The following is a 56,849-nucleotide window of genomic DNA, read 5'->3' as shown; positions in this document are numbered from 1 at the left end:
GCGGGCCAGCTCCGCGTGGGCCGGGGCCAGCAGGGCAGCCACCGAGGGGTCGGGGCCCGCGGGGGTGCCGGGCAGGGCGGTCAGCAGGCGGTACGGGCCGATGCCGGACCACGCGGCGACCGGGCCGAACCGGGGCTCGGCCGCCGCCGCGCGAGCCGCCGACACCGCCTCGCGCCAGGCGTCGGCCAGCTCGGCCAGACCCCGGCGCGGTACGGCGATCCCGGCGGTCGCGGATCCACCCGCCTCGGCGCGGAGCCGGTCGGCGGCGGTGTTCGCCGGACCGGACGCGTCCGGGGAGCGCAGCCGTACGAGCGCGGCCAGACAGAGCGTGCCGGCTCCGGGCGGGGCCACCACGGTGAGCGCCGCCGCCGAGGGGACCGTACGCGCCGACGGGGTGTCCTCGGCAGTCCACGGGGAGACGCAGACCACCGCGTGCAGCCCGTCGGCATCGGCACCCAGCGCCTCCCGGAGCGCGGTCAGCGCCATGTCCCGCTGCCAGCCGTGCCCCGCCGTGAGGGCGGCGCCCAGCTCGCGCGAGAGATCCGCGCCCGCCCGAGCCTCGTCGGCGAGGAGCCCCCCGATCCGGTCCGCCACCTCCATGGCCGCCGTCAGCCGCTCGTCGGTGGGGCCCGGTTCGGCGTCCAGCAGCCATACGTACCCCAGCACCACGCCCCGGTGGCGGACCGGGAGGCAGATCCGGCTGAGGTGGACCCCGGCCTCCGGGCCCGCCGGGATGCGGACCGGGCCGGTCGCCCGGGTGATGCCGAACCCCTCGAACCAGGCGCGGACCGCCGGGGTGGAGCGGCGGGTCAGGATCGACCGGGTGCGGACCGGGTCCATGGCGGTGTCGTCGTCGCTGTCGTGCACACCGAAGGCGATCAGGCCGAAGTCACGGTTCTCCAGGGTGGCGGGGGCGCTCAGCAGCCCGGAGATCTCGTCGACGAGTTCCTGATAGTCGCCTTTCATCCCGCCATTCTCGCACCGTTCAGACAGATGTCTGAGGCGGCGAGCACAGATGCGTGACAGCTGTCGATGGCACACGTTCGGTGCAATCCATAGATTTCACCGTGGTTCTCCGTGCTGTCATGGTCCGGACCGGTTCGACGGCTTTCGCCCACGCCCGGCCCGTACGCGCACAGCCGTGCGCAGCCGTTCGTACCCCGTCCATGCAGCCGATCATCAGTACTTTCGTGGAGGTGCCCCGTGCTGGGTCCCGTGATTCTCGCCGCGTCGCGCAGCGACCGGATGCGCCGGTTCATCTCGGCCGCACCGGGCACCAAGCAGGTCGTCGACCGCTTCATCGCCGGTGAGAACGTCGACCACGTCCTGCCCGTCGTCCGCGCATCCGTCGACAAGGGCCTGGAGCTCACCCTCGACGTGGTCGGCGAGGACATCACCACGCCCGCCGAGGCCGCCGCCGCGCGCGACGCCTACCTGGAGCTGGTCGGCCGTCTGAAGGACCTGGGCCTCGGCACCAAGGCCGAGATGTCCGTCAAGCTCTCGATGTTCGGCCAGGCGCTGGAGAACGGCCACGAGCTGGCCCTCGCCAACGTCCGTCCGGTCGTCGAGGCCGCCGCCGCCATCGGCACCACGGTCACCCTGGACGCCGAGGACCACACCACCCTCGACTCGATGTTCGCCATCCACGAGGAGCTGCGGAAGGACTTCCCGCAGACCGGCTGCGTGATCCAGGCGTACCTGTTCCGTACCGAGGACGACGCCCGGCGGCTCGCCGCCGCGGGCAGCCGCGTGCGTATCGTGAAGGGTGCGTACAAGGAGCCCGCCTCCGTCGCGTATCAGGACAAGGCCGAGATCGACAAGGCGTACGTCCGCATCATGAAGATCCTCATGGAGGGCGACGGCTACCCGATGATCGGGTCGCACGACCCGCGTCTCGTCGCCATCGCCCAGGAACTCGGCCGCCAGGCCGGCCGCAAGCTGGACGAGTACGAGTTCCAGATGCTCTACGGCATCCGCAGCGACGAGCACATCCGCCTCGCCGCGGAGGGCCACCGCATGCGCGTCTACACCGCGTACGGCACCGACTGGTACGGCTACTTCATGCGCCGCCTCGCGGAGAAGCCGGCCAACCTCCTCTTCTTCGCGCGCTCCATCCTCACCAAGGGCTGAGTCCGGCTCCCACCCCCCACCCCGACGAACCAAGGAGACAAGGCACTCATGGATGCTGTCACCCAGGTCCCCGCGCCGGTCAACGAGCCGGTCCACTCCTACGCCCCGGGTACCCCCGAGCGCGCCCGCCTGGAGGCGAAGCTCAAGGAGCTCAGCCAGAACCCGATCGACCTCCCGATGACCATCGGCGGCGAGAAGCGGATGGGCGGTGGCGCGCGCTTCGACGTCGTGCAGCCGCACAACCACCGCGCCGTCATCGGTACCTTCGCCGGTGCCACCGAGCAGGACGCCCAGGACGCGATCGACGCCGCGCTCGCCGCCGCCCCGGCCTGGCGCGCGATGTCCTTCGACGACCGCGCCGCGATCATCCTGCGCGCCGCCGAACTGCTCTCCGGCCCGTGGCGCGAGACGATGGCCGCCTCCACGATGCTCGGCCAGGGCAAGACCGCCCAGCAGGCCGAGATCGACACCCCCTGCGAGCTCGTCGACTTCTGGCGCTTCAACGTGCACTACGCACGCCAGATCCTCGCCGAGCAGCCGCCGGCCAACTCCCCCGGCGTGTGGAACCGCATGGACCACCGCCCGCTGGAGGGCTTCGTCTACGCGATCACGCCCTTCAACTTCACCGCCATCGCGGCCAACCTGCCGACCGCCCCGGCGCTCATGGGCAACGTCGTCGTGTGGAAGCCGTCCCCGACGCAGACCCACGCCGCCGTGCTGATGATGCGGCTCCTGGAAGAGGCCGGCCTGCCCAAGGGCGTCATCAACCTGGTGACCGGCGACGGCATCGCCGTCTCCGAGGTCGCGCTGAACCACCGCGACCTGGCCGGTATCCACTTCACCGGCTCGACCGCGACCTTCCAGCACCTGTGGAAGACCGTCGGCAACAACATCGCCAACTACCGCACCTACCCGCGGCTCGTCGGCGAGACCGGTGGCAAGGACTTCGTCGTCGCCCACCCGTCGGCCGACCAGGCCGTGCTGAAGACCGCGCTGACCCGCGGCTCCTTCGAGTACCAGGGCCAGAAGTGCTCCGCGTCCTCGCGTGCGTACGTCCCGGCCTCCATCTGGAACTCCGGCTTCAAGGAGAAGTTCGCGGCCGAGGTCGACGCCATCACCATGGGCGACGTCACCGACCTGTCGAACTTCATCGGCGCCGTCATCGACGAGCGGTCCTTCGCCAAGAACAAGGCCGCCATCGACCGCGCCGCCGCCGACCCGACGTGCACCATCGTCGCGGGCGGCACCTACGACGACTCGGTGGGCTACTTCGTCCGCCCGACCGTCATCGAGTGCACCGACCCGGAGAACGAGGTCTTCACGACCGAGTACTTCGGCCCGATCCTCGCCGTGCACGTGTACGAGGACGACCAGTACGACGCGATGCTGGACCAGATGGAGTCGGTCTCCGACTACGCCCTGACCGGTTCCGTCATCGCCAACGACCGCGCCGCCGCGGCCCACACGATGGAGAAGCTCCGCTACGCGGCGGGCAACTTCTACATCAACGACAAGTCGACCGGCGCCGTCGTCGGCCAGCAGCCCTTCGGCGGCGGCCGTGCCTCGGGCACCAACGACAAGGCCGGTGCCCCGCAGAACCTCCAGCGCTGGACGCTGACCCGCGCCATCAAGGAGACGCTGGTCCCGCCGACCGAGTACACCTACCCCCACCAGGGCTGACGCCCCCGGGGCGCCGCCCCCGTGCCCCGGTCACCGGACCGGCGCCCCGCCCAGAACCCCGCCCCCGTCCGGCACCCCCCCTGCCGGACGGGGGCGGTCTGCGTCCAGCGGCCCGCGTCAACCGGCCTGCGTTCCCGGGCGTGCGTCAACCGGCCTGCGTCCACCGGCCGACGGGGCCGCACGCGCACCGGCCCGGACGCACCGCACCCCCCGACCCGAGCGGCCGGGGGGTGCGGTGACGGAGGTACGAGGTACGGGGTTCGGGTACGGCCCCGCGGTCTCAGCCGCGCTGCTTGGGCGCCGCGCTCCAGGTGCCGGGCTGCCAGACGCCGGAGCGGCGCAGGGACGCGGGGCAGTGCCGGAATATCTCGTCGATCTCGACGACCATGGCCAGCTGCGGCCGGGCGCCCTTCGCGTCCGCCAGCTCGTCGAAGAACGGCGCTTCCCGCAGGACCCGGGCGCGGCCGTTGACGCGGAGCACGTCCATCACACCGGGGATGAAGTAGAGCAGGCCCACGTGCGGGTTCTGCAGGATGTTGCGGAAGCCGTCCGAGCGGCGGTTGCCCGGCAGGTCCGGCAGCGCGAGGGTGCGCTCGTCCAGCACGAGCGTGAAGCCCGGCTCGCCGCCCTTCGGCGAGGCGTCGCAGTTGCCCGCCGCGTCCGAGGTGGCGACCGTGCACAGCGGGGACAGACCGATGAGCCGGAGGTCCTCCTCCGTCAGCCGGTCGTGGACCTTCTCGATGACGATCGGGTGCGGGGCGCCGAGGAGCTCGGTCAGTTCCCCGGGAGCGGTGAGCTCGACCCAGCCGTCGCGGGCGGGCGGTGCGAGCGGGGCGGCGGCGGGGGACGGGACGGTGCCGGACGAGTCGGCGGCGGGCTGGACAGAGTCGGACGGCACGGCTGCGGGCGCTGCGGTGAGGCTCAAGACGACTTCCTGGCAGGTGACCTGGCGGTACGCACGGGCGGAGGTCACCCCCGCCGGCACGCATGGGTGGCCGGATCCGGACGGTCGGGCCGCGGGTCATTTCGACCCGGACCAGTTTTTTCCGTACACCCTTACGATGTTAGGGTCACCTTACTGTAGGCCCTCGGGTGATCTCCTGGCGGGCATTCCCCCTGCGTGGAACCGGTTGCCGGCTTTACGCGGAGCCGTTGAGGAGCGAACGATGCCGGACGCGATACCGGCCACCGCGACAGGTGCCCGGTGAACCCGGCCTCCGCCACCCTGCCGACGGCGCGCACCGCACCGCCGGCCGGTGGTGTCCGCCGCAAGGGTTCACGCCCCGCACTCGCCGCCGGCCTCCTGGCCGGGCTGGTGGTCCTCGTACTGATCGCCGCGATCAGCCTCGCCGTCGGATCGGGGCACGTACCCCTCGCCGACGTGTGGCACGGCCTGGTCAGCCCCGACGACGCCCGGCGCACCGACGTCATCGTCCGGACGGTCCGCATCCCGCGCACCTGCGCCGGAGTCCTCGCCGGAGTCGCCCTCGGCCTCGCCGGAGCGCTCATGCAGGGCGTCACCCGCAACCCACTGGCCGACCCGGGCCTGCTCGGCGTCAACGCCGGGGCGTCCGTCTCCGTGGTCCTCGCCATGGGCGTCCTCGGCCTCACCGCCCCCGGGCAGTACCTCTGGTTCGGCTTCGGCGGCGCGCTGCTCGCCGCCCTCTTCGTCTACGGTGTCGGCTCGATCGGCAGGGAGGGCGCCACCCCGGTCAAACTGGCGCTCGCCGGAGCCGCCACCACCGCCTTCCTCGGCTCGCTCACCACCGCGATGCTGCTGACCGACAGCAAGACCTTCGACCAGTTCCGCTTCTGGCAGGTCGGTTCGCTCTCCGGACGGGAGACCGACGCGCTCTGGCAGGTCCTGCCGTTCATCGTGGTCGGCACCCTCCTCGCCCTCGCCCTCGGCCCCCAGCTCAACGCCCTCGCCCTCGGCGACGACGTGGCCCGCGGCCTCGGCCAGCGGGTGGGCGCGGCCCGCGCCGCCGCCGCCCTCGCCGTGGTCCTGCTCTGCGGCGCGGCCACCGCGATCGCCGGGCCCATCGGGTTCGTCGGGCTGGTCGTCCCGCACGCCGCCCGGCTCATCACCGGCCCCGACAACCGCTGGGTCCTCGCCTACAGCGCGGTCCTCGCCCCGATCCTGCTGCTCGTCGCCGACATCGTCGGCCGCCTGGTCGCCCGCCCCGCCGAGGTGCAGGTCGGCATCGTCACCGCCGTCATCGGCTGCGTCCCCTTCGTGATCCTGGTGCGCCGCAGGAAGCTGGTGGAACTGTGACCGCCCCCGCCACCTCCTTCGGCGACACCGCCCCCGCCACCCCCTTCGCACAGACCGCACCCGGAGCCCCCGCCGTACGCGAGGTCGCCCGCGTCCGCCGCAACGGCCGCACCCGCTACCTCCTGGTCTGCGCGGTCCTCGCCGTCGCCACCGTCGCCGCCCTGTGCGGTTCGCTGGCGTACGGCGACATGGCGGTACCGCTCTCCGACGTGTTCGCCGCCCTCACCGGGCGCGCCGACGCCGCGACCTGGTTCATCGTCGGCGAGCTGCGGATGCCCCGCGCCCTGATGGCCATCCTCGTCGGGATCGCCTTCGGGCTCTCCGGCGCGGTCTTCCAGAGCCTGCTGCGCAACCCGCTGGCCAGCCCCGACGTCATCGGCATCAGCTCCGGAGCCTCCGTCGCCGCGGTGCTCTCCTCCTCGCTCTTCGCGGTCAGCGGGATGCTTCTCTCCGTGTTCGCGCTGGCCGGAGCGCTGCTCACCGCCGCGCTGATCTACGCGCTCGCCTGGCGGCGCGGAGTGAGCGGGGCGCGGCTCGTCCTCGTCGGCATCGGAATCGGCGCCGGGCTGTCCAGCGTGATCTCGTACCTGATGACCCGCTCCGAGGTCACCGAGGCGCAGTCGGCGCTGCTCTGGCTCACCGGCAGCCTCAACGGCCGCTCCTGGGACCTGCTGCAACCCCTGGCCTGGGCGCTCGTGGTGCTGCTGCCCCTGCTCTTCCTGGCCGCCCGGCAGATGCCCGTACTCCAGCTCGGCGACGACACCGCCGCCGGACTGGGTGCCCGCACCGAGCGGGGCCGCCTCCAGCTGCTCTGCTGCGCCGTCGCGCTGGCCGGGGTGGCGACCGCCGCCGCCGGACCGGTCGGGTTCGTCGCCTTCGTCGCCGCGCCCGTCGCCCGCCGGCTGGCCCCCGGGCGCGGCGCCTCGCTGGTCGCCTCCGGGCTGACCGGGGCGCTGCTGGTGCTGGTCGCCGACTTCGCCGCACAGCACGCACTGGACCTCGTCGACCTGCCGGCGGGTGCCTCCGGGCAGCTCCCCGTGGGCGTCGTCACCAGCGTGATCGGCGCCCCGTACCTGATGTGGCTGCTGATCCGCGCCAACCGTTCGGGGCAGGGCGGATGACCCGCCCGCGAACGACCGCGCAAGCAGGACCGGCGAGGGCCGGCAAGGACCAGAAGGAGGGGAGTGCCGCATGAGCGCGGAACACAGCCTGGGAGCGCGCGGACTGCGCCTCGGGTACGGCAGCCGGGACATCGTCAAGGGCCTCGACCTCGACATCCCGCCGGGCGGCGTGACGATGATCGTGGGCCCCAACGCCTGCGGCAAGTCCACCCTGCTGCGCTCCCTCGCCCGGCTGCTCGCCCCCACGGCGGGCACCGTCCTGCTGGACGGCAAGGACATCCGGTCGATGCCGACCAAGGCGGTCGCCGGCATCCTCGGCATCCTGCCGCAGACCCCGGTGGCCCCCGAGGGCATCACCGTCGCCGACCTGGTCGGCCGGGGCCGCTACCCGCGCCAGGGCTGGCTGCGCTCCTGGACCGCCGAGGACGACGCGGCGGTCGCCGAGGCACTCGTCGCCACCGACGTGCTGGAACTCGCCGAGCGACCGGTCGACGAACTGTCCGGCGGACAGCGCCAGCGCGTGTGGATCGCCATGGCGATCGCCCAGCACACCGACGTACTGCTGCTCGACGAGCCGACCACCTACCTCGACATCAGCCACCAGCTGGACGTCCTCGACCTGCTCACCGACATCAACCGCGAGCGCGGGGTGACCATGGTCGCCGTGCTGCACGACCTGAACCTCGCCTGCCGGTACGCCGACCACCTGGTCGCGATGAAGGACGGCCGGATCGTCGCCGAGGGCCGCCCCACCGAGATCGTGACCGGGGAACTGGTCACCGAGGTCTTCGGGATGCGCTGCTCGGTCGTCCCCGACCCGGCCTCCGGCACCCCGATGATCGTGCCGATCGGCCGCCACCACGTGCCGGACGCGGCGCGCGCGGGCGTGTCCGCCGTCTGAGGAACAACAGTCAGGTCTGTTGTGCGCTGGTGTGCCGAGTGAGGCTGTAGCCGATTTCGAAGGTGTCGGCGGACATACGAGTGTCGTTGATTTCCAGCACGGCGCCGTCGGGGCCTGTGGTGGTGCGGAGGATGCGCAGCAGTGCGACGCCCTTGGGCAGGCGCAGGCGTTCACTCTCGGTGGGGGTGGGCATGCGAGCGCTGACGGCTTCTTCCCATGACAGGGGGGCATGGCCCATGTGTTCGAGCAGGTGGTAGATGCCGCCAGGTCCAGTGTCCTTCTCGGCGAGGCGGGTACCGCGGGCCAGGGGAGCGGGCAGGTAGCTGGTCGCCAGTTGCAGGGGGGTGTTGGTGGCGGCCTCGCCCATGACGCGGTCGCGTACCAGGACGTCATCCCCTTCTTGTCCTTCGGCGAGTCCGAGCAGGGTGGCGATGTCGCGGGGGGCCGGTGCCCAGGCGATGGCGGGGGGCTCCAAGGCGGTCCATGGCTGTGCGGTGGGGTCGAAGTAGTAGCCGCGTTCGTCGCGGTAGACCTGGCGACTGCGGGTGAGGCGCCGGCGGACCGGGCGGCGGCGGACGACGGTGCCCCTGCGGCGGGTGACGTCGATGAGGCCTTCGACCTCGAGTTCGGCGAGGGCTTCGCGCGCGGTCTGTTTGGCCACCCCGTACTGCTGGGCGAGGTCGACGAGTTTCGGCAGGAGGCTGCCTGCCGGGTAGGTCCCGTCCTCGATGGCGCCGCGCAGCTCAGCGGCCATCTGCCGGTAGGCGGGACTGCTCATGCGTACCTCCTGTTTCATGCGGATTCGGACAACCTCATGCGATAGTCCTAGCCCTATTGACGACGCTCTTTGCGATGTCGACGATAGTCCTAGTCCTAATGCTCCGTCGGTGCTTCGGCGTACCCTCACCCCTCGAACGGAGGCCCCGTCATGGGGACACCCCTCTCTTCTGTTCACTCCGCCACCCAGTCCCCGTTACTGTCCCCGGGGCTACTGGAGATCGGCATCGGCTGCCGCATCAGCCCCCATACCCTGATCGAGCCGGCCGACGAACAGGGCGCCCTGCGTCCGATCCGGATCGGTGACCACGCCGTCATCGGCGCCTTCACGATCCTGCACGGCGGCACCCGCATCGGCGACGGCGTCCGCATCGAGGACCACGTCGTCATCGGAAAACCGGAAACCGGCTACGCGGTCGGCCGCACCTACCCCGGGGCCGGCGCGGACACCCGCATCGGCGACGGGGCCACCCTGCGCTCGGGCACCGTCGTCTACGCCGGCACCCGGATCGGCGAGAACACCGCCGTCGGACACCACACCCTGATCCGCAGCCACACCCAACTGGGCACCGACAGCGTCCTGGGCCACTTCCTCGTCATCGAACGCGCCTGCCACTTCGGTGACCGCGTCCGCTGCTCCCCCCTCTCCCACCTCACCTCCGAAACCGTGCTCGGGGACGACGTCTTCCTCGGGGCGGGCATCCGCACCGTCAACGACAAGCACCTGATCTGGCGCGAGACGGACCGCACACCCGTCCTCCTGCCGCCGCGCTTCGAGACCGGCTGCAAGGTCGGCTCCGGCTCGACCGTCCTGGCCGGCATCACCATCGGTGAACGCGCCCTGGTCGGTTCCGGGTCCGTCGTCACCCGCAACGTCGCCCCGGACACCACCGTGTACGGCTCCCCGGCTCGCCCCCACTCCGCCACGACCCGCTGACCTGTGAGGGAACACACCATGGAACCTCTCTGTGTCACCACCTGGATCGCTCCCCTCCAACCGGCCCTGCCAGGGCTGGGCGAGCATGAGCTCGACGAACTGCGCAACCTGGAAACCCACCTCGTCCAGGCCCTCGCCACTCGCGCCGACCGGCGCACGAGCACCGATCTGCTTGCCCTGCGCCGTCACCTCGCCGCACTCGGGCAGCCCGACGCCGTACCCGATCTCGCACCCCCGGCCTCGGCGCTGACCGATGCCCTGGCTGCCTTCCTCTGCGGCTTCTACGACCTGGACCTGCGCGACGCCGTCGGCACCGGCCACGGCCGGATGATCCTGCGTCACGCCTGCGAGCCGGTTCGCCGGCACTGGGCCGCACGGCTCGCAGCAGGCGATCTGGTCGGCATTGCGGTCACCGAACGCCACGGCGGCAGCCGCCTGCAGGAGATCACCACACGCGCCACCGAGCAGCCGGGTGGCGGCTGGCTGCTGAACGGCGAGAAGTGCTGGGTCTCCCGCCTCACCGAAGCCAGTGGCTTCGTCATCTTCTTCAAGGATCCCGCCGGAGAGCTGACGGCGGCCGTCCTGGACGCCAACACCCCCGGACTGCGACGCCGGTCCATCGCACCGGCCGGACTGGGGGGCTGGGCCTGGGGCAATCTGTCCCTCACCGATGTCCCTCTGCATCCGCGGGACCTGCTGGGCACCACGGGGGACGGGCTGCGCGTCTTCCGCCGTCACTTCGCCCAATTCCGCCCGCTGGTCGCTGCCACCGCACTGGGAACCGCCGCCGGAGTCCACACAGCCGTCACCGCCGACCTGACCAACCGTCTGAACACCCGACGCGTCCGCCACCTGCGCGACAACGCCCTGATCACCCTCGGACGCACGCACGCCGAACTCAACGCCGCCCTCCTGCACGCCCTCGGCGCCGCCTCCATCACCGCAGCCGGCAGCCCCCAGGGCGACATCTGGTCCCGCGGTGTCAAAGCGCACGCCGTCGACACCGCCCACCGCGCGACGACCGAACTCTCGCTCCTGGTCGGAGCCCTCGCCTTCCAGGCCCACTCGTCACTGGCCAAAGCCCGCGCCGACCTCGGCGGACTCCTCTTCGCCGACGGCATCCACGACGCACTCCAGCGATCCGTGGGCCGCGCCCTCACCACCACCCGGTCGGCACAACAGCCCCACCCGCTGGCCAGCTGACAAAGAGCTGGTCGTCCGGCCCGCACATCGGGCCGGACGACCAGCGCATGTTCTCCCTATACCGGCATCCCGTACTCCAGGTACACCGTCAGCCCCTGCTCGCGGGCCCGCACGCACGCCTCCACCCGTAGCGCGAGTCGCTCCACCAGCCGCTCCCGGAGCCGGTCGACCGCGACGAACTCCATCGCACCGAGTTCCTCCGCCTGCAACCGGACCTCCGACAGCCGATCGCTGCCGAGCACCCCGCCGTCGAACACGTAGACCAGGCCCTCGCTGCGCCCTGGCCGCGCCCCGCGCCAGTCCACACCAAGGAGCGGGCCCGGCTCCCAGTCGAGCCCCAATTCCTCCTTGACCTCCCGTACCGCACCGGCGCGAGGGGACTCGTCCCATTCCACGGCACCGCCGGGGATCTCCCACAAGGGCTTGTACACCGGGTCCACCAACAGCACCCGCCCTTCCGGATCGAAGAACAGGACCCCTGCGGCGACTCGCTTGCGCGGCAACGTCCGCTCGTACTCCTCCGGGCTCATTCGCACGTTCATGCACCAGACCCAAACACACCCGGAGGAATCACCAGTGGTCTCTCGGCACCAGGTACACACCTGTTGCACACCCACCGCGAAGGCGAACGCGAGATACCGACGGCAGGCCCAGGAAGAGCACCGGCCGACCTCGTCCTGCGGGAGGCGGAAGGCCAACTGTCCCCGCTGCCGGGGGAGCGCGCGACGCGACTGGATGCACTCGATCGGTTACTCGCGACTTCGCGGCACGCTTCGGCTCCGGGCGGGGTCAACCCGCCCCGAACCGCCGGGAATCGGGGTTTCCGGACCCCCGGTGCGGGAAGTGAATAAGGTTAGGCTAACCTCATGGGCATGAAGAACGTGCGTCTCCGGAACCCTCTTGCCCGTCGTTCCGGTACCCCCACCCGCTCCCGCGCCTCCCTCGGCCTGCTGGCGCTTCCGCTCGCCGCCGTGCTGATCGGCGCGACCGGCTGCTCCTCCGACGACTCCGGCGACTCCGCCGCGGACACGTCGTCCACCGCCTCCACCGCTGCCGGTGCCTTCCCGGTGTCCGTCGACACCAAGTTCGGCTCCATCACGGTGAAGGAGCAGCCCAAGCGGGTCGTCGCACTCGGCTGGGGCGACGCGGAGACCGCGCTCGCCCTCGGTGTCCAGCCCGTCGGCGAGAGCGACTGGCTGGCCTTCGGCGGCGACGGCGTCGGTCCGTGGGCCAAGGGCCTCTACACCAAGAGCCCCGAGAAGATCGGCACCATGGAGCCGGAGTACGAGAAGATCGCGGCCCTCAAGCCCGACCTGATCCTCGACACCAAGTCCAGCGGCGACCAGGCCCGCTACGACACCCTCAGCAAGATCGCCCCGGTCATCGGCGTTCCGAAGGGCGGCGACCAGTACAAGCTGTCCTGGGAGCAGCAGACCCGGATGGTCTCCACCGCGCTCGGCAAGAAGACCGAGGGCGACAAGCTGATCAAGGGCGTCGAGGACAAGTTCGCCGCCGCGGCGAAGGCGCACCCCGAGTTCAAGGACAAGACGGTCACCCTCGCCTCGAAGACCTCGGTCGGCTGGGGTGCGTACGTCAAGGGCACCGGCCGTGTCGACTTCGTCGAGCGGCTCGGCTTCAAGAACAACCCGGTCATCGAGAAGCAGGCCGGTGACGCGTTCTCGGTCAGCGTCTCCGAGGAGAACCTCGACCAGTTCGACGCCGACCTGATCGTCACCGCGCCGATCGGGCTCAAGCCCGCCCAGGTCACCTCCGACGCCCTGTACAAGAAGATCCCGGCGGTCGCCGACGGCCACGCGATGGTCTTCGACCAGGGCGGTCTGAGCCAGGCGTTCGCCACCGACTCGATCCTCTCGACCACCTACGCCATCGACCACGTCGTGCCGGAGTTCGCGAAGTACGTCAAGAAGTAAGCGGTTCCCCGCCAGGTCTCCGGGCCGGTGGGACGGGCGCACGGTCGCGCCCGTCCCACCGGCCCGGTCTGTTTTTGATCATTACCGACATGTCCCGTGAAGACGTACCCGCCGGTGTGAGCGGCGCTCCGCCCGCCCGGACCGCGCAAGATGATCGCCATACCGCCCCTGACCAGGCGTGATGCCCTCGGTCGCAGGTGTCGGAGCGGGGATCGGTGCGGCGACCGGGCGGCGTTGCCGTCTCAGATAGTAGGAAGTCCGAGTAATTGTGGGGACAGAGCGGCCCAGGTGTCCTAGCGTTGTAGGAGCCGAACGATTCGCTTCCACCAGCGACTGGTGGTGAGCGGGTTCGCCCGATGCAGGCCACCCCTGCGGCGACCGCTCCCGCACCTTCCGGCTTTTTCCGGTTCCGTCGTACCCGGCAGAGTCGCGTCTCCCGCCGCCGTACCCCTGGAACACCGACCCGGCCCGCACGCCCTTCCGCGCGACCGGCGCTGCCCGTGAGCCGCGAGGCCCCGCGCGTCGTACGGCCCGTGAGCCGTACTACCCGTCAGCCGCCGCCCGACCGCGAGCCGTAGGACCGTGAGCCGTCCGACCGTGTGCCGCACGACCGCGAACCGCAAGACCGTGATGTCCCCGTGTCACCCGTGATTCCCAGGAGGCGTTCCCCCATGGCAGAGACCACCGTCCGCCGTCGCGTCCGTCACACCCCCCGCCCCACCGAAGCCGAGCGCCAGAACGCCGTCGCGGCCCTCCAGCGTGCCCTGGACCGCCGCGACAACGGCGGATCCACCGGCCACTGAACCCGGACGGGTCCGGGGGCTCCCGCCGTCTGCCGCCGTACGGCTGACGGACGACGGGCGTACCCCCGGACCCGCTTGGACCCCGCGTGGTCCCGGAGCGTCAGCCGCGGCTGACCTCGAAGTGGTCGATGCGCGCGCCGGACTCGGCGAGGGCGGTGACCTTCATCTTCGGGTGCTGGCCCACCGAGACCTCCACCGCGAGGAACGAGTAGCCGGTGTAGCGCACCCGGGACCACTCCACGGTCTCGGCCGCGTGGACGCCGCCCTTGGCCACGTAGTACGTGTCCACGCTCTCCTGGTCGTGGGCGTGACCCTCGTACGTGTCGGGCGCCGGGAAGTTGTAGAGCGACTTGCCCGCGCCGCCGGCCGTGACGTACACGATGCCGTCGCGGGTCGGGTCCGTACGCTCGCCGATCGGCACCTTGCGGGAGACCACGTTCTTCAGAATGGCGTCCGTGCGCTCGTACACGTGGTTGTGGCCGTTGATGACCAGGTCCACCTGGTGCTTCTCGAACAGCGGCACCCACGCCTCGCGGACCCCGCCCTCGGAGGCGTGCGCGTTGGTGGTCGAGAAGGCGCAGTGGTGGAAGAAGACCACGACGAAGTCGACGTCCTTGCGGGCGCGCAGCTCGCCGAGGCGGCGGTCCAGCCACTTCGTCTGCTTGCCGCCGCTGATGCCGAGGTTCGCCGGGATCTCGTTGGAGACGTCGTTGGCGTCCAGGGCGACGAGGGCCACGTTGCCGTGGACGAACGAGTACACGCCGGGCAGGCCGACCGGGTCCGGGCCGTTGTCCGGCAGCGTCCAGCGGGCGTTCTGGCCGCCGTAGCCGTCGGGGGAGTACCAGGCCTCCATGTCGTGGTTGCCGGTCGTCACCATCCACGGCACCGTCTTCGCGACGGTCTCCGTCTGGGCGAGGAACTGGTCCCAGGTGCGCGCGTCGTAGACGTCGGTCTCCTGGCCGGAACCGGACGGGTCGGCGTAGCAGATGTCGCCCGCGTGCAGGTGGAAGGCCGGGTTCTGGCCGAGCAGCAGCTGGTCGTTGCCGAGGGCGTGGTAGCTCACGCCCTGGTCGCCGAAGGCCGTGAAGGTGAAGTTCTCGGCGCGCGAGGGCGCGGTGGTGAACGTACCGAGCGAGCCCAGGTTGCGGGTGTCGGCCGGGTCGAAGCCGTCGTGGCCGACACCGTAGTAGTACGTCGTACCGGGCTGCAGGCGCTCCAGACTCGCGTGCACGTAGAACTGCTCGGCGGCGGCGATCGCGCCGTTGTTCAGCGTCGGCGTGGTGAGGTGGCGCACCTCGGCGTCGATGCGGCGGCTCAGCGACCACGGCTTGAGGCCGATGCGGATGTACGGGCGCTTCACGGCGAACGGGACCTGCCACGAGACGCTCATCTGCGTCTTCGGGTCGGCGCCGTACGCGAGGTGGCGGCCGATCGGCGCCACCAGCGAACCGTCCACCTGCGTGGTGGAGCGCGAGGTGAGGACCGTCGGGGAGCCGTGGGCCGAGGAGGAGTGCGCGGCGGCGGGCGAGGCGGTGAGGAGGCCGGTGCCCAGACCCGCACCGGCGACGGCGGCGGTCGCCACGCTCGTGCGCAGCACGCCGCGGCGCGTCAGCTTGGTGCGGAGGTACTCGTGCTGCTCCGCCATGCTCATGCGGGCGGCGAGCTTCTCGGGGATGCCGAAGCGAGGGATGTCCATGGCCAGAACATCTACTTCTGGAGTGACCCGATCCCGTCCGTGAGGTGAACGGCACGCGTACAGCTCACCATGTGTCCGTATAGTGGACGGCACATGTCATGGGGTGGGACGCACGGCTAAGGTGCGGTCATGTCTCGCAGCATCAATCTCGCAGTGATCCCCGGTGACGGAATCGGCCAGGAAGTCGTTGCCCAGGGCCTCAAGGTCCTCAACGCCGTCCTCCCGCAGGATGTGAAGCTGGAGACCAAGGAGTACGACCTTGGCGCCCAGCGCTGGCACCGCACGGGTGAAACCCTCCCCGACGCCGAGCTCGAATCCCTCAAGGGCCACGACGCCATCCTGCTCGGCGCGATCGGTGACCCCTCGGTCCCGTCCGGCGTGCTGGAGCGCGGGCTCCTGCTGAAGCTGCGCTTCGCCTTCGACCACTTCATCAACCTGCGGCCGTCGAAGCTCTTCCCGAACACCGCGACCCCGCTGGCCGGCCGCCCCGACATCGACTTCGTCGTCGTCCGCGAGGGCACCGAGGGCCCGTACACCGGCAACGGCGGCTCGCTGCGCACCGGCACCCCCGCCGAGGTCGCCACCGAGGTCAGCGTCAACACCGCCTACGGTGTCGAGCGCGTGATCCGCGACGCCTTCGACCGCGCCGCCGCCCGCCCTCGCAAGAAGCTGACGCTGGTCCACAAGAACAACGTCCTCGTCTACGCCGGGCACCTGTGGAAGAACACCTTCGACAAGGTCGCGGCCGAGTACCCCCAGGTCACCACCGACTACCTGCACGTCGACGCGGCGACGATCTTCTTCGTCACGCAGCCGGAGCGCTTCGACGTCATCGTCACCGACAACCTCTTCGGCGACATCCTCACCGACCTCGCCGCCGCCGTCACCGGTGGCATCGGCCTGGCCGCCTCCGGCAACATCAACCCGACCGGCGCCTTCCCGTCGATGTTCGAGCCCGTCCACGGCTCGGCCCCCGACATCGCCGGCCAGGGCAAGGCCGACCCCACGGCCACGATCCTCTCCGTCGCCCTCCTGCTGCGCCACCTCGGCTACGACGCCGAGGCCGAGCGCATCGAGACGGCCGTCTCCGCCGACCTCGCGGAGCGCGACGGGGTCACCCGCACCACCGACGAGATCGGCGACGCGCTCGCGGTACGCGTAGCGGGCTGACCCGACGACTCCAAGAAGCCGCCGGGTCGCCACAGGCACCCGGCGGCTTCCGCATGCGCGGCCCCGGGTGCCCCCATCGACCCAGGGACCGTGAAATACGTCATTTCGTGCCCGACCTTCCACGAGCGATAATCGGACGTGGGGCCGCAGCTCGCGGCAATGTTCGGACATCTTCGCTCTTGTTCGCACATGCGGGCGGGAGCGGGCGGAAGCACGGTCCCTCACACACAGATACGTGAAGGACACGCACTCATGACGACGCCCACCATCGAGCTCAAGCCCACCTCGTCCCCGCTGTCCGACGCGGAACGCGAGGCGATCCTCGCCGCCCCTGGATTCGGCCGCCACTTCTCCGACCACATGGTCACCATCCAGTGGACCGAGGGCCGCGGCTGGCACGACGCTCAGCTCGTCCCGTACGGCCCGCTCTCCCTCGACCCGGCGACGACCGTCCTGCACTACGCGCAGGAGATCTTCGAGGGGCTGAAGGCGTACCGGCAGCCCGACGGCAGCGTCGCCACCTTCCGCCCCGAGGCCAACGCCAAGCGCTTCCAGCGCTCCGCCCACCGCCTGGGCATGCCCGAGCTGCCGGTGGAGACCTTCATCGAAGCCTGTGACGTGCTGGTCCAGCAGGACAAGGCGTGGGTTCCGGCGCACGGCGGCGAGGAGTCCTTCTACCTCCGCCCGTTCATGATCGCCACCGAGGTCGGCCTGGGCGTGAAGCCCGCCAACGAGTACCTCTTCGTCGTCATCGGCTCCCCGGCCGGCGCCTACTTCGCGGGCGGCGTGAAGCCCGTCTCCATCTGGCTCTCCGAGGACCGCGTCCGCGCCGTCCCCGGTGGCATGGGCGACGCCAAGACCGGCGGCAACTACGCCGCCTCCCTGCTCGCCCAGGCCGAGGCCAGCGCCAAGGGCTGCGACCAGGTCGCCTACCTCGACGCCGTGGAGCACAAGTGGGTGGAGGAGCTCGGCGGGATGAACCTCTACTTCGTGTACGACAACCACATCGTCACCCCCGCCCTCACCGGCTCCCTGCTCGCCGGTGTCACCCGTGACTCCCTCCTCACCGTCGCACGCGACCTCGGCTACACCTCCGAGGAGGGCCGGGTCTCCATCGACCAGTGGCGCGAGGACAGCGCGAACGGCACCCTCAAGGAGGTCTTCGCCTGCGGCACCGCCGCCGTGATCACCCCCGTCGGCACGGTGAAGTCGGCCGGCGCGGAGTGGGTCCAGGGCGACGGCACCCCCGGCGAGATCACCCTGAAGCTCCGCGAGCGCCTCCTGGACATCCAGCGCGGCGTCGCCGAGGACACCCACGGCTGGATGCACCCGCTGGGCGGCTGACGCCCCCTGCTCCACCGCGATCGCAGTACGTACGAAGGCCGCGCCCCGGGTCAACCGGGGTGCGGCCTTCGTGCTTCGCGCGCGGTGACGGTCCAAGAGGGGGCTGCGCCCGAGTTCAGGGCGCCGCCCGCCGTGCGCGGTGCGCGCGGACCCGTCCGCGGCTGGCGCACGCCGGGGAGGGGCACCATCGGCGGCGGCCGGCGGGATCGGTGAAAACGCCCCGGCAGTCGTCCTCGGGGCACACCTTGAGTCCCGTCCGGTCCGCGCCGGTCAGGTGGTCCGCGGCCTGCCGTGCGATGCGGACGAGTGCTTCGCCGGCGGTGGCCGGCGAGTTGCGGCGCAGGCGGTCGCCGCCGGTGAGTTCCACAGGGTCGCCGGCCGCGACGAAGTCGCTCAACTCGGCGATCGCCTCATCCGGAGGGGTGCGGCCCTGGGTGGTGGCAAGGGCCAGGGTGCGCAGGCACTCCCGCAGTCGCCACGTATGTTCCAGGTCGGCGTGCGTGGGCCTGCGGTACGGCGCCAGCTCGCTCATCCTCAGCCATTCCGCCAGCAGATCCGCGGAGCCGAGGCGTTCGACCGGGTGGCTGCCGAAGGCGCGGCCCCGTGTGGCGAGCAGGTTGAGCCAGGTGGCGCCACAGTCGAAGCGGAAGCTGTGCGGGTCGTCGGTGGCCATGGCCCCGAGTGTAACGCCTCAAGCGTTACGTCTGTTAGCGTCGTAACGCCTTGACCGTTACGTACTGACGAGGAGGCCGACCATGGCCGATTCCGGACCTGTCGACCCCGTGCCCCTTTCCGAGCGGCTGACCACTGCCGTTCTCGACCGGGAGGCGGGCCATCGGACGCTCGACATCCTCCAGGACCCCGCGACCCGGTCGCTCTTCCCCTGGCTGGAGGACGTGGCTCCAGGCTTTCCCGACTGGCTGATCACCACCCTCTTCGGCGGCACCTATCAACGCCCCGGACTCTCGCCGCGCGAGCGCCAGTTGGTGAACCTGGGGGCGCTCACGGCGCTCGGCGGCGTCGATCCACAGCTGGCCGGGCAGGTCGTCACCTCGCTGCGGGTGGGCCTGACGCCCGAGGAGGTGGTCGAGGTCTTCGTCCACCTGGCGCCCTACGTCGGCGTTCCCAAGGCGCTGGCCGGCCTGCGGGTCGCCGCCGCCGCACTGGAGGACCGCGCGGCCCCGCGCGAAGCCGGTCGGAGCGACCGTCGGTGAGTGAGGTGACGCACCCCGTGGCGGGACAGACGGTGAGGACCGTACTCGGCGACATCGACCCCGGTGACCTGGGCGTCTGCGACGCCCACGACCACCTGTTCCTGCGAAGCCCCCGCCTTCCCGGCGAGGAGCTCGACGACACCGCGGCGGCACGCTCGGAACTGGACTCCCTCGCGCAGGCCGGGGGACGGGCCATGGTGCAGTGGACGCCCTGGGGCATGGGACGGCGGCTGTCCGTCCTTCCCGCGCTCTCCCGCGACAGTGGCGTCCACCTGATCGCGGCGACCGGCCTGCACCAGGCGAAACACTACGAAGGCGACCGGTTCGCTTGCGATGTCGACGAGTTGGCGGAACTCTTCGTCCGGGAACTCACCCGGAGCCCGGTGAGAGCTGGCCTGATCAAAGTCGCCGGCGCCTTCCACCACCTCGACGAGCACGCTCGCCGCACGATGGCCGCGGCGGCGACGGCCCATCACGCCACCGGCGCACCGATCGGAGTCCACCTGGAAGGCGGCACCGCGGCCCTGGAAACCCTCCAACTCCTCTGTGCGGACCACGGCGTACCGGCCCACCGGGTGATCCTGGGCCACCTTCTCCGCTACCCCGATCCCGCTGTCCACCGTCGCGTCGCGGAAGCCGGGGCCTACCTGGCGTTCGACGGGCCTTCCCGGGCCCATCACGCCGGTGACCACCGGCTGATGGAGTGCGTGGCGGCACTTGCCGGTGCCGGGCATGCCGACCGTGTGCTGATCGGCGGCGACACCGTGGTGGCATCGGCCCGCTCGACGGCGGACGGGCCAGGAATGCGTCACCTCCTGGGAGGGATCGCTCCCCGCGTCGCCCTGGAAATCGGCAGTGACGTGGCCCGTGCGATCTTCGTGGAGAACCCCGCCCGCGCCTTCGCGGCACACTGGCGGGACCCCGCACGACAATCGCCGGGGATGCCCCTCACGCCCGCGGAGGCCGGCTGATCCGCGTATCCGGGCCCTGCGGAAACCGCTGCCGGTGTCGATGGCGTGCGTACCGCCCGGCCCGGCTCCTCGGTCGCCCGGTACGCCAGGTGCTCGGGGCCGCCCCGCGCGCCCCGCCTACTCCCGCTCCCCCCGCACCAGCTCCGCCACCTCACCCAGCGAGTCGACCGACCAGTCCGCCGTCGCGCGGACGGCCGGGTCGTCGGCCCACCAGTGGCCCCACGGGCCGCGCCGCAGGTGGGCGGTGAGCAGGCCGGCCGCGTGGGCGGGGAAGACGTCGTTGACCGGGTGGTCGCCGACGTACAGGGTGTTCTCGGCGCGGGTTCCGGCGACGCCGAGGACCCGGGCGAAGAAGGCGGGCTCCGGCTTGGCGGCGCCCCACTCCTCGGACATCACGACGAGGTCGGCGGGCAGGCCCAGGGCTCGCAGCGACTCCCCGGCGCGGGCGGTCTGGTTCCCCGCGACGATCACGCGGACGCCCAGCTCGCGAAGGCCGCCCAGGGTCGGTGTCACGTCCGGGTAGAGGTCCGACTCGTCCAGGTACTCGCCCCGGCCCGCCGCCTCCCGGGCCCGCCACTCGGCCTCGACGTCGATGCCGGGGCGGACGAGGCGCAGCGCGTCGGAGTTGTCGCGGCCCTGGGTCACCACCGCCCCCACCAGGGCGCTCATGGTGTGCCGGGGAACGCCCAGCCAGTCGGCCCAGGAGCCCCAGTACCGGTTGTCGTTGGTCAGCGTCTCGCCGACGTCGAAGACGATGGTCTCGATCACCGGGCCGACCCTACTGTGCGGGCGGGGACGGGAGTCCGGTCGGCGCCGCTCCCACCGCCCTCCGTTTCGCCCGGACTCCGCCGGGCAGGCGCCGTCCTGCAGGCACTGCCGAGGTGACCTACGTTGGCAGTGGAAGGTTCGTCCATCCGAGGAGGCCCCGTGACTGACGGCAGCAAGGACAAGGTCAAGGGCAAGGCCAAGGAAGCCATGGGCAAGATGACCGGCAACCGGAGCAAGGTCGCCGAAGGCAAGGCCGACCAGGCGAAGGGCGCCGCGAAGGACGCCGTGGGCGACGCGCGCAAGAACCTGCGCGACAAGTCCGGCCCGAAGGACCCGCTGATCACCGACGACGAGTGAGTCCCGTACTCGCTTCTCCGGGCCCCCGCCTCTCCTGGGCGGGGGCCCGTCGGCTGCGCTGCCCGCTGCCCGCGCATGCCTCGCCCTGCCCCTCGCGAACGGGGTGGAACCGAAGCCGGGAGCCAACCTGCCCTGCACCCCGATCTGTTGGCCGTGCACCGCCCGCCTCGGTTACGCAACGCACGCAAGTAAACCGGATCGTTGCCCTCCGCTCCCTTGTCCGCTCTCCCCGGCGTGCGGCACGGTGGCCGACCATGGGACGAGAGCAGTGGAAGAAGATCTGGGTCGGTTCGGCCGGGAACATGGTCGAGTGGTTCGACTGGTTCGTGTACGCGACCTTCGCGGTCTACTTCGCGGACGCGTTCTTCCCCGAGGGCAACGGGACCGCGAACCTGATGAACACCATGGGCATCTTCGCCGTGGGGTTCTTCATGCGGCCGGTCGGCGGCTGGCTGCTCGGCCGGATCGGCGACCGCCGGGGCCGCAAGGCCGCGCTCACCCTCACCGTCACGCTGATGTCGGCCTCCGCGATCCTCATCGCCATTGCCCCGACGTACGCGGTCGCCGGGTACGGCGGGGTCGCCGTGCTCCTGGTGGCCCGGCTGCTCCAGGGCCTGTCGGTGGGCGGCGAGTACGCGGCCAGTGCCACGTACCTCACCGAGGCCTCACGCCCGGACCGGCGCGGGTTCGCCTCCAGCTTCCAGTACGTGTCGATGACGGCGGGGCAGCTCATCGGGCTCGGGCTGCTCATCCTCCTCCAGCACACCCTCTCCGAGGACGCCCTGCACGACTGGGGCTGGCGGGTGCCGTTCGTCGTCGGGGCGCTCGGTGCCGCCGTCGTCTTCTACCTGCGCCGCACCATGCTGGAGACCGAGGTCTACGCGGAGTCCGGCGCGGCCGAGGACGCCGACCGGGGCACCCTCAAGGCCCTGTGGGCGCACCGGCGCGAGGCGTTCCTCGTCGTCGCGCTGACCATGGGCGGCACCGTCGCGTACTACACGTACACCACGTACCTGACGAAGTTCCTCTCCAAGAGCGCCGGGATGGAGAAGTCCACCGCCACCCTCGTCAGCTTCTGCGCCCTCTTCGTCTTCATGTGCCTCCAGCCGCTGGCCGGGCTGCTCTCCGACCGGATCGGGCGGCGCCCGTTGCTGATCGGGTTCGCCGTCGGCTCCACCTTGCTGACGGTGCCGGTCATGATGATGCTCAAGCACGCCGGGACCTTCTGGCCCGCCCTCGGGCTCTCGCTGCTGGCCCTGGTCGTCGTCACCGGCTACACCTCGATCAACGCCTGTGTGAAGGCCGAGCTGTTCCCGACCGGCGTGCGCGCGCTGGGGGTGGCGCTCCCGTACGCCGTCGCCAACGCGCTCTTCGGCGGGACGGCCGAGTACATCGCCCTCTGGTTCAAGGACGCGGGCGCCGAGTCCGGGTACTTCTGGTACGTGGCCGGCTGCGCGGCCGTCTCGCTCGTCGTCTACCTGAGCATGCGGGAGACGCGCGAGCTGGACCTGCACCGGATCGGCGGGGGAGAGGCGTCCGGGGACGCCCCGGGCCGGGCTCCGGGCGAGACGAGTGTCACGACCGCATTCTGAGACGGCCCCGTCACCGGGCCGTCGCTGTGCGAAACTGCTCCCGTGTCCTCGTTGTCCACGATTATTGGCAGCAGGCGCGCCGGTCCGCAGTGACGTCCCGTACCACCCCGTACGGCACGCTCACCGTGCCCCAGACCCGCGCGCAGACCTCTCGCACCCGCGAGGGGTTTTTTCGTTTTCCGGCCCCCACCCTGGCCGGGACGGCGTGCGCGAGATGATGGGGGCAAGTGGAGGCCGATAGTCCGGATCCACTCATCCGACAGGAGTCGCATCAGCATGACCACCAAGGCCACCGCCACCGACGACAGTTTCCATGTCTTCGACACCACCCTGCGCGACGGTGCACAGCGTGAAGGCATCAACCTGACGGTCGCCGACAAGCTGACCATCGCCCGGCACCTGGACGACTTCGGCGTCGGATTCATCGAGGGCGGCTGGCCGGGCGCCAACCCCCGGGACACCGAGTTCTTCGCCCGCGCCCAGCAGGAGATCACCTTCGCCCACGCGCAGCTCGTGGCGTTCGGCGCGACCCGCCGGGCCGGTGGCAAGGCCGCCGAGGACCCGCAGGTCAAGGCGCTGCTCGACTCCGGCGCCCCGGTGATCACTCTGGTCGCCAAGTCCCACGACCGCCACGTCGAACTCGCCCTGCGCACCACCCTGGACGAGAACCTGGAGATGATCCGCGACACGGTCTCCCACCTGCGCGAGCAGGGCCGCAGGGTCTTCGTCGACTGCGAGCACTTCTTCGACGGCTACCGCGCCAACGCCGAGTACGCGAAGTCCGTCGTCCGCGCCGCCTCCGAGGCCGGCGCCGACGTCGTCATCCTCTGCGACACCAACGGCGGGATGCTCCCCGCCCAGGTCCAGGCCGTCGTCTCCACCGTGCTCGCCGACACCGGCGCCCGGCTCGGCATCCACGCCCAGGACGACACCGGCTGCGCCGTCGCCAACACCCTGGCCGCCGTCGACGCGGGCGCCACCCACGTCCAGTGCACCGCCAACGGCTACGGCGAACGCGTCGGCAACGCCAACCTCTTCCCGGTCGTCGCCGCCCTGGAACTGAAGTACGGCAAGAAGGTGCTCCCCGAGGGCGCGCTCGGCGAGATGACCCGCATCTCCCACGCCATCGCCGAGGTCGTCAACCTGACCCCCTCCACGCACCAGCCGTACGTGGGCGTCTCGGCCTTCGCCCACAAGGCAGGGCTGCACGCCTCCGCGATCAAGGTCGACCCCGACCTCTACCAGCACATCGACCCCGCGCTGGTCGGCAACAGCATGCGGATGCTCGTCTCCGACATGGCCGGGCGCGCCTCGATCGAGCTGAAGGGCAAGGAGCTCGGCATCGACCTCGGCGGCGACCGCGAGCTGGTCGGCCGCGTCGTCGAGCGCGTCAAGGAGCGCGAACTCCGCGGCTACACCTACGAGGCGGCCGACGCCTCCTTCGAGCTGCTGCTCCGCGGCGAGGTCGAGGGCACCGCCCCGCGCTACTTCCGTACCGAGTCGTGGCGGGCCATCGTCGAGGACCGGCCCGACGGGGTGCACGCCAACGAGGCCACCGTGAAGCTCTGGGCGAAGGGCGAGCGGATCGTCGCCACCGCCGAGGGCAACGGACCCGTCAACGCCCTGGACCGGGCGCTGCGAGTGGCGCTGGAGCGGATCTACCCGCAGCTCGCGAAGCTGGAGCTGGTCGACTACAAGGTCCGCATCCTGGAAGGGCGTACCGGCACCGAGTCCACCACCCGGGTACTGATCACCACGGGCGACGGCGCCGGCGAATGGTCGACCGTCGGGGTCGCGGAGAACGTCATCGCCGCGTCCTGGCAGGCCCTGGAGGACGCGTACACCTTCGGTCTGCTGCGGGCCGGGATCGAGCCGACGGAGTAGGCGGCGGCGACGGCCGTCCCGCGGCGCGCGGGACGGCCGCCGGTCGTCACACCGAGGTCACTGGAGCCGCCACTTCTGGTTGGCGGCCCCGGTGCAGCTCCAGATCTGGGCGCGGGCCCCGTTGGCCGTCGAGGCGTCCGTGATGTCCAGGCACTTGTTCGCCGCCGTGTTCACGACGTCCCCGGTGGCCGCGTTGTACGTCCACCGCTGCGCGCCCGTGCCGTTGCAGGTGTAGAGCTGGACCTTCGCGCCGTCCGCCGTCGACGCCGAGGTGACGTCCAGGCAGGCGCCCAGCGCGCGGATCGTGCCGTCGGACTGGACCGTCCAGCGCTGCGCGGCCGAACCGTTGCAGTCGTAGAGCTGGACCGCCGTGCCGTCCGCCGCGCTGCCGTTCGCCGCGTCCAGGCACTTGCCGCCGGTGCCGGTGAACGCACCCGAGGTGCCGGTCGAGGTGCCGGTGCCGGACTGGGTGCCGGACCAGGTGAAGGTGGCCGAGGTGCGGGCGGGCAGCGAGTAACCGAAGGTCGAGCCGCCCCAGTTGACGGTGAGCTGCTGGGCCGAGGAGCCGCCGTTGTAGGCGATCAGCGCCTTGGAGCCGTCCGTGTTGCGCCAGGCCACGTTGGGGATCGTGGAGCTGGCGGTGGAGGAGATCCGGGAGGCGCCCGGGCGGACGAACTTCGTCAGGTGGCCCATCGTGTAGTACTCGATGTTGTAGTCCACCTGCCCACTCCTGGCGTCACCGTTGTGGACGGTGATCAGCCCGTCGCACGTGCCGCAGCCGCCGTTGTGCGGGCCCCGGTTCTGGTCCACCGCGAGGGACCACTTGGTGACCGACTTCGCCCAGTTGCGGGTGTAGTCGATGATGTTGAGCATGTCCTCCTTCTGCTGATCGGCGATCCAGGTGCCGCCCGAGTGCTCGGTCTGGAAGGCGTCCATCGTGGGGTACTGGTTGTGCACCGCCGTCTGCTTGGCGATGTCGCCGCCGTAGCCGTGCCAGGCGACCCCGCCGAAGTTGGGGTGGTTGCGCACGGCCGCGTCGTCCACGGTCGGCGCGGCGTAGGCGTCGTAGGTGTCCCAGTTCCAGTCGTGCGCCAGCACCTTGGTGGTGAGCCCCGCCGCCTGGAGCTTGGGCAGCAGCTCGCTCTTGGTGAAGTAGGCGAGCCCCGAGCCGTTCCAGCTCATCGAGGGGTAGCCCGAGCAGCAGGTCGGCTCGTTCTGCGCGGTGACGTAACTGACCGGGACGCCCTGGGCCTGGTACGCCTGGAGGTACTTCACGAAGTAGTCGGCGTACACGCCGTAGTCCTCGGCCTTCAGCCAGCCGCCGTTGAGCTGGCCGCTGTCCTTCATCCACGCCGGGGCGGTCCAGGGCGAGGCCATCGTGGTGAGGGCCGGGTTGAGCTGCTTCGCCTGCTTGGTCAGCGGCAGGACGTCGGCGAGGTCGTGCGCCACCGAGAACCGCGCCAGCGTGGGGTCGGTCTGCCCGGCGGGCACGTCGTCGTAGGTGTACCCGGTCCGCGCCAGGTCGGAGCCGCCCATCGGATTGCGGACGAACGAGAGCCCGATGCCCTCCGTCGGCGAGAAGAGCTTCTTCATCGTGGCGTCCCGGGTCGCGTCGCTCAGCGCCCCGCTGCTCTTCATCAGCCAGGCCGCCGTGTCGGTGAACGACGCGCCGCCGCCGGTGAACGTCTGGTACCGGGTGTTCTCGTCGACCGTCACCACGGTGCCCGCGCTCCCGCTGCCGGACCCGAAGGCGACCGGAGTCTGCGCCTGGAGGCCGCGGGTGACATGGCGCCCGCCGGAGTCGTCGGTGGTGGTCAGGACGATGGAGACGCTCTCGCCGGCCGCCTGGGCGGCGGGTGCGGCGAGCCCGGTGAGGCCGGTCGCGGCGAGCGCGGTCGCCGCGAGCACCGCGGCGGTCCGGTTCGATCGCATCAGTCGAATCATGGGGGAATGCCCTTCTTCGGCACAGGTGTGGGGTGCTGCCGTCGATCGAGCCGTGAGTGAACTGCCCCCACCGGCCCGCGTCAAGAGGGCGCGTGCGTACAAGAAGTGAAGGCACAACTGCCTTCTCCTGCCTGCCGGATGGGCTTGGATCAATCTCGGTGTGAAGTATTGACGGCTCTGTTCCGGCGGGGTTAACTCCAGCCGCGAGCCCGGTACCGGTTCCGGGACCGGTGCCGCACGGTGGTCCTCCCGGTGGGGTGCCCCGTACCGCGCCATGTGTCAGGCACATGCAGAAAACAGCCCTTGCGGTGCCGAAAGCGCCGGTAGGGCAAGCGAGTTCAGTGTTCCGCCGTGGCAAGGAGGCCTCGTTGCGCGTCACCATCGCCGATGTGGCCCGTGCCGCCGGAGTCAGCAAGACCACCGTCTCCCGGGTGCTCAACACCAAGGCGGACGTGGACCGTTCCACCGCCTCCCGCGTTCGTGAAGTGATCGCACACCTCGGTTACGTCCCCAGCTCCGGAGCGGTCGGCCTGGCCCGGGGCAGCAGCCGCACCGTCGGAATGCTGGTGCCCTCGCTGACCTGGTCCTGGATGGGCGAGGTCCTCCAGGGCGTCGTCGACACCGTCGAGGCGGCCGAGTACGGGCTGCTGCTTTTCACCTGCAACCGGGGCGCCGAGTCCGTCCGCCGCTTCACCACCCAGGTGTCGGCCCGCGCCTTCGACGGACTCGTGGTCGTGGAGCCGGAGAACACCCTCGGCCACCTCACCGCACTCCACCGCGGCGGCCTGCCGATCGTGCTCATCGACGACCGGGGCCACCACCCGGAGTTCCCCTCGGTCGTGACGACCAATCACGAGGGCGGCGCGAGCGCCGCCCGCCACCTGCGGGCCGACGGGCGCACCCGCCCGGTGGTCCTCAGCGGCCCCGCGCACTTCGGCTGCGTACGCGAACGGCTCGACGGATTCCGCACCGTGCTGCCCGACACCCTCGTCGCCCAGGGCGACTTCACCGAACGCGGCGGCGAACGCGCCATGGCCGAACTCCTCGCCTCCGGCGCACGGTTCGACTCCCTCTTCGCGCTCAACGACGTCAGCGCCACCGGCGCCCTCAGGGCGCTCCACGCCGCCGGCCGCCGGATCCCGGACGACGTCGCCGTCATCGGCTTCGACGACATCCCGATGGCCGCGCACACCGCGCCCCCGCTGACCACCGTCCGCCAGCCCACCCGGGCGATGGGGGAGACGGCGGCCCGGATGCTCCTCGCCCACCTCGGCGGCACCCCCGCCCCGGACGAACCGGCCGTGCTCCCCACCGAACTCGTGGTGCGCCGCTCGGCGCCCTGACCCCCTCCCGGTGCGCCCGCGGCTTCGGACGGCCGCCCGCACCGGGACCCACCCACCCCCCACGGGCCCCGGCCCCACGATCCTCCCGCCCCACCCCCCGCGCCCCGCCCGCACGCTGCCGGACCCCGCGCAGCCGAGCCGAGAGAAGAGCCGCCCATGCCAGCCACCCGCCACCGAAGAGGATCGGCACGCGCCCTCCTCGCCGCCGTCACGGTTCTCGCCGGGCTGATCACGGCCGCCGTCCCCGCGGCGGCCGACGACCCCGCACCCGTGCTCATCGACCGGTTCGAGGGCGAGGTCCCGCTCAGCAACCCGCCCGCCGACTCGATCTTCACCTGGGGCGGGGACGCCGACGACCAGCCGAAGATCGCCTTCACCGAGCGCGCGGACGCCCCCGAGGGCTCCAAGGTCCTCGAAGGCACCTACGACATCAGCAGCTACGGCGGGCTGAGCCACGAGTTCGCCGTCGACCAGGCCCCCCAGAACTGGAGCGCCCACAAGGGCATCCGCTTCTGGTGGTACGGGCAGAACAAGGCGCCCCTGCCGCCCGGTTCCGGCAAGAAGATCAGCTTCGAGATCAAGGACGGCGGCGCCAACGGCGGCGCCTCCGAGCTGTGGACCATGTCCTTCACCGACGACTGGGAAGGCTGGCACCAGGTCGAGGTCCCGTTCGCGGACTTCGTCTACCGCGGCGACTACCAGCCCGTCGGCGGCATCGACCACATCCTCGGCCTGGACCGCATGTGGGGCTACGCCCTCACCCTGCCGCCCGGCGCCCCCGGCTCCTTCGCCATCGACGGCATGGAGCTCTACGGCAAGGCCGACCCGGCGCTGACCGCCGGCATCGCCACGGACGCCACCGTGCACCCGGTGGACGACGGCGCCGCCGCGACGATCGGCCTCACCCTCTCCACCACCGGCGGACAGCCCATCGAGGAGCCCGTCACCGTCGCGTACACCACGCAGGGCGGCACCGCGGTGGCCGGAACCGACTACACCCCGGTCACCGGTACGTACACCTTCCCGGCGGGCACCGCGTCCGGCGCCACCCACACCGTCACGGTGACCACCAAGAAGGCGAAGAAGGCGTCCGAGGCCCGGACCGTCCCGCTCGTCCTCACCGTCACCGGCGCCAAGGCCCCGACGGAGACCCCGCAGGTCGTCATCAACGCCCACGGGCTGCCGTACCAGAACGCCAAGCTCCCGGTGAAGCAGCGCGTCGCCGACCTGCTCTCCCGGCTCTCGCCCGCCGAGAAGGCCGGCCAGATGACGCAGGCCGAGCGCAACGCGCTGCGCAGCCCCGGCGACATCGCCTCGTACGACCTCGGCTCGCTGCTCTCCGGCGGCGGCTCGGTCCCCACGCCCAACACCCCCGAGGCGTGGGCGCAGATGATCGACTCGTACCAGCTGCGCGCCCAGGCGACCCGCTTCCAGATCCCGCTGATCTACGGCGTGGACGCGGTGCACGGCCACAACAACGTCATCGGCTCGACGATCATGCCGCACAACATCGGCATCGGCGCCTCCCGCGACCCGCAGACCGCCGAGAAGACCGGCGCGGTCACCGCGAGCGAGGTCCGCGCGACCGGCATCCCGTGGGACTTCGCCCCCTGCGTCTGCGTCACCCGTGACGAGCGCTGGGGCCGGTCCTACGAGTCCTACGGCGAGGACCCGGCGCTCGTCGAGTCCATGGAGACCGTGATCCAGGGCATGCAGGGCTCCGCGTCCGGCAAGGACCTGGACCGCAACGACAAGGTGCTCGCCACCGCGAAGCACTACGTCGGCGACGGCGGCACCGAGTTCGGCTCCTCCACGACCGGCTCCTACACGATCGACCAGGGCGTCACCAAGGTCACCCGCGACGAGCTGGAGGCGGTGCACCTCGCACCGTTCCAGGAGGCGGTGGACCGCGGCATCGGCACCGTCATGCCGTCGTACTCCTCGCTGGACATCCTGGGCGACGACCAGGGCCCGGTGAAGATGCACGGCAACGCCGAGATGATCAACGGCGTCCTCAAGGACCGGATGGGCTTCGAGGGCTTCGTCATCAGCGACTGGCAGGCCATCGACCAGCTCCCCGGTGACTACGCCAGCGACGTGCGCACCTCGGTCAACGCGGGCCTCGACATGATCATGGTGCCGACCGCGTACCAGGACTTCACCACCACGCTCCGGAGCGAGGTCACCGCCGGCCGCATCAGCCAGGCCCGGATCGACGACGCGGTCTCCCGCATCCTGACCCAGAAGTTCAAGCTGGGCCTCTTCGAGAAGCCCTACGCGGACACCTCGAACATCGACGACATCGGCTCCGCCGCCCACCGCGCGGTGGCCCGCGAGGCCGCGGCCAAGTCCCAGGTGCTGCTGAAGAACGACGGCGCCGTCCTCCCGCTGAAGGCGGACCAGAAGGTCTACGTCGCCGGCTCCAACGCCGACAACATCGGCAACCAGGCCGGTGGCTGGACCGTCAGCTGGCAGGGCTCCTCCGGTGCCATCACGCAGGGCACCACCATCCTGCAGGGCATGCAGAAGGACTCCGCCGACGTCACCTACTCCAAGGACGCCTCCGCCGCCACCGACGGCTACGACGTCGGTGTGGTCGTCGTCGGCGAGACCCCGTACGCCGAGGGCATCGGCGACGTCGGCAACGGCAACGACCTGGAGCTGACGGCCGCCGACAAGGCGGCGATCGACAAGGTCTGCGCCGCGATGAAGTGCGCCGTCCTGGTCGTCTCCGGCCGCCCCCAGCTCATCGGCGACCGCCTCGGCGACATCGACGCCCTGGTCGCCTCCTGGCTCCCGGGCACCGAGGGCGACGGCGTGGCCGACGTGCTCTACGGCAAGCGCGCCTTCACCGGCCAGCTGCCCGTCACCTGGCCGAAGTCCGAGGCCCAGCTGCCCATCAACGTGGGCGACGCCACCTACGACCCGCAGTTCCCCTTCGGCTGGGGCCTCACCACCCTGAAGAAGGCCCCCGTCGGCGGCGAGATCACCCTGACCGCCCTCGCGGTGGCCGCCGGGATCGCGGAGAAGGCCCACCTCGGCAAGACCGCGGCGGGCAAGGCGATCGTGGACCAGGCCCGGCTGCTGGTCCAGCAGAAGACCGGCGGAAAGCTGACGGCGGCGGTCTCCAAGCCGTTCGCCGAGGCCGACCACCTGCTGCTCACCGGTGACCTCACCGGCGCGGTGGCCAAGCTGCGGGCGGCCTACCGGGCCGCGTGACCCAGCGGTGACGCACGTACGAGGGTGTGCCCGGGCGGAGCTTCCGCGCCCGGGCACACCCGTGCGTCCGGGGCGGCGCACTCCCTGTCTCCGGGCGCACTCGCCGGCTCCGGCCGGTGTGCCGAGGGCGTGCTCCGCGGCTCCGGGCCGTGCGTCCGGGCGTCCGGGCGCGCTCGGGAGAACGCGCGGCCCGGGTCGTCCGGAGTAGCGTGAAGTATGCGGAAAAGGCAGATGTTCGCATTCTTGGCCGGTCTGCTGCTGATCCTCTCGACGGCGCTCCTGGCCCTCGTCCCCGCCGCCTCGGCGTCCCCCGTACGCGCCCCGGCCGCGACGATCGAGGACGCGGCCCAGGCGCTGCGCGAGGACCCCGTCTACGTGGACCCGGGCGCCCGCGACCAGCTCTCCACCGGGCAGGAGAAGGCCCTGGAGGACCGGATCACCAAGGCCGACAAGCCGGTGTTCGTCGCCGTCCTCCCGGACAGCTCCGCCTTCCCCGAGGACGGCCTGCTGGCCACGCTGCGCAACGACACCGGCATCACCGGGGTGTACGCCGTCCGCCTCGGCGACGGATTCGACGCGGGCGCCGACCCGCAGGTCATGCCGGTCCGCGCCGTCGACAACCTCACCGCCTCGGTGAAGGCCCCGGCCGCCGACACCGCCACCGACGCCCAGCTCGACGCCTTCGTCGACGGCGCACTCGAACAGGCCAACGGCACCGCCCCGGCGTCCTGGTCCGACGGGAACGGCTCCTCCGTCCCCGGCTCCGCCGGCACCGGGCTGCTCGTCCTCGCCGGAGTCGCCGTCGCGGGCGCCGCGGGCGGCTACGCGATCATGCGCCGCAACCGCCGCAGGGTACGCGCAGAGGAGCGCGCCTCCCTCGACAAGCTCAGGGTCGTCGTCGACGAGGACATCACCGCCTACGGCGAGACCCTCGAACGGCTCGACTTCCACCCCGGCGAGCCCGGCGCGAACGAGGCGATGCGCGCCGACTACGAGCACGCGCTCTACGCGTACGAGAGCGCCAAATCGCGCATGGAGAAGGCCGAGCGTCCCGCCGACGTCCGCCCCGTCACCCAGGCCCTGGAGGACGGCCGCTACTCGCTCGCCGTGCTGGAGGCCCGACGCACCGGGTCCGCCCTGCCCGACCGCAGGCCCCCGTGCTTCTTCGACCCCCGCCACGGCCCCTCCGTCGCCGACGTGCGCTGGCGCCCCGCCGGCGCCGCCTCCCGCGAGGTCCCCGTCTGCGCCGCCGACCGGGCCCGGCTGGAGGACGGCGAGGACCCGATGAGCCGCACCGTGGACACGGGCGACGGCAACCGGCGCCCGTACTGGGAGGCGGGGCCCGCCTACGGCCCCTGGGCGGGCGGCTACTTCGGCGGCGGGCTGCTCCCGGGCCTGCTGGTCGGCACGATGCTCGGCTCGATGCTCTCCACCCCCGCGTACGCGGCCGAGTACGGCGGCGGGGACTTCGGCTCCGGCGGCGACTGGTCGGGCGGCGACGTCTCCGGCTCCGACTTCGACTCCTCCGGCTTCGGCGACGGGGGCGGCTTCGGGGACGGAGGCGGGTTCGGGGACGGCGGTGGCTTCGGCAGCGGGGGCGGCTTCGACGGGGGCGGCGGGTTCTGAACCGGCCGGTCCCCCGTCGACCCCACGCGTCAGGTTCCGACGCGGCCGGTCCCCGTCGTGCGGGGACGGGGTCCGGTCAGGCGGGGGCCGGGCCTCCCTCGGCCGCCGTGCGCCGCCGCTCGTAGTGGCGGGCCGCACGGGCCCGGTTCCCGCAGGAGGGCTTGCACCACTCCTGCCGTCCGTGGCTCTTGACGAAGTACCGCACGCAACGGGGCGCGGAGCAGGCGCGCAGCCGCTCGCGGTGCGGGCCGCCGAGGAAGTCGACGGCGGCGCGGGCCAAGGCGGCGACCAGGCGCAGATGCGGATCGCGACGGTCCGAGAGGAGTCGGCCCACGGGTTCTCCACCGGCCGGCCAGTCCAGCTGCGGAGCGACCGGTTCCCGGGCGGCCACCGCGTTGAGATGCGCCAAGGCCTCGTCGAAGGGCATCAGCCGGTGGGCGTCCGCCCGGCTGGGCGGAGCGGGGCTGACCACCCGGGCGAAGAGCGCGCGGACCGCGCGCCGCAGGCCGGTCACCGCGAGCCTGAGTTCTTCGTCGGCCGCGATCCCGCCCGCCGGGACGAGGCCGCCGAGCAGCTCGCCCTGTCCGTGGATCCAGCGGGCCGTTCCCTCGACCGTGGCCAGGTCGTCCGCGACACCGCCGTCGCCGTCGTGGCGGATGGTGCTCGCCAGTTCCAGTGCAAGCCAGCGCTCCACAGTTGCTCCCCTCTTCTCCGCCCGCTCGGTGCCGGCGCGCCCCGGACCGCTCGCCCGCGCGGGTGTCCCGGGCGCCGGCCGGTGCCGACCACTTGATCACATCATGCGCCGACGCTACCGTTCCTAACGGTAAAACGAGAACTTCCGTTAGAACCCGAGACGCGGAGAGCCGGACCGGCGGGACGGCATCGCTCTGCCCTGCCCCGGAGCCGACCGGTGTGGACCACCAGATACCCGTATGGGCCGGTACGGACCGAGGTCCGTGCCCGCCGATGGAGGAGGCCGACGCATGACGACCCTGCTCGCGCACATCAGCGACCTGCACCTGGACGGCAGCGGGAGGGCGACCGAGCGCGCCACCCGCGTCATGGAGTGCCTGCGCGGCCTGCCCCGGCCGGTCGACGCCCTCCTCGTCACCGGCGACATCGCCGACCACGGCACGGAGAGCGAGTACGAGGAGGCGGCCCGCATCCTGGCCGCCCCCTTCCCCGTGCTCATCTGCCCCGGGAACCACGACGTGCGGTCCGCCTACCGCAAGGTCCTGCTCCAGGACGCGTCCGGCCAGGGGCCCGTCAACGCGGTGCACCACGTCGGCGAAACCGCCGTCCTGATGTGCGACTCCACCATTCCGGGGCACGACGACGGGCGCCTCGACGCCGAGACCCTCGCCTGGATCGACACCACGCTCACCGCGCTGCCCGAGGGCACCCCGGCGCTGATCGCCTTCCACCAGCCGCCCGTGGTCCTCCACCACCCGCTGCCCGACGCCTACATGCTCCAGGAACCAGGGGCGCTGGCCGCCCTGCTCGCCCGGCATCCGCGGGTGGCCGCCGTCCTCACCGGCCACGCCCACACCGCCGCCGCCTCGACCTTCGCCGGGCTCCCGCTGATCGTCGGGCCCGCCGTCACCTGGACCCTGCGCATGCCCTGGGAGGGCGACGACCCGGCCGACCGCGAGCAGCCGCCCGGTCTCGCCTTCCACGTCCTGGACGACGACCGACGCCTGACCACCCACTACCGCGTCGTGCTACCGGCCCCGCCCGGCACGGCGTGAGCCTCCCCGTACACGGAAGGCCCCCGTTCCCGCCTGCGACGAGGCGGGAACGGGGGCCGGGCCGAGGAGGCGGGGCCCGGTTCAGCCGCCGGGTGACCGGCCGACGGCTCGGTGAGCGGGCCGGGCGGGCCACGACCTGCGTTCCCTCCGGCAGTGGGCCGATCGGTCTGCCTTTCCGGAATGGTTTGCCGTTCCGGCAAGCGGGCTTGTCCCGGCGCGAGGAGCGGGCGCACCCTCTCCTCCGTAACGAGGCCACGAGCCGTCCCGGACGACAGGAGACCGCATGACCAGCGACAGCACCACGGACCCCGCCTCCGCCCCGCGCACCGACGCGGAGCTGTGGGACGAGCGCTACCGCCGGAGCGACCGGATCTGGAGCGGGAACCCCAACACCGTGCTGGTCCGCGAGGTGTCGGACCTGGCGCCGGGCCGCGCCCTGGACCTCGGCTGCGGGGAGGGCGCCGACGCCGTATGGCTGGCGGGCCGGGGCTGGGAGGTCACCGCGACCGACCTCTCGCGGGTGGCGCTCGGACGGGCGGCCGTCCACGCGGCGGAGGCCGGAGTCGCCGACCGGATCGACTGGCAGTGGCACGACCTGGGGGTGTCCTTCCCGGACGGGACGTACGACCTGGTCTCCGCACAGTTCCTGCACTCCATGGGGGACCTGCCCAGGGAGCGCATCCTGCGACGGGCGGCCGACTCCGTCGCGCCCGGCGGCATCCTGCTGGTCGTCGGCCACGCGGGCTTCCCGCACTGGGAGCCGAACCCCGACCCGAGCGTGCGGTTCCCGACGCCCGACGAGGTGCTGGCCTCGCTGGAGCCGCGGCCGGGGGAGTGGGAGGTGCTGCTCAGCGGCGAGCACGAGCGGGTGCAGAACGACCCGGACGGCAACCCCACCACCCGTACGGACAACGCGCTGAAGGTCCGCCGCACGGGGTGACCCGGAGCGGGGCGGTCCCGGGCCGGGTCGTCAGGGCGCCCGTGCCACCCGTGTGCGTACCGGCACCGTCCCGCGCCGTCCCCGCACGCACGAGCGCCCGCCCCGGTCCTCCCCGGTGGGGGAAGGAGGGGCGGGCGCGCTCGGGAGGTGCGGGGATGGTGCGGGGATCAGGCGGCGGCCTTGATCGCGGAGATGTCGAAGGTCAGCTTGACCTTGTCGCTGACCATCACGCCACCGGTCTCCAGAGCGGCGTTCCAGGTGAGGCCCCAGTCGGAGCGGAGGATGTCGGCGCTGCCCTCGAAGCCCACGCGCTGGTTGCCGTACGGGTCGGTGGCCGAGCCGTTGAACTCCAGGTCGATGGAGAGCGGGCGGGTGACGTCCTTGATGGTGAGGTCGCCGGTGATCCGGTAGGTGTCGCCACCCAGCTGCTCGGCGGAGGTCGAGCGGAACGTCATCAGGGGGAACGTCTCGGTGTCGAAGAAGTCGCCGCTGCGCAGGTGGGCGTCGCGGTCGGCGATGCCGGTGTCGATGCTGGCGATCGTGACGTCGATCGAGGCGGTGGAGTGGTGGGGGTCGGTGCCGTTCAGCACCAGGGTGCCCTCGTGCTCACCGAAGGAGCCGCGCACGTTCGTCACCATGGCGTGGCGCACCGTGAAGCCGATGCGGCTGTGGGCCGGGTCGATCGTGTAGGTGCCGGTCAGGGCGGCGAGCGCGGGGTCCACGGCCGGCTTCTCGACGACAGCGGTCGTGGTGGCGGCGGACTTGCGGTTGAACAGAGCCATGGCTCCTCCTCGGGAGACGTTTTCCTCGAAGTCGAAGGCCTCGGTTTGTTCAACCTTCAACGACATTGACTGTAGCCCTGTTTAGTTCAAAGTTCAACATCGCGGGTGGGGGGTGTCGCGGGAGCGGCCCTCCGGGGGGTGTCGGAGGGGCGTCGCGCCGGGCGCCGGGGTCCGTTGCGGTCGCCCCGGCCGCCCCGGGATTCACCGCATCGCCACCGACGCGGTCTGGCGGACGCGCGTAGAACTCGGGCAGTATCGCCATGCCGCACCGCGCGGCGTTCTCCGCACCCCCATGCCCGGTCGCGCGGCGGCTCGTCAGAAGTTGTCATGAGCAGGAGGAGACCCCCCATGTTGACCCGCCCCAGGCTCCGCTCCGCCCTCACCGCCCTCGCCCTCGTGCTGGGCGTCCTCTTCGCGCCGGGGATCGGTGTGATCGGCGGCGCCACCGACGCCCACGCCGCCACGAAGCTCACCCACGCCCAGGCCACCGCCCGGTTCAGCTCGTCCGGGATCACCTGGTCCTCGTCGGGCGGCTGCTCCGACCGCAACGTCTCGACCTGTACCTCCTTCGACCAGCTCAACCTGGCCACCGCCCAGGGCGCCCAGACCCTCAAGAGCGCCACCGGCTGCGCCATCAACATCACCGGCGGTACGGAGACCGGCCACGCGAGCGGCACCTACTCGCACTGGAACGGCTACAAGCTCGACTTCGCGAAGAACACCTGCCTGAACAACTACGTCACCGGCACCTTCACCTACATCGGGCTCCGCGGTGACGGATACGCCCAGTACCAGGCGGCCTCGGGCAACATCTACGTCAACGAGGGCAACCACTGGGACACGACCTACTACAACTGCGGCGGCTGCTGAAGCCGGCGCCCGGCGCCCGGCTCGACGACCGAAGGATGACGCCTGAAACAGCCGTACCGGACGCGCCCCTACGCACACGTGTGCCCCTCTCCCGCCGTCGGGAGAGGGGCACACGCGCCGTGGGGGTTCGTGAACCGGTCGGGGGTGTCCGCTCAGGAACCGACGCTCACCGTGAAGCGGCGGGGGTTGCCGTCGTTGGCGGCGCCCGAGACGTCGGGCTGGCCGTCGGGGCGCACGTCGTCGTAGGGGAAGGCGTACCCGATCGGGCTGTTGGCGTGCACGATGCGGGACCAGTGGTTGGTCACCGCCTCCTGGTAGTAGTCCGCGGTGGTCGTCCCGTTCGGCTGGTCCGGGTGGCTGAGCATGATCGAGCGGTTGAACCCGGCCGCGAGCCGCGCCAGCAGGGCCTTCTTGTCGTCCGAGTCGGCGGGGTTGTTCGTGAAGGGCCCGTGGTTGCAGGTGAAGACGTCCTTGGACACCGGCTTGGTGAAGGTGTGGCCGCCGTCGAAGACCAGGTCGTCCCCGCTGACCCGGCCGGCCAGCACGCCCCGGCCGCCCTGCAGGTCGATCCGGAGGTCGGTGGAGCGGTACTTCTCCCAGACCTGGTCGATCTGCGCCGTGAACAGGTCCCGGAAGGGCATCTGGTCCGGGCGGTCGAAGTACGGCGCCATGAGGTTCTGCGGGGAGACCACCCGTAGCACCTGGCCGTCCGACCCCCGGGTGACCAGCTGGTCCCAGGGCTGCCCGTCCGCCGCCGCCTGCGCGATCAGCCCGTCCGCGATCCGCTGCACCGCGCCGTCCGGCAGCGGGGCGACGGTGTGCGTGGTGTCGCCCTCCAGGGTGAGCCCGATGGGGAGCGCCGTGACGAGGTCGACGTAGCTGATGTTCGCGTAGAGCTGCTGCGGGTTGAAGGTGAACTCGCAGAAGGACCAGGTCCGCCCGTAGTTCGGGTCCGTGGAGGTCGCGAAGGCGGGCTCCACCAGCGCCGGGCCCGGGTTCAGGTAGAAGTCCAGCGTGTCGTCCCGCACGAAGTACACCCGGGCGCCGTACATCTGGGGGAGCGTCAGCACCACCGGGTCGCCGCCCGCCGCGTTCAGCGGGATCGAACAGTCGACCGGCAGCGGGGTCTGCGCGGCGGAGGGGGAGTCCGGCCGGTAGAGGCTGCCGTCCGCCCGGAGCAGCACCCAGCGGTCGGTGCCCTGCTCGTGGCCGGTGACGTACGCGCGCACCGTGCCCGGCAGCGAACGGTTCACCAGGGCCAGCTCGCACGTCGCGGCGGCGGCCGAGGCGCGCGGGGAGAGAGCGCTCCCCCAGACCGGGTAGCTGAGCGCCGCGGCGGAGGCGGCCACGCCGGTGAGGAAGTTACGGCGAGAGATCACGAGGAGCTCCGGAAGGTGGATGACATGGGGGGAGCACGGCCGGACCGTGCGGGGCGGCTGTGGGGGCCGCGCTGTGGTGCGGACCACTCTCACCACACCTGTCACAGGCGTCAATAGGTGTGACTGAGAGCGCTCTCAGAAACCGGGATTCTTCACAACTCGTCTTCACGCTGCGCGCGTTGATGCGCACGGGGGCGTGGGGCCGCCTGATGCGCGCCGTTCCGGTCAAGAGGTGAACGGGGAGAGCGGTCCTCCTGGTCGGGCCGGTGGCCGGGCGGGGAGGGTGCGCCCGGCCGGTGGTCGTCCCGGAAGGGGCACGGCCGCGGTTGTCGTTGGTCCTCCGGAGGGAGGCGTTCCTTTAGGCTCGGACCCCGTGCGCCACCCGGACCCCGCCCGGACCGCCTTACGCCTCTTTGTGGGAACCCGATAACGCGGAGTGGGTCTCAGATGGTGGATCGCACGCATGGTGCGCGGGTTCTGTCGGTCCCCGCCAGGAAACCGGTCAGGAGACTGTGCGGATTCGACGGCGGTATTTCCGCTGCCGGATTCGTAGGGTCGGTACATGACCGTTGTGGACGAAATCCCGGGTGAGCCGAGCGACACGCGTGGCCGGGTGGCCGAACTGCTGGCCCTGCGTGAGCAGGCGCGACGCGGCCCGAGCGACCGGGCGACCGAGGCGCAGCACGCCAAGGGCAAGCTGACCGCCCGCGAGCGCATCGAGCTCCTGCTGGACGCCGGTTCGTTCAAGGAAGTCGAACAGCTCAGGCGGCACCGGGCCACCGGCTTCGGCCTGGAGTCCAAGAAGCCCTACACCGACGGTGTCATCACCGGCTGGGGCACGGTCGACGGCCGGACGGTCTTCGTCTACGCACACGACTTCCGCATCTTCGGCGGCGCGCTGGGCGAGGCCCACGCCACCAAGATCCACAAGATCATGGACATGGCCATCTCGGCCGGTGCGCCGCTGGTCTCGCTCAACGACGGCGCCGGCGCCCGTATCCAGGAGGGCGTCAGCGCGCTCGCCGGTTACGGCGGCATCTTCCAGCGCAACACCCGGGCGTCCGGTGTCATCCCGCAGATCAGCGTGATGCTCGGCCCGTGCGCCGGCGGCGCGGCGTACAGCCCCGCCCTCACCGACTTCGTCTTCATGGTCCGCGAGACCTCGCAGATGTTCATCACCGGCCCGGACGTCGTCAAGGCGGTCACCGGCGAGGAGATCACCCAGAACGGCCTCGGCGGGGCGGACGTGCACGCCGAGACCTCGGGCGTCGCGCACTTCGCGTACGACGACGAGGAGACCTGCATCGCCGAGGTGCGCTACCTCATCGGGATGCTCCCCTCGAACAACCGCGAGAACCCGCCGACGGTGGCGAGCGACGACCCCGCGGACCGCCGCGGCGACGTCCTGCTGGACCTGGTGCCGGCCGACGGCAACCGCCCGTACGACATGCACAAGGTCATCGAGGAGCTCGTCGACGACGGCGACTACCTGGAGATCCACGAGCGCTGGGCCCGCAACATCGTCTGCGCCCTCGCCCGCCTGGACGGGCAGGTCGTCGGCATCGTCGCCAACCAGCCGCAGTCCCTGGCCGGTGTCCTGGACATCGAGGCGTCCGAGAAGGCCGCGCGATTCGTCCAGATGTGTGACGCCTTCAACATCCCCATCATCACTCTTCTGGACGTACCCGGCTTCCTCCCGGGCGTGGACCAGGAGCACGGTGGGATTATTCGGCACGGCGCCAAGCTGCTCTACGCCTACTGCAACGCCACCGTGCCGAGGATCTCGCTGATCCTGCGCAAGGCGTACGGCGGCGCGTACATCGTCATGGACAGCCAGTCCATCGGCGCCGACCTGACCTACGCCTGGCCGACCAACGAGATCGCGGTCATGGGAGCCGAAGGTGCCGCCAACGTCATCTTCCGCCGCCAGATCGCCGAGGCCGAGGACCCCGAGGCCATGCGGACCCGCATGGTCAAGGAGTACAAGGCCGAGCTGATGCACCCGTACTACGCGGCGGAGCGCGGGCTGGTCGACGACGTCATCGACCCGGCCGAGACCCGCGAGGTGCTGATCGCCTCGCTCGCGATGCTCCGCAACAAGCACGCCGACCTGCCGTCCCGCAAGCACGGCAACCCCCCGCAGTAGCCGCCGGCGCCCGCGGGCTACCCGCGCGGGCGCACGACCTCCTGCCGCACCCTGCCGCATCCTGCCGAGAAGACGGAGACACCCCATGAGCGTCACTGCCACCGAGTCCGTGCTGCGCGTCGAGAAGGGCCACGCCGCCCCCGAGGAGCTCGCGGCCATCACCGCCGTCCTGCTCGCCCGCGCGGCGGCCCCCCAGTCCGCTCCCGCCCGCCAGGGCCGCGACACGGCCGGATGGCGTCGCCTGGAGCGCACCCCCGGCTTCCGCGCCCCGCACAGCTGGCAGGGCTGAAACCCCCTCCCCGGGGGCGGGACCGCGTGTCCCGGCTCCCCGGGACGCGGACATTCCCGCTCGCACCACCCCGGAAGGCCCGTGAGGGCCGTTCTGGGAGCCGCACGAGGCCCCGGCCCGGAATTCTCCGGCCGGGGCCATTGCATGGCCGGAAACAGCCCTCACGGCCTCGCCGGTGAACGGGTGCCCGGGCCCGGTCCGTACGCGCGGAGAACCGCGCCGAGAACCGTGCCGAGAACCGTGCCGAGAACCGTGCCGAGAACCGCGCCGAGAACCATGCCGAGGTCCGGACGCGGAACCGCACACGGCCACGCACGGAAGAAGCCCCGCCTTTCCGGTGAACAACCGGGGGCGGGGCTTCTCTTCGTGCGGGGTCGTGCGGGTCGTGCGAAGTCGTGCGGGTTCGTACCGGGTACGTCAGCGCAGCCGGGCCATGAGGGCGTGCTCGACGAGGGTGATGAGGGCGCTCTTGGCGTCGGCGCGGTGGCGGGCGTCGGTGGTGAGGATCGGGGTGTCGGGTCCGATCTGGAGTGCTTCGCGTACTTCGTCGGGGGTGTAGGGCTGGTGTCCGTCGAAGCCGTTGAGGGCGATGACGAAGGGGAGGCCGCTGTTCTCGAAGTAGTCGACGGCGGGGAAGCAGTCGGCGAGGCGGCGGGTGTCGACCAGGACGACGGCGCCGATGGCGCCGCGTACGAGGTCGTCCCACATGAACCAGAAACGGTCCTGCCCGGGGGTGCCGAACAGGTAGAGGATCAGGTCCTGGTCCAGGGTGATGCGTCCGAAGTCCATGGCCACCGTGGTGGTGGTCTTGTCTCCGGTGTGGGTCAGGTCGTCGATGCCCGCGGAAGCGGACGTCATCACGGCTTCGGTGCGCAGCGGGTTGATCTCCGAAACGGCACCGACAAACGTGGTCTTACCCACGCCGAAGCCCCCTGCCACCACGATCTTCGCCGAGGTGGTGGAGCGGGCCGCTCCGCCGCTAGAGCTTGCGAAGTCCACTGAGCACCCTTTCGAGCAGTGTCACATCTGGCTGACCGCCGGCGGCCTCGTCGCCGCCGGGCTGATGGATAGCGACGAGTCCGGCCTCGGCCAGGTCGGCGACGAGGATCCGGGCAACGCCGAGCGGGATCGAGAGAAGGGCCGAGATCTCGGCCACCGACTTGATCTCGAAGCAGAGCCGGCAGATCCGCTGGTGCTCGGGCAACTGCCCTTGCAGCCTTGACGGATCGGCCGTCGTACTGACCAGCGCCTCGATGGCGAGCTGGTAACGCGGTCGCGTCCGTCCACCGGTCATGGCGTACGGACGGACCAACGGGTTGTGAGCGGCGGGCGCCGCCGGCGCGGGCCGCGGAGCCGGCTGCGCCACGGGCTGGATCCGGGGCGCCGGAGCGTCGAACCGCTGCGGCGGCTCCTGCCGGGGCTGCCACTCGGACGGCTGCCGCTGGGACCACTCCGGCCCCGGCTGCTGAGGCCAGTCGGCTCCGCGCGGGTGCTGCTGCACGGGCTGTTGGGGCGTCGCATACGGGTCGTAGCCCTGCGCGCCGCCCGAGCCGCTCGGTGCGGAAGGGAAGGTGAAGCGGTTTTCCCCGTGCTCGTCCGGAACCCGCTGACTGCCGTCATACGGGTGTCCGCCTGTGGGTGCTGCCACGTCTCCTCCTCCTACTGCCATTCGCCGATCCCAGTGGGGCCGCGCCACCGCACCTTATGGCGCGGTGACGAGAAACGCACCGTCTGTCTCCTTAGTTGAGAAGACTTCCCTGGAGTTCGGCGCGCAGATCCGGCGTCAGAACACCGCCCGCACGGTCCACCAAAAGTGCCATTTCGTACCCAACCAGACCGATATCAGCGTCCGGGTGGGCCAGAACGGCAAGCGAAGATCCGTCAGAAATCGACATGATGAAGAGAAATCCTCGCTCCATCTCCACAACGGTCTGGTTGACGGCGCCGCCCTCGAAGATCCGGGAGGCACCCGCGGTCAGCGACGTCAGACCGGAGGCGACGGCCGCCAGCTGGTCGGCGCGGTCGCGCGGGAATCCCTCGGACATGGCCAGCAGGAGTCCGTCGGCGGAGACCACCACCGTGTGCGACACCCCGGGGGTGCTGTCCACGAAGCTGGTGATCAACCAGTTGAGATTCTGCGCCGCCTGGCTCATCGGGCTCACACTAACGCTCCTGGTTGTAGGTATTACTGGTGTCCGACCCCTGCTTGCGCCCCTGCTGGATGCCGCGGCGCAGGTTGCTCAACCTGCCGCGGATGTCCTCGGGCGCACGGGAGACCTGTGGGCCGCCCTGCTGGGTCTGCTCCGCGGTGCCCTCGACCAAGTTGGCCTTGGGCACGCGCCGGGGAAGCCCCGAGAGGGTTATTCCGCCGGCCTTCGGGTCCCGGAGCTTCTCGGCCCGCTCCCAGCGCTCGTCGTTGGTCGAACGCCAGTCGTCCGTGCCGTTGCCGTCCTGCGGTTCGGAGGCCGACGGGGAATCCTGCCGCTGGGGCCGGTCGGCCGCCGCGGACCGGTCGCCGACCGGCCCGTTGGGCTGCCAGTGCTGCTGCCCGCCCCGGCGCGGGAGCCCCGCGTCGGTCATGTCGTGACCCGCGTTCGCGGTGGGACCCGAATGATCGAAGCCTACGCGCTCGGGCGTCTCCTCGGGAGCGCTGGGAGCGGATTCCGTTTCTTCCTGGACGGAGGTCTCGTAACCTCCCTGGAAACCGCCCTGTTCCGGCCACCCGTCCTGCTGAGGCTGATCACCGAGTGGCGCGAACTGGTCACCGTACGAAGGCTGTTGTGCGTCCTGGGCCGGGTACGTCTGTTCCGCATAGCCGCCCTGCGGGAGCTGCTCGGCGTCCGGCCGGTAGCCCGCGTCCTGGGCGAACGCCTCGTACGCCCCCGGGTGGCCGGTCTGCTCGAAGCCCTGCCGCGGCTGCTCGAAGGAACCCGGCTCCGCCGCGTCCTGTCCGAAGGACTCCTGCGGGAACGGACCCTGCTCGGCCGGGCCTTGCCCGAAGGCTCCCTGCTCGAACGTGCCCTGCGGGTAGCCGTTCCGGTCGTACGAGGACTGCTGCTCGTAACCGGACGCCGCGTAGCCGTTCTGCTCGAAGCCCTGCTGCGGGGCGGCCGGGCCGTCGGCCGCGCCGCCCTGGAAGGGGGACTGCTCGCCGCCGGTGTGGGCGGCCTCCAGCGCGGCCCGGCGCTCCTCGCGCATCAGCGAGCGGCCCACCGGGTCGAGCGCGGGCGAGTCGGCCTCGTACCGCGAGTCGTCGAAGCCGAGCTCGGCGGCCGTGCGCATGCCCGAGAGCTGCGGAGCCGGAGCGAAGGACTGCTGCTCCGGGATGATCGAGGAGACGGTGAAGCTGTCCGGCTCGGCCACGGGTTCGCCACCGCCACCGTGGGTGATCGCGTCCGGGAGCATGACCAGGGAGGTCGTACCGGCCTGCTCGCCCGAGGGGCGCAGCTGGACCCGGACGCCGTGGCGGTCGGAGAGCCGGCCGACCACGAAGAGACCCATCCGCTGGGAGACCGCGGCGTCCACGGTCGGCGGGTTGGCCAGCTTGTGGTTGATGTCGGCGAAGTCCTCGGCGGTGAGGCCGATCCCCTTGTCGTGGATCTCGATCATCACGCGGCCGTCCGGCAGCCGGGTCGCGGTGACGCGGACCTTGGTCTGCGGGGACGAGAACACCGTAGCGTTCTCCAGCAGCTCCGCCAGCAGGTGCACGAGGTCGGTCACGGCCTGGCCGTGGATCTCGGTGTCCGGGACCCCGGTGAGCTCGATGCGCTCGTACGACTCCACCTCGGAGGAGGCGGCGCGGAGCACGTCCACCAGCGGCACCGGCTGGTTCCAGCGGCGGCCCGGCTCCTCGCCGGCGAGGACCAGGAGGTTCTCGCCGTTGCGGCGCATGCGGGTGGCCAGGTGGTCCAGCTTGAAGAGGCTCTCCAGCTGGTCGGGGTCGGCCTCGTTGTTCTCCAGGTCGGTGATGAGGGTCAGCTGGCCCTCGATGAGCGACTGGTTGCGGCGCGAGAGGTTGGTGAAGATCGCGTTGACGTTCCCCCGCAGCATCGCCTGCTCGGAGGCGAGCCGGACGGCCTCGCGGTGCACCTGGTCGAAGGCGCGGGCGACCTCGCCGATCTCGTCGCTGGTGTTGATCGGGATGGGCTTGACGCGGGTGTCGACCCGGCCCGGCTCGGTCCGCGACAACTGGTCGACCAGCGACGGCAGCCGCTGCTCGGCGACCTCGAAGGCGGCGGTGCGCAGCCGGCGCATCGCCCGGCTCATCTGGCGCGCCATGAACCCGGCCACGACGAACGCGGCGAGCAGGGCGACGACGACGATCGAGGCGTTGACGACGGCGTCGGTCTTGGCGTCGGAGGAGATCTGCGCGGCTTCCTCCACCGCCATGTCGACCAGCTCGTCCGTGACGGTGGCGTACCCCTCGAACTTCGCGGTGGCGGCGGCCGTCCAGGTCTCCGGGGTGATCCCCTTCGCCTTCAGCTCGGACGGCGACAGCCCCCGGCCGATCTGCGCGGCCATGCCGTCGTACACGGAGCCGTCGACGCTGGGCGGGGCCACGAACGGCGCCCCGGCCGCCTCGGCCTGCTCCTTGGCGGCCTTCAGCTGCGCGGCACCCTCGGCGGCCTTGCCGGCCATGACCTCCTTGAGGCGGTCGACGTCCGCCTGGGTACCGCCGGAATTGAACTCGCCGAGGGCGATCTGTTCCAGGTAGTTGTACGAGCCGAAGGCCTTGACCTGGGCGTTGAAGGTGTCCTCGTCCTCGCTCGGGCGCACCAGCAGGTGCAGTCCGATCGAGCGCTGGAGGGACTCCGCCGCCTGCGAGAGTTCGAGCGCGTAGACGGTACGGCCGAAGCTGGTGACGTTGCCGGTGCCCAGGCCGAGCTCGTTGGCGAACTCCATCAGCGAGTGCTGGATCTGGGTGTAGCCCTCCTCGGTCTTCACCGGGTCCAGGCTCTTCGTGTACGCGGCCTTGCGCAGCGCGGCGAGCTTCGGCTCCTCGCTCTTGAAGAGCTTCAGCCGGCGCTGGAGACCGGGTGTCCGCGGCATGTCCGCCACCGCGGCGGTGAACTCCGAGGCGGCCGTGTCGGTGGCGGCGCGGGTCTGCGTCACGACCGAGGCGGTGGACTCCTTGGACAGGAGCGGCTGGGCGGTGAGGTCGCGCTCGTTCAGCAGCGCCTGCCCGTAGACGGAGGCCGACCTGACGACGAGGGCGGTCTTCTCCGCCTCCTGGGCCTCGTTCCAGGTGTCGATCGACCCCTTCACCTGGAAGCCGCCCATGGTGAGGCCCACCAGTGCGGGGATCAGGAGGATCGCGTTCAGCCGCGTCGCCACGCGCCAGTTGCGCGGGGACAGCTTGCTCGTGCTGCCGACGGGCGATCCGTCGTCGGCCGCGTCCGCGCGGTCGGCGCGCTCCCCGGGGGATACAGCGGTGCGCGGCGGCGTGAAGTTGCCCCGCTCAGGCTGCGTCGGGGAGCCTTCGTTGCTTCGCCTCACTCGACCAACAACCTCTCGGCGTCGGCACCTACGTTGTGCCGGTAAATTCGTTCAGGGCCGTACTACTCGGGAGTTCGCCGCATTCCAGCATGGGGAGCTGCCGCGTTCCAAACACTCGGACCCCCTCGGTCCGAGTGGCGCAAGCCTCAGATAAAACGGGCATAAAGAACGAGCCCCGCCAAAAGGCGAGGCTCACATGAGCGGAGCGGCACCGGACGGATGCGTCGGGTGTCGGCCCACGGGAAATTCTCTGTCGAAACGTTATGAACGCGGGGGCGGATCGTGTCGAAGGACACAAGGGCCACCCCCGCGCGACTACGGCAACTTGCCTATGCCAATACCGACTTATGCCTACTTGAGCCGGGCCATGAGGGCGTGCTCGACGAGGGTGATGAGGGCGCTCTTGGCGTCGGCGCGGTGGCGGGCGTCGGTGGTGAGGATCGGGGTGTCGGGTCCGATCTGGAGTGCTTCGCGTACTTCGTCGGGGGTGTAGGGCTGGTGTCCGTCGAAGCCGTTGAGGGCGATGACGAAGGGGAGGCCGCTGTTCTCGAAGTAGTCGACGGCGGGGAAGCAGTCGGCGAGGCGGCGGGTGTCGACCAGGACGACGGCGCCGATGGCGCCGCGTACGAGGTCGTCCCACATGAACCAGAAACGGTCCTGCCCGGGGGTGCCGAACAGGTAGAGGATCAGGTCCTGGTCCAGGGTGATGCGTCCGAAGTCCATGGCCACCGTGGTGGTGGTCTTGTCTCCGGTGTGGGTCAGGTCGTCGATGCCCGCGGAAGCGGACGTCATCACGGCTTCGGTGCGCAGCGGGTTGATCTCCGAAACGGCACCGACAAACGTGGTCTTACCCACGCCGAAGCCCCCTGCCACCACGATCTTCGCCGAGGTGGTGGAGCGGGCCGTACCGCCGCTAGAGCTTGCGAAGTCCACTGAGCACCCTTTCGAGCAGTGTCACATCCGGCGTTCCGCCGGCCTCTCCGTTGCCCGGCTGGTGGATGGCCACCATGCCGGCTTCCGCCAGGTCCGCGACCAGGATCCGGGCCACACCGAGCGGCATGGACAGCAGAGCCGAAACCTCGGCCACCGACTTGACCTCGCGGCAGAGGTGGCAGATCCGCTGGTGCTCGGGCAGCAGCGTTCCCAGGTGCGCGGGGTCGGCCGTCGTACTGACCAACGCCTCGATGGCGAGCTGGTAACGCGGTCGTGTCCGTCCACCGGTCATGGCGTACGGACGAACCAGCGGCTGGTCGCCCTCCCCGTCGTACGACGCGTGGTGCAGAGCGCCGTACGGATCGGGTGAGGCGGGTGGCGGGGTCATGAATCCTCCGGGCGTGACAGCGAGTGTCTACTCGCCGTCTGCAAGGGGCCGGTGGGGGCGGTGAGCGGCCGGACGAGTGAGGGTGATGGGCAGTACCTGAGGAGATCCCGGGAGATCTCCACTGCGTGGCCGCCTAGTGGAGCAGACTTCCTTGGAGCTCGGCGCGCAGGTCGGGCGTGAGGACGGTGCCGGCACGGTCGACGAGCAGAGCCATCTCGTAACCGACGAGACCGATGTCGGCCTCGGGGTGGGCGAGAACGGCCAGCGACGAGCCGTCCGAGACCGACATCAGGAACAGGAAGCCGCGCTCCATCTCCACCACCGTCTGGCTGACGGCGCCGCCCTCGAAGATCCGGGAGGCGCCGGCGGTCAGCGAGGTGAGCCCGGAGGCGACCGCGGCCAGCTGGTCGGCGCGGTCGCGCGGGAATCCTTCGGACATGGCCAGCAGGAGTCCGTCCGCCGACACCACCACCGTGTGCGACACCCCGGGGGTGTTGTCCACGAAGTTGGTGATCAGCCAGTTCAGATTCTGCGCGGCCTGACTCATGGGGCTCAACTAACGCTCCTGCTGGTGAGTGGGGCCGAGTTGGAAGCTGCCGGTCGACTGGCTGTTCGCCTGCCGACCCTGCTGGATGCCCCGGCGGAGATTGGTCAGACGCCCGCGCACGTCATCGGGCGCACGCGAAACCTGAGGTCCGGACTGGTGATTCTGCTGCTGAGCGGTACCCGGAACCAAATTGGCACGCGGAACCCGCCGGGGAAGCCCCGAAGTGGTGACACCGCCCGCGGCCGGCTTCTTGACCCGCTCGGCCTGACGTACGAGTTCGTCGTTGGGCGAAGGCCGCCACGGACCCGCCGGGCTCGCGTCGCCGGAGGAACGCCGGGGCGCCTCCGGAGCCGGAACCCCGCTGGACGGTGAGGGAGCGGCCTCCTGCGGCCGGCCGCCCTGCTGCGGACCGTGGAACCAGTTGGTCTCCAGCGTGTCGTACAGCGGGGTGCGGCCGTCGCCCGGACCGGCCGGCGGCAGCGCCTCGGGCGCGGACCGGCGCGGCGGCAGCGAACGCTGGGGCGGCTCGCCGGCCGGAGCCGGACGCGGCACACCCTGCTCGCCGCCGTCGCCGTACTGGCGCGGTGCGGGCAGCCCCTGGTCCGGAGCCCCGAAGTCGGGACGGGCGAACTGCGCGGTGCTCGCGGGGTCCTGCGGTCGCGCCGCCGGAGGGGCCGAGAAGTCCGGGCGGGCGAACTCCGAGGTGGCACCGGGACCCTGGCGGTCGTCGCCCGGAGTGCGCCGGTTCAGCGGGGAGTTGAAGTTCCGGTTCGGGACGGGCCCGGCCGGAGCGGCGAACTGGCCGGTGGAATCGGCCTCTTCGTGCCCCCGCGGCACGTCGGCGGGACCGCGGCGCTGCGCGTCCCGGTCCTCCATCCCCCAGGTGGTGGTCTGCGGGTGCTGCGGCTTCGGGTTGCCCCCGGGCAGCTCGGCGCGCGGACCACCGGGCGGCGGCAGCTGACGACCGGGCCCGGTGGGCTGCTGGAACCCGCCCTGGCCCGGACCGCCCTGGCCGCGCTGGGGCGGCATGCCCTGCTGGTTGCCCAGGCCCGCGTTCTGGCCCTGGTCCATGCCCAGGTCCATGCCCTGGTTCTGGCCGAACGCGGGCCGGCCGCCCTGGTCCATGCCCTGGCCGAACTGACCGGCCGGAGCGCCCTGGTTGCCCTGGCCGAACTGGCCGGCCGGTGCGCCCTGGTTGTTCTGGCCCTGCCACTGCTGCTGCGGTCCGGTGGAGCCGAACACGTCCTGCCGTACGGGACGGCCGCCCTGCTCCGGCCGGGTCATCGGGGACTGCTGGGCCGGGGCGCCGTGGCCGAAGAGGTTCGTCTGCTCCTGCTCCGTACCGCCCTGCGCACCACGCGCGCCCAGCCGGGCGCCGCCGGCGGGGGCGCCACCACCCTGCCGCTGCGGCTCGGGCCGCCCGAAGTCCTGCGGACCCTGCGGCGCCTGCGGGCGACCGGCCTGCGGGTTCGCCTGCGGTACGGACGGTCCGCCGGGCTGCCGCTGGGGCCCACCGGCCTGCGGGCCGGGCTGCTGGGGCCCGCGCGCCGACGTGTCCCGCGAGGGCAGTGCCGCCCGCGGACCGGAGCCCGCGCCGACCTGGCCCCGGGCGGGCGCCGCCGACGGGCCGAGTCCCTTGGAACCGGCCTGCGGGCCGCCGAGACCGGCGCGCGGAGCACCGGCGCCGCCGAGCAGACCGCCGGGCGCCGCCGCCTGCTGGCCGCCCGCACCCTGCTTGGACGGCGGCTGCTTGCCACCGTGCGCGACGTCCACCGGCAGCATGACGAGCGCCGTCGTGCCGCCGGAGTCGGAGGGGCGCAGCTGGATGCGGATGCCGTGGCGGAGGGAGAGCCGGCCGACCACGAACAGACCCATGCGGCGGGAGACCGACACGTCCACGGTGGGCGGCGAGGCGAGCCGCTCGTTGATCGCCGCGAGGTCCTCGGGCGAGAGGCCGATACCGGTGTCGTGGATCTCGACGAGCACCCGTCCGTCCGGCAGGGCGTGACCGGTGACCCGGACCTTCGTCTGCGGCGAGGAGAACGACGTGGCGTTCTCCAGCAGCTCGGCGAGGAGGTGCACGAGGTCGTTGACGACCCGGCCGGCCACTTCGGTGGCGGGCACCGCGGCCAGTTCGATGCGCTCGTACTGTTCCACCTCGGACGCGGCGGCGCGGAGCACGTCGACCAGCGGGACCGGGCGCGTCCATCGGCGGCCCGGTTCCTCACCGGCGAGGACGAGGAGGTTCTCGCCGTTCCGGCGCATACGGGTCGCGAGGTGGTCGAGCTTGAAGAGCGAGGAGAGCTGGTCCGGGTCGGCCTCGCGGGACTCCAGCTCGGAGATGAGCGAGAGCTGACGCTGGATGAGGCCCTGGCTGCGGCGCGAGAGGTTGGTGAACATCGCGTTGACGTTCCCCCGGAGGAGGGCCTGCTCGGCGGCGAGGCGGACGGCCTCGCGGTGCACGTCGTCGAAGGCCGCGGCCACCTGGCCGATCTCGTCGCGGGAGTGGACGCCGACGGACTCGACGGAGGTGTCGACGTCCTGCGGGTCGGTCTCGGAGAGCTGGCGGACGAGCTCGGGCAGCCGGTCCTGGGCGACCCGGGTCGCGGTGTCCTGGAGGCGGCGCAGCGAGCGGATCATGGACCGCGCCACGACGAAGGCGCCGACGAGCGAGACGCCGAGCACCAGCAGGATGATGGCGCCGTTGAGGATCGCCTCGCGCTGGGAGGCCTCGCGCAGTTCGCGGGCCTTGCCCTCCATGTCGCTGAGGAGGGTCGCCTCGATGGTCTCCATCGCCTGGATCTTGGTGGAGCTCTGGTCGTACCAGTCGAGGTAGGAACGCGGCTTGCGCCCGCTCAGGCCGACCGTGGTGTCCAGCACCTGCTTGGCGTAGGTGTTGGCGGCCTGGATCTCAGGGTTGCCGCTGGTCAGCGGCGCCGTGAGGTCGGACGCGCTGTTCCCGGTGGTCGCGTAGATGGTCTCGAAGGAGTTCATCGCCAGGCTCTCCTTGCGGAGCGCGTTGCGACCGAACTGCTTGTCGTTCTCGCTGAGGTTGGTCTTCGTGCTGTTGCCGCCCGGCAGCGCGGCGGCGATGATCGCGCGCTGGACCGAGGCGTACTCCTTGGCGGAGGAGAAGGCCGCCAGCGCACGGGTGCGCTTGATCATCTCGGGGCTGGAGGTCGCCTGCGCCATGTCCTGGGAGAGGCTCAGCAGCGAGGTGATCAACTGGCTGTACTGGTCGATCGTGTTGACGCTCGGGGAGCCGCTGGCGTACGCGGTCTTGCGGATGTCGCGGATCTGCCCGAGCTGCGTCGCGATCATGTTGACGCTGGCGTGGATGCCTTCGAGGGCCTCGTCGCCCTGGGTGTCCCCGATGGCCATGGTGGCGTCGAGGAAGGCGTCCTTGGCCCGGTCCGTCTTCTTCCGGGGTTCGGTGACCTTGTAGTTGGTCGCCTTCACGCCGTTGGAGAGCGGTCCCGCCGACTCGTCGCGCTCGACCTGCAGGGCCTGCGCGAGCGCGGTGGCCTGCTTGGTCATCTGCGTCAGCAGCTGCATGTGCTCCAGCTGCTGGATGTCGTTCATCGACTCGTTGATGCGGAGTCCGCCCAGCGAGGTCGCCGCGACCACGGGGAGTGCCAGGAGGGAGACCAGGCGGGTGCTGATGCGCCAGTTACGCAGGGCTACGCGCGAACCCGTGCTCACCGGGTCCCGGAGTTTCGCCCCCGCTGCCGGCTCGGCGCTTTCGTTCGTGGTGGAACCCGGACGCGCCGTCTGCTCGGCGCCGTCGCCGGCGCCGGCCGGCCCGGGGTTCTGGGCGTGCTGGGGCGAGGAACCGCGGTCGGTCCCGCCGCGCGGCTCCTGTTCCGCCGGAGCGCTGCCATCCCTCTTGAAACGTCCCTGCACTAGCGTCGCAACCTCTGGACCAGGCGTCCCTCCGCATACGCGGCGGTGACGGTGTCGGCGTCGTGGGGCGCTGGACGCGCCCCATGGTGGTCGTTGAACGACCGGCGTTCTTGAACCCCCTCCGCCGCCACTCGGCGCTGCGTTGCGCCCCTGCGCGCCGGTCTCTACCCGCGGCGGTGCGTGGAATTCCAGCACAGTGCCGGACCTCCAACAAGGCCCGTGGGTTCCCCATGGGTGGGTGTCACAGGGCGTGATGGCCGTGTGACCAGCCGTGCAGCGTGTTCGTGCGGAAAGTGGATCATTACGGACAGGTCAGTCGGACGAGTGCGGTGTCCCAGTCCTGATGATCAGGAGCGGAATAGAACATTCAATGACGCAATGTCCGTTTCCGCTTGCGTGATCATCATTCCGATATGCGGCATTTGTGGTGCTGGTCGTGAGTAAACTCACATCATGATCGCCGTCTCATCCGGGGTAAGGCCGGGAATCCGATGTTTAGCCTGACGCTTTACTGGGATGGCGAACCCGACCAACTGGGCGCACCCCGAGGTGTGCCCCCCGGCGACAAGGTCCGAACGGCAGATGAACACGACGCAGTCCCGCAGCCTCGCCAACCCCCGGCGCACCACGCTGGCGCACCTCACGGACGCCTCCACGCTGCGCGCCCCCGAGCTCTCCGAGCGGCCCGAGTACGCCGCCGCCCTGCCCACGCAGACGGCCAACCCGCGCCGCACCGTCCTCCGCTAGGTGGTGTGGTGAATGTCCCGCCCCGCTCGTCCCTCCGTCCGCACCCGCGGGGGACGGGCGACGGGCCGCCGGGACACTCCCCGGCCCGCGCACGGCGAGGCGATAGCCTGGAGCGTCAGTCTTCAGCCAGCCAGCAAGTGAGGGGCGACAGCATCCCGTGCGCATCGCCAGGTTCTCCATCGACGGCAATGTCGCCTTCGGCGCCGTCGAGGGTGAGGGCACCGTGGAATCCGGTGGCCTCGTCCTCGACATCATCAAGGGCATTCCGTACGCCGACTTCGAGCTCTCGGGCACCAAGGTCCCGCTGAGCAAGGTCAGGCTCCTGCCCCCCGTGCTCCCCAACAAGGTCGTGGCCATCGGCCGCAACTACGCGGAGCACGCCGCCGAACTGGGCAACGAGGTCGGGGACGTCCCGGTCGCCTTCTTCAAGCCCACCACCTCGGTGATCGGCTCCGGCGACGCCATCGAGTACCCCTCCTTCTCCGACGAGGTCCACTACGAGGCCGAACTGGCCGTGGTGATCGGCCGGATGTGCCGCGAGGTCCCCCGCGAGCGCGTCAAGGACGTCGTCTTCGGCTACACCTGCGCCAACGACGTCACCGCCCGTGACGCGCAGAAGCGGGAGAAGCAGTGGGCCCGGGCCAAGGGCTTCGACACCTCCTGCCCGCTCGGTCCCTGGGTGGAGACCGACCTCGACCCGTCCGACCTGACGATCCAGGCGACGGTCAACGGCGAACAGCGTCAGCTCGGCCGTACGAGCGAGATGATCCGGTCCATCGAGGACCTGGTCGTCCACATCACCGAGGCGATGACGCTCCTCCCCGGCGACGTCATCCTCACCGGAACCCCCGCGGGGGTCGGCCCCCTGCACGTCGGCGACGAGGTCGCCGTCACCATCGAAGGCATCGGCACTCTCACCAACAAGGTGATCAAGCGTGGTTAACGGCTCCTCCCCCCGTGTCCGGTTCTGTCCCTCCCCGACCGGCAACCCCCACGTGGGCCTGGTCCGGACGGCTCTCTTCAACTGGGCCTTCGCCCGGCACAACGAGGGCTCGCTGGTCTTCCGCATCGAGGACACCGACGCGGCGCGCGACTCGGAGGAGTCGTACCAGCAGCTGCTCGACTCGATGCGCTGGCTCGGCTTCGACTGGAACGAGGGCCCCGAGGTCGGCGGCCCGCACGCCCCGTACCGCCAGTCGCAGCGGATGGACATCTACCGCGACGTCGCCGAGAAGCTGAAGGCCGGCGGGTACGCGTACGACTGCTACTGCACCACCGAGGAGCTCGACGCCCGCCGCGACGCCGCCCGCGCCGCCGGCAAGCCGTCCGGGTACGACGGCCACTGCCGCGAGCTCACCGCCGAGCAGGTCGCGGCGTACGAGGCCGAGGGCCGCGCGCACATCGTGCGCTTCCGGATGCCCGACGTGCCGCAGACCTTCACCGACCTGGTGCGCGGCGAGCTGACCTTCCAGCCGGAGAACGTGCCGGACTACGGCATCGTCCGCGCCAACGGCGCCCCGCTCTACACGCTGGTCAACCCGGTCGACGACGCGCTGATGGAGATCACCCACGTCCTGCGCGGCGAGGACCTGCTCTCCTCCACCCCCCGCCAGCTCGCCCTGTACGCGGCCCTCACCGAGCTGGGCATCGCCAAGGCCACCCCGGTCTTCGGCCACCTCCCCTACGTCATGGGCGAGGGCAACAAGAAGCTGTCCAAGCGGGACCCGCAGGCGTCGCTCAACCTCTACCGCGAGCGCGGCTTCCTCCCCGAGGGGCTGCTCAACTACCTCTCGCTGCTGGGCTGGTCGATCGCCGAGGACCGCGACATCTTCTCGATCGAGGAGATGGTGGCGGCCTTCGACATCGCGGACGTCAACGCCAACCCGGCCCGCTTCGACCTCAAGAAGGCCGAGCACGTCAACGCCGAGCACATCCGGCGGCTCGACGTGAAGGACTTCACCGACGCGTGCGGTCCCTGGCTGCGGGCGCCGTACGCGAACTGGGCCCCCGAGTCGTTCGACGCGGACAAGTTCGCCGAGATCGCGCCGCACGCCCAGACCCGGGTGACCGTCCTCTCCGACATCACCGCCAACGTCGACTTCCTCTTCCTCGACGAGCCGGTCGAGGACGAGGCGTCCTGGACCAAGGCGATGAAGGAGGGCTCCGACGCCCTGCTGACCACCGCCCGCGCCAACCTGGCCGGCGCCGAGTGGAACGCCGAGGCGCTGAAGAACGCCGTCCTCGCGGCGGGCGAGGCGCACGGCCTCAAGCTCGGCAAGGCCCAGGCCCCGGTGCGCGTCGCCGTCACCGGCCGCACGGTCGGCCTGCCGCTCTTCGAGTCCATGGAGATCCTGGGCCGCGAGAAGACCCTGTCCCGGGTGGACGCGGCTCTCGCCAAGCTCACCGCGTAGGCCGAGCACGCGCCCGAGGGGCGGATCCGCCGGAAGAGTCCGGTGGATCCGCCCCTCGGGCGTTTCCGGGCCTCCCGGGCCCTTCCTGAGGCTTTCGGGCGCCCTGTGGCCGGTTCTCGCCGGGTGGGGCCCGAGGAGGGCCGGTAGCGTGGCGTGCATGCTGATCCGCGCGGTGCTCTGGGACGTCGACGACACGCTCTTCGACTACTCCGGCGCCGACCGCGCCGCCATGGAGCGGCTGCTGGAGCTGGAGGGGCTGCCCGGAGGCTGGGCCACCCCCGGCGAGGCGCTGGACGGATGGCGGGCGCTCACCGGTCGCCACTGGGCGCGGTTCGCCGCGGGGGAGACGGACTTCGAGGGGCAGCGCAGGGACCGGGTGCGGGAGTTCCTGGGACAGGAGCTGACGGACGCGGAGGCCGACGCGTGGTTCCGCCGGCACGCGGCCCACTACGAGGCCGCCTGGAGCCTCTTCCCCGACGTGCTCCCGGTCCTCGACCTGCTGGACGGCTACCGCCACGGCGTCCTGTCCAACGCCGGCGCCGTGCAGCAGGAGCGCAAGCTGGCCACGCTGGGCGTGCGCCACCGGTTCGAGGCGCTGCTGTGCGCCGTGGAGCTCGGCGTGTCCAAACCGGATCCCGGCGCCTTCCACGCCGCCTGCGAGGCGCTCGCCCTGGAGCCGCACGAGGTGGCGTACGTGGGGGACGAGCCCGACATCGACGCCGCCGGGGCGGTCGCGGCCGGGCTGACCGGGATCTGGCTGGACCGGGCGGAGCGGGGCGGCAGGGCCGATCTCGTACGGATCACGAGCCTCCACCAGCTGCCCGGGGTGCTGTCGCGGGATACCCGTTTTGGAGCGTCGGACACCTTCGGGTAATGTTCTTTCTGCGCCGCCCGAGCGGGCCGAAAGATCCGGCCGGGAAGCGCAGACAGAGACAAAGCCTCCAGAGGTTGCGTTTCAGTGGGCTATGGTGTAATTGGCAACACTACGGTTTCTGGTACCGTCATTCTAGGTTCGAGTCCTGGTAGCCCAGCGCAAGACCGAAGTTCGCAAGACTTCATGCAACACGCCCCCGTTGTGTAGCGGCCTAGCACGCTGCCCTCTCACGGCAGTAGCGCCGGTTCGAATCCGGTCGGGGGTACAGATCCTTCCCGCGGGAACAATCCGGGTCGCACCCGATGTTCTTGATGCAGGATCGCTAGGGCCCCCGTTGTGTAGCGGCCTAGCACGCTGCCCTCTCACGGCAGTAGCGCCGGTTCGAATCCGGTCGGGGGTACGTACCACACCATGGGCTATGGTGTAATTGGCAACACTACGGTTTCTGGTACCGTCATTCTAGGTTCGAGTCCTGGTAGCCCAGCGCAAGACCGAAGTTCGCAAGACTTC

The 56,849-nt window shown here is 71.2% G+C and carries 47 protein-coding genes and 4 tRNA genes (1 of these 51 cut by a window edge); 32 read left to right on the top strand and 19 right to left on the bottom strand.

Annotation, left to right across the window (positions count from 1 at the left end):
* Positions 1–966, bottom strand: the 5' portion of a protein-coding gene (locus ACFWEE_RS04530) for a PucR family transcriptional regulator (protein ID WP_386886286.1). Its footprint begins 180 nt before the window's first position; only the first 966 of its 1,146 coding nucleotides appear in the window; the start codon lies at positions 964–966; the stop codon falls past the left edge of the window.
* 237 nt (positions 967–1,203) lie between these two features.
* On the opposite strand from ACFWEE_RS04530, the gene ACFWEE_RS04525 reads away from it, so the two are divergent.
* On the top strand, positions 1,204–2,130 hold the full coding sequence (locus ACFWEE_RS04525) for a proline dehydrogenase family protein (protein WP_386886284.1): 927 nt from the start codon (positions 1,204–1,206) through the stop codon (positions 2,128–2,130).
* Between the two features lie 48 nt (positions 2,131–2,178).
* Positions 2,179–3,810, top strand: coding sequence for an L-glutamate gamma-semialdehyde dehydrogenase (gene pruA / locus ACFWEE_RS04520; protein WP_386886283.1), 1,632 nt, complete (start codon positions 2,179–2,181; stop codon positions 3,808–3,810).
* A gap of 280 nt (positions 3,811–4,090) precedes the next feature.
* Here the strand turns inward: pruA and ACFWEE_RS04515 are convergent, their stop codons facing one another.
* The gene (locus ACFWEE_RS04515; RefSeq protein ID WP_386886471.1) at positions 4,091–4,708 is read right to left on the bottom strand and encodes an MSMEG_1061 family FMN-dependent PPOX-type flavoprotein; all 618 of its coding nucleotides are present in this window, start codon (positions 4,706–4,708) and stop codon (positions 4,091–4,093) included.
* Between the two features lie 306 nt (positions 4,709–5,014).
* On the opposite strand from ACFWEE_RS04515, the gene ACFWEE_RS04510 reads away from it, so the two are divergent.
* The 3 genes from ACFWEE_RS04510 (at position 5,015) to ACFWEE_RS04500 (ending at position 8,107) form a co-directional block, all read left to right on the top strand.
* Entirely contained in the window at positions 5,015–6,085 is a 1,071-nt protein-coding gene (locus ACFWEE_RS04510) for a FecCD family ABC transporter permease (RefSeq protein ID WP_386886281.1), read from the top strand.
* Complete coding sequence (locus tag ACFWEE_RS04505; protein WP_386886279.1) at positions 6,082–7,206, top strand: FecCD family ABC transporter permease; 1,125 nt, start codon at positions 6,082–6,084, stop codon at positions 7,204–7,206. The genes ACFWEE_RS04510 and ACFWEE_RS04505 overlap by 4 nt, the downstream gene beginning before the upstream one ends.
* 70 nt (positions 7,207–7,276) lie before the next feature.
* A complete protein-coding gene (locus ACFWEE_RS04500; RefSeq protein WP_386886277.1) occupies positions 7,277–8,107 on the top strand; it encodes an ABC transporter ATP-binding protein in 831 nt (276 codons plus the stop codon).
* Positions 8,108–8,117: 10 nt separating this feature from the next.
* Here the strand turns inward: ACFWEE_RS04500 and ACFWEE_RS04495 are convergent, their stop codons facing one another.
* Positions 8,118–8,885, bottom strand: a complete 768-nt coding sequence (locus ACFWEE_RS04495; RefSeq protein ID WP_386886275.1) for a GntR family transcriptional regulator — start codon at positions 8,883–8,885, stop codon at positions 8,118–8,120.
* Positions 8,886–9,035: 150 nt separating this feature from the next.
* Between ACFWEE_RS04495 and ACFWEE_RS04490 the strand changes: the two genes are divergently transcribed.
* Entirely contained in the window at positions 9,036–9,821 is a 786-nt protein-coding gene (locus ACFWEE_RS04490) for a DapH/DapD/GlmU-related protein (protein ID WP_386886273.1), read from the top strand.
* Positions 9,822–9,839: 18 nt separating this feature from the next.
* Complete coding sequence (locus tag ACFWEE_RS04485) at positions 9,840–11,024, top strand: acyl-CoA dehydrogenase family protein (protein WP_386886271.1); 1,185 nt, start codon at positions 9,840–9,842, stop codon at positions 11,022–11,024.
* 56 nt (positions 11,025–11,080) lie between these two features.
* Here the strand turns inward: ACFWEE_RS04485 and ACFWEE_RS04480 are convergent, their stop codons facing one another.
* Complete coding sequence (locus tag ACFWEE_RS04480) at positions 11,081–11,566, bottom strand: NUDIX domain-containing protein (protein ID WP_386886269.1); 486 nt, start codon at positions 11,564–11,566, stop codon at positions 11,081–11,083.
* Between the two features lie 324 nt (positions 11,567–11,890).
* Here ACFWEE_RS04480 and ACFWEE_RS04475 point away from each other — a divergent pair, with 324 nt between their 5' ends.
* Both ACFWEE_RS04475 and ACFWEE_RS04470 read left to right on the top strand, forming a co-directional pair.
* Positions 11,891–12,955 (top strand): iron-siderophore ABC transporter substrate-binding protein, encoded by a 1,065-nt coding sequence (locus ACFWEE_RS04475; RefSeq protein ID WP_386886267.1) that lies wholly within the window; start codon positions 11,891–11,893, stop codon positions 12,953–12,955.
* 671 nt (positions 12,956–13,626) lie between these two features.
* Entirely contained in the window at positions 13,627–13,758 is a 132-nt protein-coding gene (locus tag ACFWEE_RS04470; RefSeq protein WP_386886265.1) for a hypothetical protein, read from the top strand.
* Positions 13,759–13,858: 100 nt separating this feature from the next.
* Here the strand turns inward: ACFWEE_RS04470 and ACFWEE_RS04465 are convergent, their stop codons facing one another.
* Entirely contained in the window at positions 13,859–15,454 is a 1,596-nt protein-coding gene (locus ACFWEE_RS04465) for a purple acid phosphatase family protein (RefSeq protein ID WP_386886263.1), read from the bottom strand.
* Positions 15,455–15,583: 129 nt separating this feature from the next.
* Between ACFWEE_RS04465 and ACFWEE_RS04460 the strand changes: the two genes are divergently transcribed.
* On the top strand, positions 15,584–16,624 hold the full coding sequence (locus ACFWEE_RS04460) for a 3-isopropylmalate dehydrogenase (RefSeq protein ID WP_386886261.1): 1,041 nt from the start codon (positions 15,584–15,586) through the stop codon (positions 16,622–16,624).
* A gap of 252 nt (positions 16,625–16,876) precedes the next feature.
* Positions 16,877–17,968: a branched-chain amino acid aminotransferase gene (locus tag ACFWEE_RS04455; protein ID WP_386886259.1), complete on the top strand. Its 1,092-nt coding sequence runs from the start codon at positions 16,877–16,879 to the stop codon at positions 17,966–17,968.
* Positions 17,969–18,083: 115 nt separating this feature from the next.
* On the opposite strand, the gene ACFWEE_RS04450 is transcribed toward ACFWEE_RS04455, so the two are convergent.
* Positions 18,084–18,641, bottom strand: coding sequence for a CGNR zinc finger domain-containing protein (locus tag ACFWEE_RS04450; RefSeq protein ID WP_386886258.1), 558 nt, complete (start codon positions 18,639–18,641; stop codon positions 18,084–18,086).
* Between the two features lie 82 nt (positions 18,642–18,723).
* Here ACFWEE_RS04450 and ACFWEE_RS04445 point away from each other — a divergent pair, with 82 nt between their 5' ends.
* Positions 18,724–19,182: a carboxymuconolactone decarboxylase family protein gene (locus ACFWEE_RS04445; protein WP_386886256.1), complete on the top strand. Its 459-nt coding sequence runs from the start codon at positions 18,724–18,726 to the stop codon at positions 19,180–19,182.
* 17 nt (positions 19,183–19,199) lie between these two features.
* Complete coding sequence (locus ACFWEE_RS04440; RefSeq protein WP_386886254.1) at positions 19,200–20,153, top strand: phosphotriesterase; 954 nt, start codon at positions 19,200–19,202, stop codon at positions 20,151–20,153.
* Between the two features lie 117 nt (positions 20,154–20,270).
* Here the strand turns inward: ACFWEE_RS04440 and ACFWEE_RS04435 are convergent, their stop codons facing one another.
* Positions 20,271–20,921 carry an HAD family hydrolase gene (locus tag ACFWEE_RS04435; RefSeq protein ID WP_386886252.1) on the bottom strand — a complete coding sequence of 217 codons (651 nt, stop codon included), beginning with the start codon at positions 20,919–20,921 and terminating at the stop codon, positions 20,271–20,273.
* A gap of 159 nt (positions 20,922–21,080) precedes the next feature.
* On the opposite strand from ACFWEE_RS04435, the gene ACFWEE_RS04430 reads away from it, so the two are divergent.
* The 3 genes from ACFWEE_RS04430 to cimA all read left to right on the top strand — a co-directional run bounded on the left by ACFWEE_RS04430 (position 21,081) and on the right by cimA (position 24,754).
* Positions 21,081–21,278: a CsbD family protein gene (locus ACFWEE_RS04430; protein ID WP_386886250.1), complete on the top strand. Its 198-nt coding sequence runs from the start codon at positions 21,081–21,083 to the stop codon at positions 21,276–21,278.
* Between the two features lie 254 nt (positions 21,279–21,532).
* Complete coding sequence (locus ACFWEE_RS04425) at positions 21,533–22,870, top strand: MFS transporter (protein WP_386886249.1); 1,338 nt, start codon at positions 21,533–21,535, stop codon at positions 22,868–22,870.
* Between the two features lie 276 nt (positions 22,871–23,146).
* Positions 23,147–24,754, top strand: a complete 1,608-nt coding sequence (gene cimA / locus ACFWEE_RS04420) for a citramalate synthase (protein WP_386886247.1) — start codon at positions 23,147–23,149, stop codon at positions 24,752–24,754.
* Positions 24,755–24,811: 57 nt separating this feature from the next.
* On the opposite strand, the gene ACFWEE_RS04415 is transcribed toward cimA, so the two are convergent.
* On the bottom strand, positions 24,812–26,686 hold the full coding sequence (locus ACFWEE_RS04415; protein WP_386886245.1) for a lectin: 1,875 nt from the start codon (positions 26,684–26,686) through the stop codon (positions 24,812–24,814).
* A gap of 380 nt (positions 26,687–27,066) precedes the next feature.
* Between ACFWEE_RS04415 and ACFWEE_RS04410 the strand changes: the two genes are divergently transcribed.
* The 3 genes from ACFWEE_RS04410 (at position 27,067) to ACFWEE_RS04400 (ending at position 32,886) form a co-directional block, all read left to right on the top strand.
* Complete coding sequence (locus ACFWEE_RS04410; RefSeq protein ID WP_386886243.1) at positions 27,067–28,041, top strand: LacI family DNA-binding transcriptional regulator; 975 nt, start codon at positions 27,067–27,069, stop codon at positions 28,039–28,041.
* Positions 28,042–28,197: 156 nt separating this feature from the next.
* Positions 28,198–31,260, top strand: a complete 3,063-nt coding sequence (locus tag ACFWEE_RS04405) for a glycoside hydrolase family 3 N-terminal domain-containing protein (RefSeq protein ID WP_386886242.1) — start codon at positions 28,198–28,200, stop codon at positions 31,258–31,260.
* A gap of 216 nt (positions 31,261–31,476) precedes the next feature.
* Entirely contained in the window at positions 31,477–32,886 is a 1,410-nt protein-coding gene (locus ACFWEE_RS04400) for a hypothetical protein (RefSeq protein ID WP_386886241.1), read from the top strand.
* 76 nt (positions 32,887–32,962) lie between these two features.
* Here ACFWEE_RS04400 and ACFWEE_RS04395 read toward each other — a convergent pair whose 3' ends face one another.
* A complete protein-coding gene (locus ACFWEE_RS04395) occupies positions 32,963–33,580 on the bottom strand; it encodes a CGNR zinc finger domain-containing protein (RefSeq protein WP_386886239.1) in 618 nt (205 codons plus the stop codon).
* 289 nt (positions 33,581–33,869) lie between these two features.
* On the opposite strand from ACFWEE_RS04395, the gene ACFWEE_RS04390 reads away from it, so the two are divergent.
* The gene (locus tag ACFWEE_RS04390; RefSeq protein ID WP_386886238.1) at positions 33,870–34,634 is read left to right on the top strand and encodes a metallophosphoesterase; all 765 of its coding nucleotides are present in this window, start codon (positions 33,870–33,872) and stop codon (positions 34,632–34,634) included.
* Positions 34,635–34,917: 283 nt separating this feature from the next.
* Complete coding sequence (locus ACFWEE_RS04385) at positions 34,918–35,574, top strand: class I SAM-dependent methyltransferase (RefSeq protein WP_386886236.1); 657 nt, start codon at positions 34,918–34,920, stop codon at positions 35,572–35,574.
* 167 nt (positions 35,575–35,741) lie between these two features.
* Here the strand turns inward: ACFWEE_RS04385 and ACFWEE_RS04380 are convergent, their stop codons facing one another.
* Positions 35,742–36,356, bottom strand: coding sequence for a YceI family protein (locus tag ACFWEE_RS04380; protein ID WP_386886235.1), 615 nt, complete (start codon positions 36,354–36,356; stop codon positions 35,742–35,744).
* Between the two features lie 348 nt (positions 36,357–36,704).
* On the opposite strand from ACFWEE_RS04380, the gene ACFWEE_RS04375 reads away from it, so the two are divergent.
* Complete coding sequence (locus ACFWEE_RS04375; RefSeq protein WP_386886234.1) at positions 36,705–37,226, top strand: hypothetical protein; 522 nt, start codon at positions 36,705–36,707, stop codon at positions 37,224–37,226.
* A 152-nt stretch (positions 37,227–37,378) separates the two neighbouring features.
* Here the strand turns inward: ACFWEE_RS04375 and ACFWEE_RS04370 are convergent, their stop codons facing one another.
* Positions 37,379–38,605 carry a glycoside hydrolase family 64 protein gene (locus tag ACFWEE_RS04370; protein ID WP_386886233.1) on the bottom strand — a complete coding sequence of 409 codons (1,227 nt, stop codon included), beginning with the start codon at positions 38,603–38,605 and terminating at the stop codon, positions 37,379–37,381.
* Positions 38,606–39,167: 562 nt separating this feature from the next.
* On the opposite strand from ACFWEE_RS04370, the gene ACFWEE_RS04365 reads away from it, so the two are divergent.
* A complete protein-coding gene (locus tag ACFWEE_RS04365) occupies positions 39,168–40,751 on the top strand; it encodes an acyl-CoA carboxylase subunit beta (RefSeq protein WP_386886231.1) in 1,584 nt (527 codons plus the stop codon).
* A gap of 85 nt (positions 40,752–40,836) precedes the next feature.
* Positions 40,837–41,040 carry an acyl-CoA carboxylase subunit epsilon gene (locus tag ACFWEE_RS04360; protein ID WP_386886229.1) on the top strand — a complete coding sequence of 68 codons (204 nt, stop codon included), beginning with the start codon at positions 40,837–40,839 and terminating at the stop codon, positions 41,038–41,040.
* A 417-nt stretch (positions 41,041–41,457) separates the two neighbouring features.
* Here the strand turns inward: ACFWEE_RS04360 and ACFWEE_RS04355 are convergent, their stop codons facing one another.
* The 8 genes from ACFWEE_RS04355 to ACFWEE_RS04320 all read right to left on the bottom strand — a co-directional run bounded on the left by ACFWEE_RS04355 (position 41,458) and on the right by ACFWEE_RS04320 (position 52,307).
* Complete coding sequence (locus ACFWEE_RS04355) at positions 41,458–42,039, bottom strand: ATP/GTP-binding protein (protein WP_014048542.1); 582 nt, start codon at positions 42,037–42,039, stop codon at positions 41,458–41,460.
* A complete protein-coding gene (locus ACFWEE_RS04350; RefSeq protein ID WP_386886228.1) occupies positions 42,020–42,688 on the bottom strand; it encodes a DUF742 domain-containing protein in 669 nt (222 codons plus the stop codon). Before ACFWEE_RS04350 ends, ACFWEE_RS04355 begins: the two co-directional genes overlap by 20 nt.
* Before the next feature lie 91 nt (positions 42,689–42,779).
* Positions 42,780–43,193 carry a roadblock/LC7 domain-containing protein gene (locus ACFWEE_RS04345; RefSeq protein ID WP_266709517.1) on the bottom strand — a complete coding sequence of 138 codons (414 nt, stop codon included), beginning with the start codon at positions 43,191–43,193 and terminating at the stop codon, positions 42,780–42,782.
* 10 nt (positions 43,194–43,203) lie between these two features.
* Positions 43,204–46,536, bottom strand: coding sequence for a nitrate- and nitrite sensing domain-containing protein (locus ACFWEE_RS04340; RefSeq protein WP_386886227.1), 3,333 nt, complete (start codon positions 46,534–46,536; stop codon positions 43,204–43,206).
* Positions 46,537–46,887: 351 nt separating this feature from the next.
* The gene (locus tag ACFWEE_RS04335; protein ID WP_386886225.1) at positions 46,888–47,469 is read right to left on the bottom strand and encodes an ATP/GTP-binding protein; all 582 of its coding nucleotides are present in this window, start codon (positions 47,467–47,469) and stop codon (positions 46,888–46,890) included.
* A complete protein-coding gene (locus tag ACFWEE_RS04330; RefSeq protein WP_266709549.1) occupies positions 47,450–47,857 on the bottom strand; it encodes a DUF742 domain-containing protein in 408 nt (135 codons plus the stop codon). Before ACFWEE_RS04330 ends, ACFWEE_RS04335 begins: the two co-directional genes overlap by 20 nt.
* Positions 47,858–47,990: 133 nt before the next feature.
* Positions 47,991–48,404: a roadblock/LC7 domain-containing protein gene (locus tag ACFWEE_RS04325; protein ID WP_323180487.1), complete on the bottom strand. Its 414-nt coding sequence runs from the start codon at positions 48,402–48,404 to the stop codon at positions 47,991–47,993.
* A 9-nt stretch (positions 48,405–48,413) separates the two neighbouring features.
* Positions 48,414–52,307 carry a nitrate- and nitrite sensing domain-containing protein gene (locus ACFWEE_RS04320; RefSeq protein WP_386886223.1) on the bottom strand — a complete coding sequence of 1,298 codons (3,894 nt, stop codon included), beginning with the start codon at positions 52,305–52,307 and terminating at the stop codon, positions 48,414–48,416.
* A gap of 582 nt (positions 52,308–52,889) precedes the next feature.
* On the opposite strand from ACFWEE_RS04320, the gene ACFWEE_RS04315 reads away from it, so the two are divergent.
* From ACFWEE_RS04315 to ACFWEE_RS04280, 8 genes are all read left to right on the top strand, one after another.
* Positions 52,890–53,054, top strand: a complete 165-nt coding sequence (locus ACFWEE_RS04315; protein ID WP_386886221.1) for a hypothetical protein — start codon at positions 52,890–52,892, stop codon at positions 53,052–53,054.
* Between the two features lie 157 nt (positions 53,055–53,211).
* Positions 53,212–53,997 (top strand): fumarylacetoacetate hydrolase family protein, encoded by a 786-nt coding sequence (locus ACFWEE_RS04310; protein ID WP_386886220.1) that lies wholly within the window; start codon positions 53,212–53,214, stop codon positions 53,995–53,997.
* A complete protein-coding gene (gene gltX, locus ACFWEE_RS04305) occupies positions 53,990–55,465 on the top strand; it encodes a glutamate--tRNA ligase (protein WP_386886218.1) in 1,476 nt (491 codons plus the stop codon). The genes ACFWEE_RS04310 and gltX overlap by 8 nt, the downstream gene beginning before the upstream one ends.
* A 157-nt stretch (positions 55,466–55,622) precedes the next feature.
* Positions 55,623–56,339 (top strand): HAD family hydrolase, encoded by a 717-nt coding sequence (locus ACFWEE_RS04300; RefSeq protein ID WP_386886217.1) that lies wholly within the window; start codon positions 55,623–55,625, stop codon positions 56,337–56,339.
* 85 nt (positions 56,340–56,424) lie between these two features.
* A tRNA-Gln gene (locus ACFWEE_RS04295) sits at positions 56,425–56,496 on the top strand.
* Between the two features lie 35 nt (positions 56,497–56,531).
* Positions 56,532–56,604, top strand: a tRNA-Glu gene (locus tag ACFWEE_RS04290).
* A 62-nt stretch (positions 56,605–56,666) separates the two neighbouring features.
* Positions 56,667–56,739 (top strand) — tRNA-Glu (locus ACFWEE_RS04285).
* Between the two features lie 12 nt (positions 56,740–56,751).
* Positions 56,752–56,823, top strand: a tRNA-Gln gene (locus tag ACFWEE_RS04280).
* The last annotated feature ends 26 nt before the right edge of the window (positions 56,824–56,849 follow it).

It is taken from the genome of Streptomyces sp. NPDC060184, assembly GCF_042728795.1.
Taxonomy (GTDB): domain Bacteria; phylum Actinomycetota; class Actinomycetes; order Streptomycetales; family Streptomycetaceae; genus Streptomyces.
This window is presented reverse-complemented; position numbering and strand designations above follow the sequence as displayed.

What these genes read in the sequence shown, in the direction of transcription:
- pruA (WP_386886283.1), top strand. Translation starts at nt 2,179, where the DNA reads ATGGATGCTGTCACCCAGGTCCCCGCGCCGGTCAACGAGCCGGTCCAC.
- ACFWEE_RS04500 (WP_386886277.1), top strand. Translation starts at nt 7,277, where the DNA reads ATGAGCGCGGAACACAGCCTGGGAGCGCGCGGACTGCGCCTCGGGTAC.
- ACFWEE_RS04495 (WP_386886275.1), bottom strand. Translation starts at nt 8,885, where the DNA reads ATGAGCAGTCCCGCCTACCGGCAGATGGCCGCTGAGCTGCGCGGCGCC.
- ACFWEE_RS04490 (WP_386886273.1), top strand. Translation starts at nt 9,036, where the DNA reads ATGGGGACACCCCTCTCTTCTGTTCACTCCGCCACCCAGTCCCCGTTA.
- ACFWEE_RS04485 (WP_386886271.1), top strand. Translation starts at nt 9,840, where the DNA reads ATGGAACCTCTCTGTGTCACCACCTGGATCGCTCCCCTCCAACCGGCC.
- ACFWEE_RS04480 (WP_386886269.1), bottom strand. Translation starts at nt 11,566, where the DNA reads ATGAACGTGCGAATGAGCCCGGAGGAGTACGAGCGGACGTTGCCGCGC.
- ACFWEE_RS04475 (WP_386886267.1), top strand. Translation starts at nt 11,891, where the DNA reads ATGGGCATGAAGAACGTGCGTCTCCGGAACCCTCTTGCCCGTCGTTCC.
- ACFWEE_RS04470 (WP_386886265.1), top strand. Translation starts at nt 13,627, where the DNA reads ATGGCAGAGACCACCGTCCGCCGTCGCGTCCGTCACACCCCCCGCCCC.
- ACFWEE_RS04465 (WP_386886263.1), bottom strand. Translation starts at nt 15,454, where the DNA reads ATGGACATCCCTCGCTTCGGCATCCCCGAGAAGCTCGCCGCCCGCATG.
- ACFWEE_RS04460 (WP_386886261.1), top strand. Translation starts at nt 15,584, where the DNA reads ATGTCTCGCAGCATCAATCTCGCAGTGATCCCCGGTGACGGAATCGGC.
- ACFWEE_RS04455 (WP_386886259.1), top strand. Translation starts at nt 16,877, where the DNA reads ATGACGACGCCCACCATCGAGCTCAAGCCCACCTCGTCCCCGCTGTCC.
- ACFWEE_RS04450 (WP_386886258.1), bottom strand. Translation starts at nt 18,641, where the DNA reads ATGGCCACCGACGACCCGCACAGCTTCCGCTTCGACTGTGGCGCCACC.
- ACFWEE_RS04445 (WP_386886256.1), top strand. Translation starts at nt 18,724, where the DNA reads ATGGCCGATTCCGGACCTGTCGACCCCGTGCCCCTTTCCGAGCGGCTG.
- ACFWEE_RS04425 (WP_386886249.1), top strand. Translation starts at nt 21,533, where the DNA reads ATGGGACGAGAGCAGTGGAAGAAGATCTGGGTCGGTTCGGCCGGGAAC.
- cimA (WP_386886247.1), top strand. Translation starts at nt 23,147, where the DNA reads ATGACCACCAAGGCCACCGCCACCGACGACAGTTTCCATGTCTTCGAC.
- ACFWEE_RS04415 (WP_386886245.1), bottom strand. Translation starts at nt 26,686, where the DNA reads ATGCGATCGAACCGGACCGCCGCGGTGCTCGCGGCGACCGCGCTCGCC.
- ACFWEE_RS04405 (WP_386886242.1), top strand. Translation starts at nt 28,198, where the DNA reads ATGCCAGCCACCCGCCACCGAAGAGGATCGGCACGCGCCCTCCTCGCC.
- ACFWEE_RS04400 (WP_386886241.1), top strand. Translation starts at nt 31,477, where the DNA reads ATGCGGAAAAGGCAGATGTTCGCATTCTTGGCCGGTCTGCTGCTGATC.
- ACFWEE_RS04390 (WP_386886238.1), top strand. Translation starts at nt 33,870, where the DNA reads ATGACGACCCTGCTCGCGCACATCAGCGACCTGCACCTGGACGGCAGC.
- ACFWEE_RS04385 (WP_386886236.1), top strand. Translation starts at nt 34,918, where the DNA reads ATGACCAGCGACAGCACCACGGACCCCGCCTCCGCCCCGCGCACCGAC.
- ACFWEE_RS04380 (WP_386886235.1), bottom strand. Translation starts at nt 36,356, where the DNA reads ATGGCTCTGTTCAACCGCAAGTCCGCCGCCACCACGACCGCTGTCGTC.
- ACFWEE_RS04375 (WP_386886234.1), top strand. Translation starts at nt 36,705, where the DNA reads ATGTTGACCCGCCCCAGGCTCCGCTCCGCCCTCACCGCCCTCGCCCTC.
- ACFWEE_RS04365 (WP_386886231.1), top strand. Translation starts at nt 39,168, where the DNA reads ATGACCGTTGTGGACGAAATCCCGGGTGAGCCGAGCGACACGCGTGGC.
- ACFWEE_RS04360 (WP_386886229.1), top strand. Translation starts at nt 40,837, where the DNA reads ATGAGCGTCACTGCCACCGAGTCCGTGCTGCGCGTCGAGAAGGGCCAC.
- ACFWEE_RS04345 (WP_266709517.1), bottom strand. Translation starts at nt 43,193, where the DNA reads ATGAGCCAGGCGGCGCAGAATCTCAACTGGTTGATCACCAGCTTCGTG.
- ACFWEE_RS04330 (WP_266709549.1), bottom strand. Translation starts at nt 47,857, where the DNA reads ATGACCCCGCCACCCGCCTCACCCGATCCGTACGGCGCTCTGCACCAC.
- ACFWEE_RS04325 (WP_323180487.1), bottom strand. Translation starts at nt 48,404, where the DNA reads ATGAGTCAGGCCGCGCAGAATCTGAACTGGCTGATCACCAACTTCGTG.
- ACFWEE_RS04315 (WP_386886221.1), top strand. Translation starts at nt 52,890, where the DNA reads ATGAACACGACGCAGTCCCGCAGCCTCGCCAACCCCCGGCGCACCACG.
- ACFWEE_RS04300 (WP_386886217.1), top strand. Translation starts at nt 55,623, where the DNA reads ATGCTGATCCGCGCGGTGCTCTGGGACGTCGACGACACGCTCTTCGAC.